This is a genomic window from Tatumella saanichensis, assembly GCF_000439375.1.
GTDB lineage: Bacteria > Pseudomonadota > Gammaproteobacteria > Enterobacterales > Enterobacteriaceae > Tatumella > Tatumella saanichensis.
This window is the reverse complement of record NZ_ATMI01000054.1, coordinates 1-57,671: the sequence shown is the minus strand read 5'-3', so window position 1 is coordinate 57,671 and position 57,671 is coordinate 1. Positions and strand designations below refer to the sequence as shown.

General features: G+C 52.0%; 53 protein-coding genes and 1 riboswitch (1 of these 54 running past the window's edge). Of the genes, 30 read left to right on the top strand and 23 right to left on the bottom strand.

Annotation, left to right across the window (positions count from 1 at the left end; all coding sequences use genetic code 11):
* Both DW47_RS0115110 and pnuC read left to right on the top strand, forming a co-directional pair.
* A protein-coding gene (locus DW47_RS0115110; protein WP_029687272.1) for a methylated-DNA--[protein]-cysteine S-methyltransferase crosses the window boundary here: on the top strand, positions 1 to 64 show its 3' portion. Its footprint begins 419 nt before the window's first position; only the last 64 of its 483 coding nucleotides appear in the window; its start codon lies beyond the left edge, outside the window; it ends in the stop codon at positions 62 to 64.
* A gap of 138 nt (positions 65 to 202) precedes the next feature.
* Complete coding sequence (gene pnuC / locus DW47_RS0115105) at positions 203 to 919, top strand: nicotinamide riboside transporter PnuC (protein WP_029687271.1); 717 nt, start codon at positions 203 to 205, stop codon at positions 917 to 919.
* Between the two features lie 21 nt (positions 920 to 940).
* On the opposite strand, the gene zitB is transcribed toward pnuC, so the two are convergent.
* Entirely contained in the window at positions 941 to 1,966 is a 1,026-nt protein-coding gene (gene zitB, locus DW47_RS0115100) for a CDF family zinc transporter ZitB (protein ID WP_084689081.1), read from the bottom strand.
* Positions 1,967 to 2,183: 217 nt separating this feature from the next.
* On the opposite strand from zitB, the gene aroG reads away from it, so the two are divergent.
* A complete protein-coding gene (gene aroG, locus DW47_RS0115095; protein ID WP_029687269.1) occupies positions 2,184 to 3,239 on the top strand; it encodes a 3-deoxy-7-phosphoheptulonate synthase AroG in 1,056 nt (351 codons plus the stop codon).
* Positions 3,240 to 3,294: 55 nt separating this feature from the next.
* On the opposite strand, the gene gpmA is transcribed toward aroG, so the two are convergent.
* From gpmA to DW47_RS0115065, 6 genes are all read right to left on the bottom strand, one after another.
* Positions 3,295 to 4,047 (bottom strand): 2,3-diphosphoglycerate-dependent phosphoglycerate mutase, encoded by a 753-nt coding sequence (gpmA, locus tag DW47_RS0115090; RefSeq protein ID WP_029687268.1) that lies wholly within the window; start codon positions 4,045 to 4,047, stop codon positions 3,295 to 3,297.
* 141 nt (positions 4,048 to 4,188) lie between these two features.
* Entirely contained in the window at positions 4,189 to 5,226 is a 1,038-nt protein-coding gene (gene galM, locus DW47_RS0115085; protein WP_029687267.1) for a galactose-1-epimerase, read from the bottom strand.
* Positions 5,205 to 6,368: a galactokinase gene (gene galK, locus DW47_RS0115080; RefSeq protein WP_029687266.1), complete on the bottom strand. Its 1,164-nt coding sequence runs from the start codon at positions 6,366 to 6,368 to the stop codon at positions 5,205 to 5,207. The genes galM and galK overlap by 22 nt, the downstream gene beginning before the upstream one ends.
* Position 6,369: 1 nt before the next feature.
* On the bottom strand, positions 6,370 to 7,413 hold the full coding sequence (locus DW47_RS0115075) for a UDP-glucose--hexose-1-phosphate uridylyltransferase (RefSeq protein ID WP_029687265.1): 1,044 nt from the start codon (positions 7,411 to 7,413) through the stop codon (positions 6,370 to 6,372).
* Positions 7,414 to 7,627: 214 nt separating this feature from the next.
* The gene (gene modF / locus DW47_RS0115070) at positions 7,628 to 9,112 is read right to left on the bottom strand and encodes a molybdate ABC transporter ATP-binding protein ModF (protein ID WP_029687264.1); all 1,485 of its coding nucleotides are present in this window, start codon (positions 9,110 to 9,112) and stop codon (positions 7,628 to 7,630) included.
* Positions 9,113 to 9,196: 84 nt separating this feature from the next.
* Entirely contained in the window at positions 9,197 to 9,970 is a 774-nt protein-coding gene (locus DW47_RS0115065; protein ID WP_029687263.1) for a TOBE domain-containing protein, read from the bottom strand.
* A 154-nt stretch (positions 9,971 to 10,124) separates the two neighbouring features.
* Between DW47_RS0115065 and DW47_RS17130 the strand changes: the two genes are divergently transcribed.
* Positions 10,125 to 10,277: an AcrZ family multidrug efflux pump-associated protein gene (locus tag DW47_RS17130; protein ID WP_029687262.1), complete on the top strand. Its 153-nt coding sequence runs from the start codon at positions 10,125 to 10,127 to the stop codon at positions 10,275 to 10,277.
* 43 nt (positions 10,278 to 10,320) lie between these two features.
* On the opposite strand, the gene DW47_RS0115055 is transcribed toward DW47_RS17130, so the two are convergent.
* Positions 10,321 to 11,139, bottom strand: a complete 819-nt coding sequence (locus DW47_RS0115055) for a pyridoxal phosphatase (protein ID WP_029687261.1) — start codon at positions 11,137 to 11,139, stop codon at positions 10,321 to 10,323.
* Positions 11,140 to 11,290: 151 nt separating this feature from the next.
* Between DW47_RS0115055 and pgl the strand changes: the two genes are divergently transcribed.
* Entirely contained in the window at positions 11,291 to 12,280 is a 990-nt protein-coding gene (pgl, locus tag DW47_RS0115050; RefSeq protein WP_029687260.1) for a 6-phosphogluconolactonase, read from the top strand.
* Between the two features lie 50 nt (positions 12,281 to 12,330).
* Here the strand turns inward: pgl and DW47_RS0115045 are convergent, their stop codons facing one another.
* Positions 12,331 to 13,047: an ABC transporter ATP-binding protein gene (locus DW47_RS0115045; protein ID WP_029687259.1), complete on the bottom strand. Its 717-nt coding sequence runs from the start codon at positions 13,045 to 13,047 to the stop codon at positions 12,331 to 12,333.
* 858 nt (positions 13,048 to 13,905) lie between these two features.
* Between DW47_RS0115045 and uvrB the strand changes: the two genes are divergently transcribed.
* Complete coding sequence (gene uvrB / locus DW47_RS0115035) at positions 13,906 to 15,930, top strand: excinuclease ABC subunit UvrB (protein ID WP_029687258.1); 2,025 nt, start codon at positions 13,906 to 13,908, stop codon at positions 15,928 to 15,930.
* Here the strand turns inward: uvrB and DW47_RS0115030 are convergent, their stop codons facing one another.
* The gene (locus DW47_RS0115030) at positions 15,931 to 16,836 is read right to left on the bottom strand and encodes a gluconeogenesis factor YvcK family protein (protein WP_029687257.1); all 906 of its coding nucleotides are present in this window, start codon (positions 16,834 to 16,836) and stop codon (positions 15,931 to 15,933) included.
* Between the two features lie 193 nt (positions 16,837 to 17,029).
* A riboswitch (molybdenum cofactor riboswitch) is annotated at positions 17,030 to 17,168 on the top strand.
* Between DW47_RS0115030 and moaA the strand changes: the two genes are divergently transcribed.
* The 11 genes from moaA to DW47_RS0114975 all read left to right on the top strand — a co-directional run bounded on the left by moaA (position 17,158) and on the right by DW47_RS0114975 (position 26,252).
* Positions 17,158 to 18,144 carry a GTP 3',8-cyclase MoaA gene (moaA, locus tag DW47_RS0115025; protein ID WP_029687256.1) on the top strand — a complete coding sequence of 329 codons (987 nt, stop codon included), beginning with the start codon at positions 17,158 to 17,160 and terminating at the stop codon, positions 18,142 to 18,144. It overlaps the preceding riboswitch by 11 nt.
* 12 nt (positions 18,145 to 18,156) lie before the next feature.
* Positions 18,157 to 18,672 carry a molybdenum cofactor biosynthesis protein B gene (moaB, locus tag DW47_RS0115020; RefSeq protein WP_029687255.1) on the top strand — a complete coding sequence of 172 codons (516 nt, stop codon included), beginning with the start codon at positions 18,157 to 18,159 and terminating at the stop codon, positions 18,670 to 18,672.
* 2 nt (positions 18,673 to 18,674) lie between these two features.
* On the top strand, positions 18,675 to 19,160 hold the full coding sequence (gene moaC, locus DW47_RS0115015) for a cyclic pyranopterin monophosphate synthase MoaC (RefSeq protein WP_029687254.1): 486 nt from the start codon (positions 18,675 to 18,677) through the stop codon (positions 19,158 to 19,160).
* Positions 19,153 to 19,398, top strand: a complete 246-nt coding sequence (gene moaD, locus DW47_RS0115010; RefSeq protein WP_029687252.1) for a molybdopterin synthase sulfur carrier subunit — start codon at positions 19,153 to 19,155, stop codon at positions 19,396 to 19,398. The genes moaC and moaD overlap by 8 nt, the downstream gene beginning before the upstream one ends.
* Positions 19,399 to 19,401: 3 nt before the next feature.
* Positions 19,402 to 19,872, top strand: coding sequence for a molybdopterin synthase catalytic subunit MoaE (moaE, locus tag DW47_RS0115005; protein ID WP_029687250.1), 471 nt, complete (start codon positions 19,402 to 19,404; stop codon positions 19,870 to 19,872).
* An 8-nt stretch (positions 19,873 to 19,880) separates the two neighbouring features.
* Positions 19,881 to 21,005, top strand: coding sequence for a DUF1615 domain-containing protein (locus tag DW47_RS0115000; RefSeq protein ID WP_051150984.1), 1,125 nt, complete (start codon positions 19,881 to 19,883; stop codon positions 21,003 to 21,005).
* 66 nt (positions 21,006 to 21,071) lie between these two features.
* Positions 21,072 to 21,785: a Bax inhibitor-1/YccA family protein gene (locus DW47_RS0114995; protein WP_029687248.1), complete on the top strand. Its 714-nt coding sequence runs from the start codon at positions 21,072 to 21,074 to the stop codon at positions 21,783 to 21,785.
* A gap of 326 nt (positions 21,786 to 22,111) precedes the next feature.
* Positions 22,112 to 22,507 (top strand): YbhQ family protein, encoded by a 396-nt coding sequence (locus DW47_RS0114990; protein WP_029687247.1) that lies wholly within the window; start codon positions 22,112 to 22,114, stop codon positions 22,505 to 22,507.
* Between the two features lie 184 nt (positions 22,508 to 22,691).
* Positions 22,692 to 24,023, top strand: a complete 1,332-nt coding sequence (gene rhlE, locus DW47_RS0114985) for an ATP-dependent RNA helicase RhlE (RefSeq protein ID WP_029687246.1) — start codon at positions 22,692 to 22,694, stop codon at positions 24,021 to 24,023.
* Between the two features lie 4 nt (positions 24,024 to 24,027).
* Complete coding sequence (dusC, locus tag DW47_RS0114980; protein ID WP_029687243.1) at positions 24,028 to 24,978, top strand: tRNA dihydrouridine(16) synthase DusC; 951 nt, start codon at positions 24,028 to 24,030, stop codon at positions 24,976 to 24,978.
* 74 nt (positions 24,979 to 25,052) lie between these two features.
* Positions 25,053 to 26,252, top strand: coding sequence for an MFS transporter (locus DW47_RS0114975; RefSeq protein ID WP_029687241.1), 1,200 nt, complete (start codon positions 25,053 to 25,055; stop codon positions 26,250 to 26,252).
* Between the two features lie 248 nt (positions 26,253 to 26,500).
* On the opposite strand, the gene DW47_RS0114970 is transcribed toward DW47_RS0114975, so the two are convergent.
* Both DW47_RS0114970 and DW47_RS0114965 read right to left on the bottom strand, forming a co-directional pair.
* Positions 26,501 to 27,556 (bottom strand): L,D-transpeptidase family protein, encoded by a 1,056-nt coding sequence (locus DW47_RS0114970; RefSeq protein WP_038027641.1) that lies wholly within the window; start codon positions 27,554 to 27,556, stop codon positions 26,501 to 26,503.
* Between the two features lie 153 nt (positions 27,557 to 27,709).
* A complete protein-coding gene (locus DW47_RS0114965) occupies positions 27,710 to 28,330 on the bottom strand; it encodes a DedA family protein (RefSeq protein ID WP_051150983.1) in 621 nt (206 codons plus the stop codon).
* A 219-nt stretch (positions 28,331 to 28,549) separates the two neighbouring features.
* Here DW47_RS0114965 and pbpG point away from each other — a divergent pair, with 219 nt between their 5' ends.
* The 5 genes from pbpG (at position 28,550) to idi (ending at position 35,998) form a co-directional block, all read left to right on the top strand.
* Complete coding sequence (gene pbpG / locus DW47_RS0114960; protein WP_038027639.1) at positions 28,550 to 29,458, top strand: D-alanyl-D-alanine endopeptidase; 909 nt, start codon at positions 28,550 to 28,552, stop codon at positions 29,456 to 29,458.
* A gap of 139 nt (positions 29,459 to 29,597) precedes the next feature.
* Entirely contained in the window at positions 29,598 to 32,036 is a 2,439-nt protein-coding gene (locus DW47_RS0114955) for a DUF3772 domain-containing protein (protein WP_029687237.1), read from the top strand.
* A 132-nt stretch (positions 32,037 to 32,168) separates the two neighbouring features.
* Positions 32,169 to 34,475, top strand: coding sequence for a beta-glucosidase BglX (gene bglX, locus DW47_RS0114950; RefSeq protein WP_029687236.1), 2,307 nt, complete (start codon positions 32,169 to 32,171; stop codon positions 34,473 to 34,475).
* A 46-nt stretch (positions 34,476 to 34,521) separates the two neighbouring features.
* Positions 34,522 to 35,400 carry an oxygenase MpaB family protein gene (locus DW47_RS0114945; RefSeq protein WP_029687235.1) on the top strand — a complete coding sequence of 293 codons (879 nt, stop codon included), beginning with the start codon at positions 34,522 to 34,524 and terminating at the stop codon, positions 35,398 to 35,400.
* 61 nt (positions 35,401 to 35,461) lie between these two features.
* Complete coding sequence (gene idi / locus DW47_RS0114940; protein ID WP_029687234.1) at positions 35,462 to 35,998, top strand: isopentenyl-diphosphate Delta-isomerase; 537 nt, start codon at positions 35,462 to 35,464, stop codon at positions 35,996 to 35,998.
* Positions 35,999 to 36,011: 13 nt separating this feature from the next.
* On the opposite strand, the gene DW47_RS17770 is transcribed toward idi, so the two are convergent.
* Entirely contained in the window at positions 36,012 to 36,116 is a 105-nt protein-coding gene (locus tag DW47_RS17770) for a membrane protein (protein WP_029687233.1), read from the bottom strand.
* Positions 36,117 to 36,172: 56 nt separating this feature from the next.
* Positions 36,173 to 36,919 carry a MerR family transcriptional regulator gene (locus tag DW47_RS0114930; RefSeq protein ID WP_029687232.1) on the bottom strand — a complete coding sequence of 249 codons (747 nt, stop codon included), beginning with the start codon at positions 36,917 to 36,919 and terminating at the stop codon, positions 36,173 to 36,175.
* Between the two features lie 208 nt (positions 36,920 to 37,127).
* Between DW47_RS0114930 and dinG the strand changes: the two genes are divergently transcribed.
* The 3 genes from dinG to rlmF all read left to right on the top strand — a co-directional run bounded on the left by dinG (position 37,128) and on the right by rlmF (position 41,372).
* Entirely contained in the window at positions 37,128 to 39,344 is a 2,217-nt protein-coding gene (gene dinG / locus DW47_RS0114925) for an ATP-dependent DNA helicase DinG (protein ID WP_084689083.1), read from the top strand.
* Between the two features lie 49 nt (positions 39,345 to 39,393).
* Positions 39,394 to 40,362, top strand: coding sequence for a DNA-binding protein YbiB (gene ybiB / locus DW47_RS0114920; protein WP_029687230.1), 969 nt, complete (start codon positions 39,394 to 39,396; stop codon positions 40,360 to 40,362).
* Positions 40,363 to 40,427: 65 nt separating this feature from the next.
* On the top strand, positions 40,428 to 41,372 hold the full coding sequence (gene rlmF, locus DW47_RS0114915; RefSeq protein ID WP_029687229.1) for a 23S rRNA (adenine(1618)-N(6))-methyltransferase RlmF: 945 nt from the start codon (positions 40,428 to 40,430) through the stop codon (positions 41,370 to 41,372).
* 36 nt (positions 41,373 to 41,408) lie between these two features.
* Here the strand turns inward: rlmF and dps are convergent, their stop codons facing one another.
* Both dps and rhtA read right to left on the bottom strand, forming a co-directional pair.
* Positions 41,409 to 41,915 (bottom strand): DNA starvation/stationary phase protection protein Dps, encoded by a 507-nt coding sequence (gene dps, locus DW47_RS0114910; protein ID WP_029687228.1) that lies wholly within the window; start codon positions 41,913 to 41,915, stop codon positions 41,409 to 41,411.
* A 128-nt stretch (positions 41,916 to 42,043) separates the two neighbouring features.
* Complete coding sequence (rhtA, locus tag DW47_RS0114905; RefSeq protein ID WP_029687227.1) at positions 42,044 to 42,970, bottom strand: threonine/homoserine exporter RhtA; 927 nt, start codon at positions 42,968 to 42,970, stop codon at positions 42,044 to 42,046.
* Positions 42,971 to 43,351: 381 nt separating this feature from the next.
* On the opposite strand from rhtA, the gene ompX reads away from it, so the two are divergent.
* Positions 43,352 to 43,864 carry an outer membrane protein OmpX gene (ompX, locus tag DW47_RS0114900; RefSeq protein WP_029687226.1) on the top strand — a complete coding sequence of 171 codons (513 nt, stop codon included), beginning with the start codon at positions 43,352 to 43,354 and terminating at the stop codon, positions 43,862 to 43,864.
* A gap of 75 nt (positions 43,865 to 43,939) precedes the next feature.
* Here ompX and DW47_RS0114895 read toward each other — a convergent pair whose 3' ends face one another.
* The 3 genes from DW47_RS0114895 to DW47_RS0114885 are packed head-to-tail and all read right to left on the bottom strand — an operon-like array spanning position 43,940 to position 47,746.
* A complete protein-coding gene (locus DW47_RS0114895) occupies positions 43,940 to 45,232 on the bottom strand; it encodes a c-type cytochrome (protein WP_029687225.1) in 1,293 nt (430 codons plus the stop codon).
* A 10-nt stretch (positions 45,233 to 45,242) separates the two neighbouring features.
* Positions 45,243 to 47,018, bottom strand: coding sequence for a GMC family oxidoreductase (locus DW47_RS0114890; RefSeq protein WP_029687223.1), 1,776 nt, complete (start codon positions 47,016 to 47,018; stop codon positions 45,243 to 45,245).
* Positions 47,018 to 47,746, bottom strand: a complete 729-nt coding sequence (locus DW47_RS0114885) for a gluconate 2-dehydrogenase subunit 3 family protein (protein ID WP_029687222.1) — start codon at positions 47,744 to 47,746, stop codon at positions 47,018 to 47,020. The genes DW47_RS0114890 and DW47_RS0114885 overlap by 1 nt, the downstream gene beginning before the upstream one ends.
* A 572-nt stretch (positions 47,747 to 48,318) precedes the next feature.
* Here DW47_RS0114885 and mntR point away from each other — a divergent pair.
* From mntR to DW47_RS0114865, 3 genes are all read left to right on the top strand, one after another.
* On the top strand, positions 48,319 to 48,786 hold the full coding sequence (gene mntR, locus DW47_RS0114875; protein WP_029687220.1) for a manganese-binding transcriptional regulator MntR: 468 nt from the start codon (positions 48,319 to 48,321) through the stop codon (positions 48,784 to 48,786).
* A 595-nt stretch (positions 48,787 to 49,381) separates the two neighbouring features.
* The gene (locus tag DW47_RS0114870) at positions 49,382 to 49,780 is read left to right on the top strand and encodes an H-NS family histone-like protein (protein WP_029687219.1); all 399 of its coding nucleotides are present in this window, start codon (positions 49,382 to 49,384) and stop codon (positions 49,778 to 49,780) included.
* Positions 49,781 to 50,003: 223 nt separating this feature from the next.
* Positions 50,004 to 51,596, top strand: coding sequence for an ABC-F family ATPase (locus DW47_RS0114865; protein ID WP_029687218.1), 1,593 nt, complete (start codon positions 50,004 to 50,006; stop codon positions 51,594 to 51,596).
* 47 nt (positions 51,597 to 51,643) lie between these two features.
* Here the strand turns inward: DW47_RS0114865 and DW47_RS0114860 are convergent, their stop codons facing one another.
* The 3 genes from DW47_RS0114860 to rimO all read right to left on the bottom strand — a co-directional run bounded on the left by DW47_RS0114860 (position 51,644) and on the right by rimO (position 55,203).
* Entirely contained in the window at positions 51,644 to 52,396 is a 753-nt protein-coding gene (locus DW47_RS0114860; protein WP_029687217.1) for a molybdopterin-synthase adenylyltransferase MoeB, read from the bottom strand.
* Positions 52,397 to 52,400: 4 nt separating this feature from the next.
* Entirely contained in the window at positions 52,401 to 53,642 is a 1,242-nt protein-coding gene (gene moeA / locus DW47_RS0114855; RefSeq protein ID WP_029687216.1) for a molybdopterin molybdotransferase MoeA, read from the bottom strand.
* Positions 53,643 to 53,844: 202 nt separating this feature from the next.
* The gene (gene rimO / locus DW47_RS0114850) at positions 53,845 to 55,203 is read right to left on the bottom strand and encodes a 30S ribosomal protein S12 methylthiotransferase RimO (protein WP_051150982.1); all 1,359 of its coding nucleotides are present in this window, start codon (positions 55,201 to 55,203) and stop codon (positions 53,845 to 53,847) included.
* Positions 55,204 to 55,602: 399 nt separating this feature from the next.
* On the opposite strand from rimO, the gene DW47_RS0114845 reads away from it, so the two are divergent.
* The gene (locus tag DW47_RS0114845; protein WP_152473189.1) at positions 55,603 to 56,805 is read left to right on the top strand and encodes a serine hydrolase; all 1,203 of its coding nucleotides are present in this window, start codon (positions 55,603 to 55,605) and stop codon (positions 56,803 to 56,805) included.
* Positions 56,806 to 56,845: 40 nt separating this feature from the next.
* On the opposite strand, the gene ybjG is transcribed toward DW47_RS0114845, so the two are convergent.
* The gene (gene ybjG / locus DW47_RS0114840) at positions 56,846 to 57,451 is read right to left on the bottom strand and encodes an undecaprenyl-diphosphate phosphatase (RefSeq protein ID WP_029687212.1); all 606 of its coding nucleotides are present in this window, start codon (positions 57,449 to 57,451) and stop codon (positions 56,846 to 56,848) included.
* Between the last annotated feature and the right edge of the window lie 220 nt (positions 57,452 to 57,671).

Below are 57,671 nucleotides of genomic sequence, written 5' to 3'. Positions count from 1 at the left end.
GACAGGCTTTGCCGGGGGAATATCGGTGAAAGCCCAGTTGCTGGCGCTGGAGGGCAGTGAGTGACCAGTCATCCGCAAACAGGCGATAAGTTTACTATAGATAACTTAAAGTGCATATTTTTGCATAAATATTATAATTTAGGTTAATATGTTTTTTAAATTAAACAACTAACCGCAGAAGTGGAACTGTTCAGGAGATAAAATGGACTTTTTTAGCATTCATCATTTACTGGTACATATCCCCCTAGGCACAGGAGGCTATGATCTCTCTTGGATTGAAGCCCTCGGCACGCTCGCGGGATTGGTTTGCATCTGGCTGGCCAGTAAAGAGAAGATCAGTAACTATCTATTTGGACTAATCAATGTAACCTTGTTTGCGCTGATCTTTTTTCAGATCCAACTGTATGCAAGTTTGCTGTTACAAGTCTTTTTCTTCCTCGCCAATCTGTATGGTTGGTACGCTTGGCGTCGACCACGATCAGAGACGAATAATGAATTGGTGGTGCGTTGGCTGACCGTGCCGAAGGCCATCAACTGGGCTTTGGTATCTGCCCTGGCGATTGGCTTACTCACGATATATATCAATCAGGTGTTTGCTGCCCTATCATCACTGGCAGTCCATGGAATGAAGCTGCTAGGCATATCAGTGGCAATGCCACAACTGCAGCCCGATGCCTATCCGTTTTGGGATGCCAGTATGACGGTCTTGTCGGTGGTCGCGATGGTGCTGATGACCCGCAAATATGTGGAAAACTGGATCCTTTGGGTAGTAATTGATGTGATCAGTATTGGAGTCTTTGCGGTACAGGGAGTATGGGCGATGGCCATTGAGTACTTGATCTTGACGTTTATTGCTGCTAACGGCTGTCGGTTGTGGATGCAAAAGGCCGGAGCAGTAGGCTCCCGCTCCCGGCCTTGAACAGCATAACCTAACCCGGTGTCAGTGATGGCTGTGCACGTCCTGTTCCGCGTCATAGTCATGACCCGCCGCGTCGCGGTGTCGAGATTTTCGCTCCCGTCCGTGACACTGGCCATGATCATGGTCAGCATGAGCGTGTGAAGCCGTAGATTCACCCAACCGGCATTGGGTGTCGGCACACAACTGGTACTCCAACTGAACCGTGGCATGTGCTATCTGGTAGTGCTCATTTAGCCACTGGTGGATACGTTGCAGTAACGCATCATGCTGATAATTAGGGATCACCTGGGCATGTAGGGTGAGAATATTTTTTTCCCCTACCTGCCATAAATGCACATGGTGAACATTACGTACTTCGGCAATGGCTGCGGTTAAACGGCGGCTGAGCTTGGGAATATCCACGTCCGGTGGCGCACTCTCCAGCAGTTCGCGCAGGCTCTCTTGGAGTAACTGCCGAGCACTGTTGACTACCAACACGGATACTAGTATCGATAATATCGGGTCAAATGTCGTCCAGCCTGTCCACATGATCAACAGCGCCGCCACTACCGCGCCCGCAGAGCCCAGTAAATCCCCAAGCACATGCAAGGTGGCGGCCCGCACATTGATATTTTGTTTATCCTGCCCCTGATGCAGTAACCAGAAACAGAGCAGGTTCGACACTAATCCAGCAATTGCAATGCCCAGCATCAAGCCACCCGCTACCGGCTGCGGTGTACGGAAACGGACTATCGCTTCCCAGACAATAAGGATAGTGATCACCAGCAGTGCTAATGCATTGATAAAGGCTGCCAAGGTCGTCAGCCGTAACAGTCCAAAGGTTCGATGACCGGCCGCTTTGCGTTGAGAAAAATGGGTAGCCAGCAGAGCCAGCAGCAATGCTCCGGCATCGGTCAGCATATGTCCGGCATCCGCTAACAGCGCCAGGGAACCAGATAGCCAGCCGCCCATTAGCTCAGCCAGCATAAACACAAAAGTGACCACTAATGCAGCCAGTAACCGGCTGCGGTTCACTCCGTCAGAGTGAGAGTGATGAGAATGAGCCATAAGTCACGCATAATCCTGATAAATGAGTCAGAGTAAGCCTCACGAGCAAGGCCTACTGAATATGATATAGGTCACAGAGATAATAGGCGAATCTTTGCAAAGTGCGATAAATGCGCCGCCTATGTAAACCGGGGAGGGCAAAGCTAATTTACTCGAGCCATGGCTCAGGCTAGAGTATTGGCAACAACCTCTTGGGTTAACTGTAAACGGGACTGTTATGAACTATCGGAATGATGATTTAAGAATAAAGGAAATCAAAGAGTTACTTCCTCCTATTGCGCTGCTAGAAAAGTTCCCAGCCTCTGAAGCGGCTGCCGCCACCGTATTTGAATGTCGCCATGCGATTCAGCAGATTTTGCAGAAGAGAGACGACCGTCTGCTAGTGGTCATCGGTCCTTGCTCGATTCATGATCCTCAGGCGGCACTGGAATACGCTGGCCGCCTGAAAGCGCTGCGTGAGGCGTTGAAAGAGGAGCTGGAAATCGTTATGCGGGTCTATTTTGAAAAACCGCGGACGACTGTTGGCTGGAAGGGGCTTATCAATGATCCGGCCATGGATGGCAGTTTCCAGATTAACGACGGTCTGCGTACCGCCCGTAAACTGCTTTCTGATATTAATGATCTTGGGCTGCCGGCCGCCGGCGAGTTCTTGGATATGATCACCCCACAGTATCTGGCTGATCTAATGAGCTGGGGGGCTATCGGCGCCAGAACGACCGAATCACAGGTACACCGTGAACTGGCCTCCGGACTTTCCTGTCCAGTCGGTTTCAAAAACGGGACTGACGGTACTATTAAGGTGGCGATCGATGCCATCAATGCGGCGGCCGCAGGTCACTGCTTCCTGTCAGTGACCAAATACGGACACTCGGCGATTGTCGAAACCGCCGGTAATCAGGACTGTCATATTATCCTACGTGGCGGTAAAGCACCGAATTACCATGCTGCTGATGTTGCCGCGGTCAGAGAAGGGTTGGAGAAAGCGGCACTGCCGGCGCGCATTATGATCGATTTCAGCCATGCTAACAGCTCTAAGCAATATCAGAAGCAGGTTGAGGTCGCCGCAGACGTGGCTGCACAGATTGCTGGTGGTGATCAGAGCATTATGGGAGCGATGATCGAAAGCCATTTAGTGGAAGGTAATCAGAGCCCAGAGGCTCAGCCATTGGTATATGGCCAGAGTGTGACCGATGCCTGCATTGGCTGGCAGGCCACCGAACAGGTATTGCAGCAACTGGCTGCGGCAGTTAAAACACGGCGTGGTACTGCCTAAGTGACTCGCGGGTAGGACAGATAACCAAACAGGCCGGGGATACCCGGCCTGAACATTACTTCGCTTTACCCTGATTTGCTACTGCCGCCGCTTTGGCTGCGATTTCTTCGGCATTACCCAGATAGTAATGCTTCAGTGGTTGGAAGTTTTCATCGAATTCGTATACCAGCGGAACCCCAGTCGGAATATTCAGCTCTAGGATCTCATCTTCAGACATCTTATCCAAATACTTGATCAGTGCCCGCAGTGAGTTACCGTGAGCCGCGATAATCACTTTCTCACCGCTTTTCAGACGAGGCAGAATGCTGCTTTCCCAGAACGGGATCACACGCTCAATGGTCAGTGCCAAGCTTTCGGTGGTTGGCAGCTGCTCCGCGCTAAGTGACGCGTAACGTGGGTCATGACCCGGGTAGCGTTCGTCGCTTTTTTCCAGTTCAGGAGGCGTCACGGCAAAACCACGACGCCATTGTAGAACCTGATCATCGCCGTACTTTTCAGCGGTCTCCGCTTTATTCAGCCCCTGCAGTGCACCGTAATGACGTTCGTTAAGACGCCAAGATTTTTCCACAGGCAGCCAAGCCTGATCCAGTTCATCGAGCACACTCCACAGGGTGTGGATGGCACGCTTCAGCACCGAAGTGTAAGCAAAGTCAAAGCTGAAGCCTTCTTGCTTCAGTAACTGTCCCGCCGCTTTGGCTTCCTCACGGCCCTTGTCAGACAGGTCCACATCGTACCAACCGGTAAAGCGGTTTTCCTGATTCCATTGGCTTTCGCCGTGACGTACCAGAACAAGCTTAGTTACTGCCATCGCTTAACTCCTTAATGCTTATAAAGTTCTAGAAGAACGGAAACTGTCCCCGGACCGCAATATGCCCGATAAGATTGCCTTACCATAGCCGAAAACGGCCCGAGGTGTAAGAGTGGCACAGGCCATCTGCACTATATTTCGTCATTCCGCCCGTGCACTGAACTGATAACGGGTCACCGATTGGCGGATCTCACCCGGAGTCAGCCAGCAGTCAGGCTGCGGCCACTCCGGATGATTTGGAGAGTCGGGCAAATAGCCGGTTTCCAAAGCAATCCCTTGATGGTTCTGATAACGGCCCTGGCGTGCTGGCGTGCCCTGTAAAAAATTCGCCGTATAAAACTGTATCACCGGGCTGTCTGTAAACACCGATAGCTGTAAGCGTTGATCCGCCGACCACAGTTGGGCCGCCGGCACACGGTCATCACCGGCACGGGTCAGTAAAAAGGCATGATCGTAGCCGTGAACTTTTTGCTGATCACTGTCTTGCAGAAAATCGGTTGTCACGGTTTTCGGCTGGCGGAAATCAAAGCCAGTGCCCGTGACATCTTTCAGTGGGCCGTCAGGGATCCCCTCGGCACTCACCGGCAAATAAAGGTCTGCTGCCAGTTGTAACCGATGTTGGCGGGCATCACCTTGATTCGCATCAAGGTTAAAATAGGCATGGTTAGTTAATGCCACCGGACACAGCTTATCCGTTTCCGCCTGGTAGCGGATCACTAGGCTATTATCCTCGGTCAGCTGATAGCTCACCTCGACGATTATCGTCCCGGGATAGCCTTGGTCACCGTCCGGTGAATGTAGGCGATAGACCACTTCGTTCGGCGTCTGACGGACAATCAGCCAGCGGCGATGACTGAACCCTTCCGGTCCTCCATGTAACTGATGGGGAGGCGTATTGGCGCTGAGCGTAGTGCCTGTCCGTTTTAAGGTGGCGTTACGGATACGGTTGGCATACCGTCCGACACAGGCTCCGAGGTAGGCAGATTGATGCAGATAGTCCTGAGGCGTTGCACAGCCCAGCAGTGTTTCTCGTACGCTACCGTCAGCCAGCGGCACCCGTGCCGAGAGCCAAGTTGCGCCATAATCCATAAAGGTGACATCCATACCGGCACTGTTACGCAGTACCGTCATACGGATAGGTAACCCGTCTGGAGCATTTACAGAGGATTGTGTTGACATACTCCGGCTCCTTGTGAGGCCTGGCAGAGATAAAAGCTTTCACGGATGCCGGTGCGGGCTTGGTATTGTGCGGCAACGGCCTTTCGCACTGGCTCCACCAATTCTGTTGGGAGCAGGGCTACCACACAACCGCCGAAGCCACCACCAGTCATTCTGACACCACCGCGTTCCCCAATCACCGATTTCACGATCTCTACCAGTAGATCGATCTGCGGAACGGTAATTTCAAAATCATCACGCATCGAGGCATGAGATTCGGCCATTAGGCGTCCTAAGGTCACCAAATCACCGCGGGTGAGGGCGTCTGCAGCACCTTGGGTGCGCTGGTTTTCGGTCAACACATGGCGTACCCGCCGTGCCACACAGGGATCTATCTCATGGGCGACGGCTTCAAATTCCGCCAAGCTTACATCCCGTAAGGCCGGTTTGTTAAACAGACGCGCGCCAGTATCACACTGCTCACGACGCAGGTTGTATTCGCTGCCCACCAGCGTGCGCTTAAATTCAGAGTTAATGATCACGATAGAGGTATTATCAGGGATCGGCACCGCACGGGTTTCCAGCGAGCGGCAATCCAGTAACAGCGCATGCTGTTGACGGCCAAGAGCGGAAATCATCTGGTCCATAATGCCACACTGACAGCCGACGAACTGGTTTTCAGCTTCTTGGCCAACCAGTGCAATCTCGGCGGGTGTCATCGGCAGAGACCAAAGCTGTTGAATGGCCGTCCCGACAGCCACTTCCAGAGAGGCGGATGAGCTGAGACCGGCTCCTTGCGGAACATTGCCACTGATCACCATATCCATGCCCTTAAACCTGGGCTGACGGCGATGCAAGTGACTGACGACACCACGAATATAATTGGCCCAGTGTTGATCGGCCAGCGGTAGGATAGGCTCGTCCAGGGAGAATGCATCCATGGCATTATCATAGTCTGCCGCCACTACCCGAAAATAGTTATCTTCACGACGGGCACAGCTGATCACGGTGTGGTAATTGATCGCGCAGGGCAGCACCAGCCCATCGTTATAGTCGGTATGCTCACCGATCAAATTAACCCGCCCGGGGGCGCTGATACAGTGGGTCGGCTCATAATCAAAATGTTGTCTGAAAAGATGAGCACAGCTGTCGTGAAGTGTCATGTTAATGGTTCTCCTGATAATGAATGTCACTGACCGCGGTGAGACGTTGCGCTGCCTGCTCCGGCGTCAAGTCGCGCTGGGCACCGGCCAGCATTTCGTAGCCGACCATAAATTTACGCACTGTGGCTGAACGCAACAGGGGGGGGTAGAAGTGCGCATGCAGTTGCCAATGATGGTCCGGTGAACCATCCGCCGGTGCGCCATGCCATCCCATTGAATAGGGGAAGGAGCAGTTGAACAGGTTATCATAACGGCTGGTGAGATTTTTCAGTGCCAACGCCAAATCGCGGCTCTGTGCCGGGGTCAGCCCACTCATTCGGGTCACGGCAGCCTTAGGTAATAACAGAGTTTCAAAGGGCCAGACCGCCCACCAGGGGACCACTGCCAGCCAATGTTCAGTTTCGGTCACAATCCGTTCACCCGCTTGCAGTTCTCGGCGGGCATAATCGAGAAGCAGCGGCGTGCCATGTTGCTCGTAATAGCGACGCTGGTGGAGGTCTTCGCGGCGGACCTCATCAGGAATAAAACTGTTGGCCCAGATTTGGCCATGGGGATGTGGGTTAGAGCAGCCCATTGCCGCGCCTTTATTCTCGAAAATTTGAACCCAGGGATACTGCTTTTCAAGTTCGGTACTTTGGGTCTGCCAGGTCGTGACGACCTGTTCCAATTCCGCTAAAGACAGCAGCGGCAGAGATTTACTGTGATCGGCGGAGAAACAGATCACCCGACTGGTACCGCGGGCACTTTCACAACGCAGTAACGGATCGCTCTGCTGCTCAGCTTGTGGCGTATCGGGCATCAGGGCCGCAAAATCATTGGTAAACACCCAAGTCCCCTGATAGTGGGGGTTCTGTTCGCCATTGATTCGGGTATTACCGGCACACAGATAGCAGTCCGGATCGTGCGCGGGTAGCATTTGCTGTTGCGGGGTTTCTTGTGCACCCTGCCACGGACGTTTGGCCCGATGTGGAGAAACCAACACCCACTCATCAGTGAGCGGGTTATAACGGCGGTGAGGATGATCAACCGGAGTAAACTCAGACATAGAATTTCCTGAACAGAATGCTGGCTGAAAATACAGATACTCTGACTTTAGCAGACACTTAAATAAAGGTAAGGAATAGTGTCACCCTGTGGAATCGTTTACACAAGGGGTGGGGTCTGAGTTTTTATCGAAGATTTACTGTGAATTGTGATCAGAATCTGATTTTTGCTGAGAGTGAGGGCCTTCCCTGTAGGTGGCAGGGAAGTCTCATCGGTTAGGGGGTTGCGAGGACTAACGTTTCTTGAGTGTAATGATAGCCTTGGTCATCTGGCACAAAGCTTAGGCGGTGCGTAATACATTCTGGGGCATCTTCGGCGTGGTGAGATACGAACAGCAGCTGGGTACGACCCTCACCGATCAGCACATTGATAAAACGGCGCACCAGCTGTCGGTTGATAGCATCTAGCCCTTGCAGGGGTTCATCGAGGATCAATAAGCGTGGATGTTTGACCAGCGCCCTGACGATTAACACTAAGCGCTGTTGGCCCCAAGACAAACTGTGGAAGGGGATATCAGCCTGAGTATCACGGAACCCCAGCAGTGACAACCAGCGACTGGCAAGCTGTTGCTGACGATCAGAGGGGGCTTGGTACAAACCGATAGAATCAAAAAAACCGGACAGCACCACGGTACGCACCGACGCGCTGACCCGGTATTCCAGATGTAAGCTACTGCTGACGTAGCCGATATGCTGTTTGATATCCCAGATGGTTTCACCGCTACCGCGCCGCACGCCGAACAGGGTGAGGTCATTGCTGTAACCTTGAGGGTGGTCGCCGGTGACCAGACTGAGCAGCGTTGACTTACCGGCTCCGTTAGGACCGGTAATTTGCCAATGTTGGCCGGGATCAACCTGCCAGTTCAGGTGCTGAATAACCGGTTTATCCTCCCAAGAGACATGACCGTCACGCAGGATCACCGCCGGCAGTTCATCGACGTCGTGACGGACTGCGTGGGGATCGTCCGCCTCCGGTAAACTGACGCAACTGAGGTTTTCGCTGTGCGCCAACTGTGCCACCAGTGCATGGTTGAGCACCTGCTGACGTGGACCGGTTTCGCTAAGGGTACCTTCAGCCAGAACTCCCACATGATCGACAAATGCCGGAATATCTTCAAAACGGTTCAGGACCAGCACCAGAGTGGTACCCTGTTGATGCAGATGGCGTAACAGTTCTGCAAGATCTTCACGAGACTGCACATCTAATCCATCAAAGGGTTCGTCAAGGATAAGCAGAGCGGGGTCTGCCATCAGTGCCTGGCACAACAGCACCTTGCGGGTTTCCCCAGTGGAGAGAAATTTAAACGGGCGACTGAGCAAATGACGGATCCCCAGCTTTTCACTCAGCATCTCACAGCGTGGCTCATCGTTGACGCTGTCCATAATGATATCGCGGCTGTAGCGGCCCTGGTCGTTTTCCCCTTCGCTAAACATATCGGTGTTATTGCGCTGCCATTCGGCGGCCACCAATGCCGATAACTGTTCCAATGACAGCCGTGCCACTGGGGTGAAGTCAGCATGTAGCTGACCGCAGGCCAAGGGCACCTCACCGGATAGTGCTTTCGCCAGTGTCGATTTACCGCTGCCGTTACTGCCGACAAAGGCCCAGCTTTCCCCCGCGTTAAGGGTTAAGTCGCCGGTATGCAGCGCGTAATGTTGTCCAGGACGAAATATACCTTGCTTAATCTGCAATACTGCCATTATTTATACCGAATTTTGCATTGAATTACACTGTTGTAACGGCCCACTGGCAGGTTGTCAAACAGAATACTGAGCAAAATGAGGTCAGTTGAGGCTGGCTAATAATGCGTTCTCTGGACGGAATGTTGCCCATGCAGATTGTCCCGGTCGCCAGTCCGCCGACTCGGCAGGCAGAGCGGCACAAAGCTGCTCACCATTAGTCAGGGTCATCAGCAGTTCACAGCCGTGTTCGCCGTGTAGCACCTGGCTCAGAGTCACCGGAAAAGTGTTGCCATGGGGGGAGGGGGTGACACTAACTTCCAGCCAAGGCGCTTTAATCAGCACCAGCACGTCTTTACCGAGGGTAAGTTGTAACCGTTGGCTGCTGTAGCGGGTAATGGCAACCTGTACCTGTGTCTGACGGTCACTGAGCAGAACCGTGACGCGCTCTGACAAGTCATCATCCTGTTGCGCGATAACGGTTCCAAATAATTGGTTACGGGCACTGGTTTGCAGGGAAAAACGGGCGATGGCGGCTAATAAACTGTCTAACGGTAAAGTCTCTTCCTGCAACACATCGAAGGCTTTCTGCTGTACCTGTACCAGCAGATGGTAGAGCTTGAGCAAGCGCTGACCATAGGCGGTGATATAGGTACCGCCACCCCCTTTCCCGCCGGCATGGCGGCCGACAACCTGTTGATCCGCCAACTGGTTCATCTGGTTTATGGCATCCCAGGCAGTTTTATAGCTTATCCCGGTCAGTTTAGCGCCTTGACTGATAGAACCGGTTTCTGCGATAGCTTCTAATAACGCAATCCGGCGTGGGTCGGCAAACAGTGTCTGATTAAGGTGAATATTCAATGAGAGGTCAGCGTGCATATCAGGTCCTGTCATCCGTCAATTAGAAGCTAAGGAGCGAGGAGTGTAGCATCCTGTTGCCTTGAAAAAAGATAAAAGCACAAAAAGCAATGGGCATCTGTGGCGGCTGCCGATAAACTGATGGTTTAAATTAGCCTAAATACAGAGGTCAGCGATGTTAGAACTACTGGAAAGCCTGTTAATGGCAATTATTATGGTGCCGGTGGTCATGGCAATTATGCTGGGGATCATCTGGGGCTTGGGAGAGTTATTTAACCTGATTTCCGGGGCTCGTCGCAACAATGATTCATCAGTGTCCAGTCACTGATCACTGACAGCCTGCCGGTGTTGGCAGGCTGTGCAGTCAGCACTTAGAGTACCCTTTCGCGTAACGTGTCGGCGATAGATGGATGGTCATTATCGCCGATTACCAATCCAGCCCGTGCCTTGATCTGCGCATCTGCATTGCCCATTGCCACTCCCAGCCCTACTGACTCCAGCATACTGAGATCGTTGTAGTTATCGCCAAAGGCAATCACTTTCTCAAGGGGGATGCCACGGCCGTCTAACCACTGTTTCAGACGCTTGCCTTTGTTATTGCCTTGTTGGGCGATATCGACCTGATCTACCCACGACCACTCGCAGGTCACTCCGGCCTCGCTGCTGACCTGATCCGCCAATGTCGCCAGCTTATCGCTATCTGGATAACAGAGAGCAAACTTCCACAGTTTATTAGCCTGGCGGGCGGCGTCAGAAAGGGAGGCAACCTGTTGAAAGACCGGACGTTGTGCTGCGGGTAAGGTCTCACCCCAGGCTTGGGTACGAATAACATGCGCAGTGGGCTTATGGTAGAGCATGGCATCATCGGCATACAGTAGCCCGTCAATGCCTTGTTCCTGCAGATGCTGTAACACAATCTCTGCCTGTTCAGGGGTCATAGGATCGTTGTCCAGCACCTGCTTGGCCGCATAATCGTACAGATAGGTGCCGTTGCAGCAGATGGCGGGTGTACTCAGTTGCAGCTGCTGATAAAAAGGATGAATGGCACTGTGGTGACGTCCGGTCACCAGGATCACGTCTACCCCGGCACGCCGAGCATCCGCTAGGGCGGAGACCGTTTCTGGTAGAAGGGTTTTTTGTGAGGTCAGTAGAGTTCCATCAAGGTCTAACGCAATGACACGGTAATTCATAAACAGTATTTCCTGTCAGTAAGGTCTGAACAGAGTGTAGACCCAGCATGATGGCCGACAAAGGGGTGAGATCAATAAATCATTTTTTGTGCGGGCAGATTACGCTACAGTGACCTGTCCCCTAAAAACAGATTCCAGGTAAGGAGAATCCATGCAACAAGTAGTTTATACCGCTAGTCCCGAAAGCCAGCAGATCCATGTCTGGCAACTGTCGGCGGCAGGTGCGCTGACTTTATTGCAAGTGGTCGATGTCGATGGACAGGTACAGCCGATGGTGGCCCATCCGCAGAAACCTCTGCTGTATGTAGGGGTACGCCCAGAGTTCCGGGTGATTGCTTATCATATTGCTGCAGACGGTACCTTGAGTGAAGCGGGAGAGGCAGCTCTGCCGGGCAGCCCGACCTACCTAAATATCGATCAGCAGGGACACTCTCTGTTTGCGGGGTATTATCATGATGGGCTGGTCAGCGTGTCACCTCTGGATGCGTCGGGCTTGCCTCAGGCGGTGGCCCAGACCCTAAGTGGTATGGATGGCTGTCATTCAGTGAATATCCGTCAAGATAATTCAGTCCTGTACGCACCTGCCCTTAAGCAGGATCGCATCTGTGCGTTCCGCCTAGATAGCGAGGGTCGACTGAATGAGAACGCCAATGCTCAGGTTGCCACGGTCGCCGGTGCTGGCCCTCGCCATATGGCCTTTCATCCACAGGGAAAATATGCCTATTTGGTCAATGAGCTGGATAGCACAGTGAGCGTACTGGCATTGACGGAGCAGGGCGCTGAAACGGTGCAGACTCTGGATATGATGCCGGAAGATTTTGAAGGTACACGCTGGGCAGCAGATATCCATATTACGCCGAATGGGCAGTTCTTATATGCCTGTGACCGTACCAGCAGTACGCTGACACTGTTCCGCGTCAGCGATGACGGTGCGACCTTGACCCTTGGCGGTTTCCAGGCGACTGAAACACAGCCACGCGGTTTTAATATCGATACTCAAGGTAAGTACCTGATCGCTGCTGGTCAGAAATCTCACCACATCGAAGTCTATGCGATTTCACCGCAAGATGGCTCTCTCACCCCGGTTAACCGCTATGCGGTCGGACAGGGTCCAATGTGGGTGGTGATCCGCGCGCTTTAATCAAAAAAACGGGTAATGGTGACCATTACCCGTTACTAGCAGGAACGTGTTCAGCTAACCGTCAGCCATTTGTTGATCATCCCCTCATCCAGCTGAGCAACTCGCCCGGCAGCCACATTCCGACCCTGATGCAACAGTAGGAAATAATCCGCCACTCGGCGGATGAACGAAATACGCTGTTCCAGCAACAAGATGGTCATACCGTAATCGCGGTTAAGGCTGCGCAACAAATTACCCATATCCTCTTCCATCCACGGGGACATCCCCTCGGTCGGTTCGTCAAGGATAAGCAGTTTCGGTTGTAGTACCAGTGCTCTCGCCAGTGCCAATTGCTGTTGCTGGTCGAGCGTCAAATCACCGCCGCGCTGATGGCGTAAGTCATAAAGGTGTGGGAACAGGTCAAAAATCATCTGTGGGATAGCATGAGGAGGGGCTGTACGGGCTGCTTTCAAGGCAATGACCAAGTTATCTTCAACACTCATCTGCGAGAAAATATGTCGGTGCTGTGGCACATAGCCAATACCCATTCCGGCACGTTGTTCGCAGGGTTGTAGGGCTAAATCCTTTGGCGGCGCATTGTTTTCCTGCCAAGTCATGGTGCCACTGTTCAGCGGTAAGTAGCCCATAATACAGTTGACCAAAGTGGTTTTACCCATTCCGTGCTGGCCAAGCACAGCAGTGCATGAGCCCGGCATCAGATCCAGATCCACATCCCAAAGGATATGGTTCTGACCATAAAACTGATTGATAGCACGTAAACTCAGCATCTGTTGAACTCCTCTCTATGTAAAGAATGCCTGGCAGATATCCGTAAAGGTGTCACGGTATCCTCTCCCTCAGGCGACAGTTTTCAGGTTGATTAAAGCAATAACCAGGCCACTTTTATATGCTGTCATAAAAATAAGCACAGCAAGGATGTTGACAGCAATATCGGCAACCAGGTTGCCAGAAACGAAACACAGCACAGCCGTGTTTGCACCCAGTCAGGGCATTGTTTCAGGGCAAAGGGGTAAAAACGTGCATAAAAGCAGATAAAATCTGAAGCATCTCTCTTGACGCTGGTGAAAAATAGCGTCCGAAATCCCCCATGCGGTGGATTCATCAGCGACATCTTTATGGCCATCTCAGGGAGAAAAAAAACAAAAAAATTTTTTTTTCAGCGTTATCCCGAGCAGTTCAGAAAATTACCCACAGCCTGTGCCTATTGGGCTGATCTAAGTTATCCACTATTCCTGTGGATAACCATGTGTATTAGCATCTTAAAACTGCGCTGACGCAAGGGAATATGCGGGCTGGCAACACTCTGGCTGGAAACTGGGCTTTTATTAATTATAACGATATTTCAGTAAGTTAATTAAAAGCAATACTTAGCGTGATGGGCTGAGAAATTCCGAATTGAAACGATGACAATCTCTTGACAAATCTCAAAGTTTAACGGGCGCAGTGGATAACCGTTTCAGTTTTTTGGGCTGCGGGGCCATACCGAGATTATTTACCATTAAAAAATGTCTTTGCAGGATGAAATTAACGGAACTGGCTATATATCCAGTAGCGACATTGGCATATTTTCCTCCGCCAGCTAAAATAGTGGCCCCCTTCGGTAAAACGCGACAGGTAATTAGATAATGAGCAAAGTGTTCAAACTTCATTCAGAATTCAAGCCATCCGGTGACCAACCGGAGGCTATTCGCCGTCTCGAAGAGGGGCTGGAAGATGGCCTTGCCCATCAGACGTTATTGGGGGTTACCGGTTCAGGTAAAACCTTCACCGTCGCCAATGTGATTGCCGACTTGAACCGCCCGACCATGGTATTGGCACCGAATAAAACACTGGCCGCGCAGCTTTATGGCGAGATGAAAGCCTTTTTCCCAGAGAATGCCGTCGAGTATTTTGTCTCCTACTATGACTATTATCAGCCAGAAGCTTATGTCCCGAGTTCGGATACCTTTATCGAAAAAGATGCGTCGGTAAACGAACATATCGAGCAGATGCGTCTGTCAGCTACCAAGGCCTTATTAGAACGCCGTGATGTGATTGTGGTGGCTTCAGTCTCCGCTATTTACGGTCTGGGTGACCCGGACCTCTATCTGAAGATGATGCTGCACCTGACCCGCGGTATGATCATCGACCAGCGCAGTATCTTGCGACGGCTGGCGGAGCTGCAATATGCCCGTAACGACCAAGCTTTCCAGCGTGGTACCTTCCGGGTACGCGGTGAAGTGATCGATATTTTTCCTGCGGAATCTGATGACTTGGCGCTGCGCGTCGAGCTATTTGATGAGGAGGTAGAACGCCTGTCACTGTTTGACCCGTTGACCGGTCAGGTCAGCCAGATCATACCGCGTTTTACCGTCTATCCTAAAACCCACTACGTCACCCCTCGGGAACGTATCGTCCAGTCGATGGAAGATATCAAGGTGGAGTTGGCTGATCGCCGCCGTGTGTTACTGGAGAGCAATAAATTACTGGAAGAGCAGCGTATTACTCAGCGCACGCAATTTGATCTCGAAATGATGAATGAGCTTGGCTATTGCTCGGGGATTGAGAACTATTCCCGCTACTTGTCTGGCCGCGGTCCCGGTGAAGCGCCGCCGACCCTGTTTGACTATCTGCCCGCGGACGGTCTATTGGTGGTGGATGAGTCCCACGTGACGATCCCACAGATTGGCGGCATGTACCGGGGAGACCGCGCCCGTAAAGAGAATCTGGTCGAGTACGGTTTCCGTCTGCCCTCGGCGTTGGATAACCGACCGATGAAGTTTGAAGAGTTTGAGGCGTTGGCGCCACAAACTATCTATGTCTCAGCCACCCCCGGTGCCTATGAACTGGAGAAATCCGGGGGGGAAGTGATCGAACAGGTGGTTCGTCCTACCGGTCTGCTGGATCCGCTTATTGAAGTCCGACCGGTGGCAACGCAGGTCGATGATCTGCTGTCAGAGATCCGTCAGCGGGTGGCGATCAATGAACGCGTGCTGGTCACGACCTTGACCAAACGTATGGCCGAAGATCTCACCGAATACCTTGAAGAACATGGCGAGCGAGTGCGTTATCTGCACTCAGATATCGATACTGTCGAGCGTATGGAGATTATTCGTGATTTGCGTCTTGGGGAATTTGATGTGCTGGTGGGCATTAACCTGTTACGAGAAGGTCTGGATATGCCGGAAGTATCACTGGTGGCGATCTTGGATGCTGACAAAGAGGGCTTCTTACGCTCCGAACGTTCCCTGATCCAGACCATTGGCCGTGCGGCGCGTAATATCAACGGTAAAGCTATCCTCTATGGCGACCGGATCACTGCCTCGATGGCGCGGGCTATCGAAGAGACAGAGCGTCGCCGTGAAAAACAACAAACTTGGAACGCCGAACAGGGAATTGTACCGACTCGCCTTAACAAGAAAATCACTGATATTCTCGAGTTGGGTCAGGGCATGGCGAAAGCTAAAGGGCGTGGTAATGAGAGATCAGGACGTCAGGCCGCAGAGTCTGCCGGTCGTTATCAGTCTCTAACACCGCAGGCGATGCAGAAGAAAATCAGTGAGCTAGAAGCGAAAATGCAACAGCATGCGATGGATCTAGAGTTCGAGGAGGCCGCGCGGGTACGCGATGAACTCCATGAGTTGCGGGCATTGTTTATCGCCGCTTCTTGATCAGCGGCTGATGGCCTGTAGCGCATTTTCTAGGGCAATATGCAGCAAATGACGATCATGGCGATAACGGATATCGCCAGCTTCTAGGGTCTGCTGAATCACTACCCGGTCTTGCAGATGACTGACATCGGTGGCCGGACCTACCACCAAGGCATCGATGACTCGGCGGCCAATCACCTTCTCAATCATGGTCAGCTTATTTTTGACGGTCAGCAGACCTGCTGGACCGCTCTCTTTACCGAGATTGCCGATAAAAATCATCGGTGCTGGGGCTCGTCTTAGCGCTGTGGCCATCTGTTCCAGCAGTAACACCGGCATCAGACTGGTATAAAAACTGCCGGGGCCTATCAGGATCAGATCCGCTTCGGCCACCGCTTCGAGCGCTTCGCGGGTGGCTGACACTTCAGGGAACAGTCCCAGCGACACCGGAGCTGATGACATGGCATCAATTTCCGTTTCCCCGTAAACGGCATTACCTTCAATGTCAGTGGCCACCAGGTCTACCGGCTGTTCGGACATCGGTATCAACACAGCCTCGACTTTGAGCACATTGCGGATCAAGGTGATGGCATCCAGTGGCCGGACACTGAGATTATCCAGCGCTCTCAGCATCAGGTTACCGAGATTATGCCCCGCCAACTCCCCCTGACCACTGAAGCGATATTCAAACATCGCCGACGCGATCCCCGGCTCGGTGATCAACTGATTCAGACAGTTACGCATATCCCCCCAGGCTATGCCTCCTTCAGAACGGCGGATCCGCCCAGTTGATCCCCCGTTATCCGTGGTAGTGACCACCCCCGTCAGGCGAGAACCGAGGAAGGAGAGGGAGGACATCACACGGCCTAAGCCGTGTCCGCCGCCGATAGCGACAACGCGATCCAGATCTGCCAGGGTACGGTTCATAAAACTCCTGCGGGGTGAAGGCTGCCGAAACAGCAATAAAAAAGGCGATGCACAGCGCATATCATCAGTTAACAGTATGGCAGTTAACAGAAGATAAATCTGTGTCTGCGAGCCAATTTGGTGAACTCCCGCGCGGCGGCAGGATAGCGGAATCCCTGTTTACGCGCTAGAATCAGCCATGACGATTATCCGAACGGATAATTTACACTTAAAGCCTTTCTGACCTGTCTCCTTTACGGATATGGCGGACTGGCCGCAGCCTCGAGTTGCCAGGGTGCAGAAAGAAATGCCTGCATCTCCCGATTTGGAAAAGGTGTCGCTGTGTCTTTGTTAACCGATAAGTTTAACAGGCGTTTCTATTACCTACGCCTGTCAATCACTGATGTGTGTAATTTCCGCTGTAGTTACTGTCTGCCGGACGGCTATCGACCGGGAGCGGTCAGCAATAACGGCTTTCTGTCCGTGGATGAAATCCGCCAAGTTAGCCGGGCCTTTGTGGATGCCGGCACCGAAAAGATCCGCCTAACTGGCGGTGAACCTACCTTGCGTCGTGACTTCACCGACATCATCGCGGCGGTCAAAGACAATGCCGCCCTGAAAAAAATCGCCATGACCACCAACGGTTACCGGTTGCAGCGCGGTGTGCGTGACTGGCAGCAGGCAGGCTTGAGCGCAGTGAATATCAGCATCGATAGCCTAGATGCGCGCCAATTTCATGCCATTACCGGTCAGGATAAACTGCCGCAAATTCTGGCAGGTATCGATGCCTGCTTCGAAGCGGGTCTGACTCAGGTCAAAATCAATACCGTACTGATGAAAGAGGCTAACAGTCGGCAACTTCCGGCTTTTCTTGCGTGGATCAAACAGCGGCCCATTCAGCTGCGCTTTATCGAATTGATGGAGACCGGCGAGGGCGGGGCATTGTTTCGTCAGCAGCACATTTCTGGGGAAGTGATCCGTCAGCAATTGTTGCGCGAGGGCTGGCAAGAGGTGCCTCGCGCTCGGGATGATGGCCCTGCTCGGGTGTTCAGCCATGAAGACTATCTCGGTACCATCGGACTTATCATGCCTTATTCCAAAGATTTCTGTCTAAGCTGTAACCGCTTGCGGGTGTCGGCCCTTGGCAATCTTCACCTCTGTCTGTTCGGGGATAACGGCATTCCGCTGCGCGATTTATTGGCGGATGACAGCCAGCAACCAGCCCTGCAACAGCGTATCCATGCCGCGTTAGGCGAGAAAAAACAGACCCATTTTCTGCATCAAGGACATACCGGTCATACACAGAATCTGTCGTTTATCGGCGGGTGATCAGGAGAGAATATGAGTAAAGCACCGAAAGCGTTTGTCCCCTTGACCGTGGCAGTGATGACGGTCTCTGATCGCCGTGATGCCTCACAGGACAGTTCCGGAGATTATTTGGTTCAGGCTGCCCAGGAAGCGGGACATCGCGTGGCCGTGCAGCAGATCTGCGGCGATAACCGCTATCAGATCCGTGCGCAGGTCTCCACTTGGATCGCCAGCCCCGATATTCAGGTGATCCTGATCAACGGTGGCACCGGTTTCACTGCCGCCAACAGCACCCCAGAGGCGTTGGAACCGTTATTTGATCGCACTATTAATGGTTTTGGTGAACTGTTCCGTATGGTCTCTTACGAGGAGATCGGCGGCGCAACGCTGCAATCGCGCGCCTTGGCCGGTATGGCCAATCAGACCTTGATTTTCGCCATGCCTGGATCTACCAGTGCCTGTCAGCAGGCGTGGCAACGGATCATTTGCCAGCAAATTGATGCCACCACCCGCCCTTGCAATTTTGTTTCTCAGCTTAAGAATCTCTGATTATGTCCCAACTTACCCATATCAACAGTGCCGGTGAGGCGCATATGGTCGATGTTTCGGCCAAGCAGGAGACAGTACGTGAAGCCCGCGCCGAAGCTCTGGTCACCATGCAGCACAGCACCTTACAGATGATCCTTGCTGGTCAGCACCACAAAGGGGATGTGTTTGCCACTGCCCGTATTGCCGGTATTCAGGCAGCCAAACGGACCTGGGAACTGATCCCGCTCTGTCATCCACTGATGCTCAGTAAAGTGGAAGTCTCTTTGAGTGCACTGCCAGAAAGCGGGCAGGTGCGTATCGAGTCCTTGTGCCGTCTAACCGGTAAAACAGGGGTTGAGATGGAAGCCCTAACTGCCGCCTCGGTGGCTGCACTGACCATCTACGATATGTGTAAAGCGGTACAGAAAGATATCCTGATCGACGGCATCAGACTATTGAGCAAACAGGGAGGGAAGTCCGGCGACTTCCGGGTTGACGCGAATGATTAATGTACTGTTCTTTGCCCGTGTTCGGGAGTTGGCGGGCTGTGCCAGCACACAAGTTGAAGGCAACCTCGCTGACGTGGAGAGTCTGCACCGGGAACTTACTCAGCGCGATCCCCAGTTAGCCCTGGCCCTGGAGCGGGGCAAGTTGCTGGTAGCGGTCAATCAGACGCTGGTACCTTTTGATCAGCCGTTACAGGACGGGGATGAAGTGGCCTTTTTCCCGCCGGTGACCGGAGGCTAACTGATGACCGACAATACGCTTATTCAGGCAGGGGAGGCCGACTTCAGCCACCAGCAGGTCCATCAATGGCTGTCTAGCTGTGATCAGGACGGTGCCATCGTCACTTTTACCGGCAAAGTGCGTAATCATAATGCCGGGGAGAGCGTCGCAACCCTGACCCTGGAACACTATCCGGCGATGACCGAGAAGGTGTTACGCACCCTTGCCGATCAGGCGCGTACGCGCTGGCCGTTGCAGCAGATTGCCATTATTCATCGTACCGGAACGCTGCGGCCGGGAGACGAGATTGTGCTGGTAGGGGTCAGTTCAGCGCATCGGGCGGCTGCCTTTGCTGCCGCCGAATACATTATGGATATGTTGAAAACGGAAGCGCCGTTCTGGAAACGGGAGTCGACGTCCACCGGCGAACGCTGGTTGGATGCCCGTGACAGCGATCAACAGGCCGCCGACCGTTGGACAGAGGAGTCGTCATGAGTCAAGGTATGCTGGCGTGGCAGCCGCTGCCACGCTTCACCCGCCGCACCTTGAGATCCGCGTTAGGGTTATGGCTGCTACCGCTGTTGATCCTCAGCGGCTGTAGCAGCCAGCGTCATTCGGCACCCTCTGAACCGACCTCGGTGGTAAAAGCCAGAACTCTGCGTTTACTGCCGCCGGGAGTGAGTGACCGCGACGGTTGGGCGGAGGATATCGCTCAGTCTTTCAGTCATCAGGGACTGCCCGCGTCGGCCACTAATCTGTGCGCGGTGATCGCCGTGGCCGGTCAGGAGTCAGGATTTCAGACTAACCCGTTGATCCCGGGGCTACCTAAGATGGCCATAAAGGAGATTTACCGCCGTGCCGGTGAGCATTACATCCCGCAGTTTGTCGTCAACCAGGCCCTGAAAATCCCGTCGTCGCAAGGACCGAGTTATGCACAGCTGATCCGTCAGGCCCGCACTGAGCGGCAGCTCAGTGATGTCTACGACGATCTGATCGACAGCGTGCCGCTAGGGCAACGGCTGTTCGGGAACTATAATCCGGTGCAGACCGCCGGGCCGATGCAGGTCAGCGTGATCTTTGCCGAGCAGCATGATCAGGGCTATCCCTGGAAGAAAGATAAAACCGTACGCCGTGAAGTGTTCAGTCGTCGTGGCAGCGTCTGGTTTGGCACCTTGCATCTGCTGGGTTATCCGGTTAATTACCCCGCAATGATTTACCGCTTTGCCGATTATAATGCGGGCTGGTATGCCAGCCGTAATGCTGCGTTCCAAGCTGCGGTCGCCCGCGTGACGGGGAGACATCTCGCCTTAGATGGCGACTTGGTGCAGTACGGCAGCGATAAACCGGGGAAAACCGAGCTGGCGGTGTTAAGTTTGCAATCGCGGCTGGGGATCAGTGCCGCGGATATTCATCATCAGTTAAGCCTAGGTGAGCGTCCGGAATTTACCCAAAGTGATGTTTGGAAGGGGGTATTCCGGCTGGCAGATCAGGTGAATGGCTCGCCGATGCCCCATGCCAGATTGCCGGGGATCACCTTAGAAAGTCCCAAAATTACCCGTGATCTGACGACCGCGTGGTATGCGGATCGAGTGAATAGCCGGTTTCGTCAGTGTCTGGCTCGGCAATAAGCCATAGCACTTGAGCCGTTTTTTATGCACACTAAGGTATCATTAACAGAATAGTGAGGTGGGATCATGGAGCGATATCAGCGTCAAGACAGTAATACGGCGTACTCTCGTGCCGGTTCGGGCCTACAGGCCTATATGGCCCAGGTCTACGGTTGGATGACCAGTGGCTTACTGCTGACGGCTTTTGTTAGCTGGTTTGCGGTGCGCACGCCACGGGTAATGGAATTTGTCTTTTCAAGTCAGATCACCTTTTTTGGTCTGGTGATTGTTCAGCTTGCAGTGGTGTTTTTCCTGTCGGCTCGTGTGCACAAAATGAGCGCCGGTCTGGCGACCTCGTTGTTTATGCTCTATTCGGCCCTTACCGGCCTGACCATGGCCAGCATCTTTCTGGTGTATACCGCCTCGTCGATTGCCACCACTTTCTTTGTGACTGCTGGTATGTTCGGTGCAATGACGCTGTTTGGTTATACCACCAAACGTGATCTCAGCCGAATGGGTAGCCTGTTGTTTATGGCACTGATCGGCATTTTGATCGCGTCTCTGGTCAATTTCTGGCTGAAAAGCAGTGCGCTGATGTGGGCCATTACCTATATCGGGGTGGTGGTGTTTGTCGGCCTGACCGCCTATGACACTCAGAAACTGAAAATGATGGGTGAGAGTATCGACAGTCGCGACAAAGACAATCTGCGTCGTTACAGCATCGTGGGTGCGTTGACCCTGTACCTCGATTTTATCAACCTGTTTATGATGCTGTTACGTATTTTTGGCAACCGCCGTTAACAGTATTTTCTCCCCAAAGAGGCCTGCGGGCCTCTTTTTTTACTCACAAAATTTTCTGCTGTATCCCGCGGTTTTACTGGCCTGTGGGGGGCATAACTCACTAACACACCTGGTGCAGATCGCAAAAAATACAAAAAATGCGATTTTTATGGCATAATACCCCGCTTGTGACCCTCCGATTCGAGAGGATCCTGATGCCTGTTTCACAAAAACACATCAGGAAATGAAAAAAACAGGTTCTTTTTTTAAAACTGGATTAGTCTGAATAATCCACACCGGTTCCGCCGGTTTGTATGGGCGGCTTAACAGTCTGCCAGGAGAGAAAAATGAAATGGTCTAACCGTGTTCAGATTATCACTGGGCAAACCTGCTTCCATATCGCAATGCACCTCAGTATTGTCCTGTTCCTGATTTGGGGATGGAAACACCGCGTACTCCCCGAAGTCAGCGCCGGCTTGGTCGCCGCTTATGTGCTGTTATTGGCAGCCATGATGGTGACTCAACGTATTTCTCGTCTGCGTCGTGCAGGGGATTACTTGGAAGAAGCCAGCACCACCTATTATTTCGGTGCGGCCATGATGTCTTTATATCTGCTGTCTCGTGTATTGCATAACCCGTTACTGATCGGCGCACTTGGCGTATTGATGTTGGTCGGTCCAGCACTGGTGTCACTGTTGGCCAAAGAGCCACCGGTCACACAGATTGAAAAAAAACGCAGCTAATGCGCGAGGGCGGCTCGGCTGCGGGTCGCCCATCTGACTCTCGCACAGTGTGCAGAGTTCTGTTAGAATTACCCATCATGCATCGTAGTTTTTGCCCCTGACTTATCTCTAAGTCACATGACACTACCCCCTGAAAACTGCACCGTGAAGTTACGGTCAGGGCGTTCCGGAGTAACTATTTCCCATGTCTTTTGAATCTCTCGGCCTTAGCGCCGATATCCTGCGTGCTGTCAGCGAACAAGGCTACAGTGAACCTACACCTATCCAGCGTCAGGCCATCCCTGTGGTTCTGGCCGGCGGTGACTTGCTGGCTAGCGCACAAACCGGGACCGGTAAAACGGCAGGCTTTACCCTGCCGATGCTGCAACGCTTATCTGCCAGCCAGCCGCCCGTCAAAGGACGTCGCCCGGTACGCGCCCTGATCCTCACCCCAACTCGCGAACTGGCGGCTCAGGTAGGTGAAAACGTTCGCGAATATAGCCGCTATCTGAACATGCGTTCGCTGGTAGTGTTCGGCGGTGTCAGTATTAACCCGCAGATGATGAAACTGCGCGGTGGGGTCGACATTCTGGTCGCCACGCCGGGACGTTTGCTGGATCTTATTCATCAGAATGCGGTGGATATCTCCACGGTTGAAATTCTGGTGCTGGATGAAGCAGACCGTATGCTGGATATGGGCTTTATCCATGATATCCGCCGTGTACTGGCCAAACTGCCACCACGCCGTCAGAACCTGCTGTTTTCCGCGACCTTCTCTGATGAGATCAAAGCATTAGCGGAAAAATTGCTGGATCGTCCTTCGCTGGTGGAAGTGGTTCGTCGTAATACCGCCTCTGAGCAGGTCAGTCAGCAGGTGCACTTTGTCGATAAAAAACGTAAGCGGGAACTGCTGTCTTACCTCATCGGCAAAGATAACTGGCAGCAGGTCTTGGTGTTTACCCGTACCAAGCACGGGGCTAACCACCTGGCCGAACAGTTGGGCAAAGATGGTATTACTGCCGCGGCTATCCACGGCAATAAGAGTCAAGGTGCTCGTACTCGTGCGCTGGCTGATTTCAAATCGGGTGCGGTACGTGTGCTGGTCGCCACTGATATCGCCGCCCGCGGCATCGATATCGAAGAACTGCCTCATGTGGTCAACTATGAGCTGCCGAACGTGGCGGAAGATTACGTTCACCGTATTGGCCGTACCGGTCGTGCAGCCTCTACCGGGTCGGCATTATCGCTGGTGTGTGTCGATGAGCACAAACTGCTGAGAGATATTGAGCGTCTGCTGAAGCGTGAAATTCCGCGTCTGGCAATCCCTGGTTTTGAGCCGGATCCGTCTATCAAAGCAGAGCCTATCCAGAATGGACGCCAGGGCGGTCGTGATCGTCGTCCGGGTGGCGGTGGACAGGGGCCGCGAGGACAGTCATCTCGTCCGGCCCGTCAGGGTGACAATGGCAGACCGCGTCAGGATAACGGTAAGCCACGTCAGCGTCGTAGCAACGGTCCCAAAACCAGCGAGCGGAGCTAAGCCTGTGCGGGTATTACTGGCCCCGATGGAAGGGGTACTGGATCCATTAGTCAGAAAACTGTTGTCTGAGGTCAATGACTATGATCTCTGTATCACCGAGTTCCTACGGGTGGTCGACCAGTTATTACCCGCCAAGTCCTTTTACCGCCTCTGTCCCGAGCTTCACCAGCAGAGCCGTACAGATTCCGGTACCCTAGTAAGGATCCAGTTGCTCGGGCAGCATCCGGGCTGGTTGGCAGAAAATGCAGCACGCGCGACGGAGCTCGGCTCCTATGGTGTCGATCTTAATTGCGGCTGTCCGTCTAAAACGGTCAATGGTAGCGGCGGCGGGGCGACTCTGTTAAAAAATCCGCTGGTTATCTATCAGGCGGTAAAAGCCATGCGAGAGGCGGTTCCGGCCCATTTACCGGTGACCGTGAAAGTGCGCCTTGGCTGGGACAGCATTCACCATAGCCACGAGATTGCGGATGCGGCTGCCAGTGCCGGAGCCAGCGAATTAGTGGTGCATGGGCGGACTAAAGAGGACGGTTACCGCGCTGAAGCCATTAATTGGCCCGCTATCGGTGAGATCCGGCAGCGTCTTTCGATTCCGGTAATTGCTAACGGTGAAATTGTTGATCATCACAGTGCCATGCAGTGCCGCGCATTGACTGGTTGTCAGGATGTGATGATTGGCCGTGGAGCGCTGAACGTGCCTAATTTGAGTAGAGTAATCAAATACAATGAAGCACCGATGCCCTGGCCTGAAGTGGTACAGCTGCTAAATAAGTACTGCAAGCTGGAAAAGCAGGGGGACACCGGCCTTTACCATGTCGCACGCATCAAACAATGGCTCGGTTACCTGCGTAAAGCCTACCCTCAAGCGGACGACGTATTTATGCAAGTCCGACCGCTAAAGACCTCGCAACATATTGCTGCGGAAATTTCCCGGATAACTGATAAGCTATTGGTATAGTTATCGCTGTCTGTCATCCCACCGTTATGATGACAGGTGTTTTTGTTCCGTACACACCGGGTGTTATTGCTATCATGGCCGAATCTGCAGCGCTGAGTCGGACTCAGTTAAACTTACGTATTCTTTCCGTCATTATCTTTACCTTTTTCTGCTACCTGTCGGTAGGGCTGCCCCTCGCGGTATTGCCGGGCTTTGTCCACCACCAACTGGGCTATAGCTCGTTTATTGCAGGGGTGATCATCAGTCTGCAATATTTCTCAACGCTGATCAGTCGTCCACAGAGTGGCCGTCTCGCAGACAGTATTGGTCCGAAAAAGGTGGTGATGTTGGGACTGGTACTGTGCGGCATGAGTGGCGTAATGACAGTGATTGCCGCCTTTATGACGGCCACGCCATTGACCAGCTTAGCCTTATTGGCCCTCGGGCGGGTCTGTTTAGGCTTCGGCGAAAGTTTCAGTAGTACCGGTGCGACCTTGTGGGGAATGAACCTGGTCGGCCCAGTGCACACGGCTCGGGTGATCTCCTGGAACGGTGTGGCCACCTATTTGGCGATGGCACTAGGTGCACCGCTAGGCGTTATGCTCAATCAATTAATGGGGATCAGGGGTTTTGCCGGATTGGTCGCGCTGATGGGGATTGTCGGTTTTTGGCTGGCCAGCACCAAACCGGCGATTGTGGTGAAAGTGGCTAAGCGGGTACCCTTTAGTCAGGTTTTTCGCCGAGTCTGGGTGTACGGAGTCGGCCTGAGTGCTGGTACTATTGGTTTTGGGGTGATTGCGACCTTTATCACCCTCTATTTTAGTCAGCGTGGTTGGGCCGGTGCGGCGATGACACTCACCCTCTACAGCCTCGGTTTTGCCGGTATTCGTCTGGTGTCCGGTAACTGTATCACTCGCTTTGGTGGTCTAAAAGTGGCGCTGGTGTCCTTTATGGCTGAAACCGTCGGCCTATTTTTACTGTGGCATGCAGACGTGGTGTGGGCGGCGGACATCGGCGCCTTCCTCACTGGTTGTGGCTTCTCACTGATTTTCCCGGCTCTGGGGGTCGAAGCCGTCAAACAGGTAGAGCCTCAGAGTCAAGGCTCGGCCCTCGGCACTTACTCAGCGTTCCTCGATTTTGGTCTAGGCATTACCGGCCCACTGGCCGGGCTATTGATGAACCTGACCGGCATTCGTTCCATTTACTTTGCGGCAATGCTGGTGGTACTGGCGGGCGTGATACTGATGGTGCGATTAATTAAGCGGCAACCTTCTGTTGCTGGTACAGCCTCCTGACAGGCAGTAGAAGGCTATCCTGCTTAAACGCCCCAATTAGCAGGGCGTTTTTTATGCACGCTATCTTGTGACTGGCATGATCGCTACCACAACCGGTTTACTTCACACCTTTGATGCAGCAGGGAAGGGCAGTTAATAACGCTGCTCCGATCGGCTATCTAGGGTTAATATGACGAGAAGGAAGTGGCAATTACGTCTCAAAAAAAACTCCGGCAGGGCCGGAGTTTGTGAGCGCTCAGCAGGCAACGTTATTTACCTTGGCCTTCCTCGGTGATGACATTGGCACCCTGTTGCGAGAACGGGGTTAATGGTTCTTCTTTTGGCAATGCCTGATCCGTTTCAGCGACTGGCTGCGGAGTGGTATTGACTGCGTCACTGCTGCCACTGATTTTAACTGGCATGCCAGAGCGTGCTTTTAGGGCCGCATTCACCAGCTCCTGGTTCACACCCGGGGCAGACAGGAATTGGCTGATTTGCGGAGTAATGGTCAGTGGCACTTCTTCATTGGAGTTAAACTGTTGCTCGGTGGTCGACAGCGGGTTATGAACTTCAATGTAGCGTGAGCCGTCCGGCTCTTCGGTCACTTTGATCGGCTGGTTGATAAACTGCACGCGGGTACCGACCGGTACATTCTCAAATAACCATTTGATATCGTCAGCGCGTAAACGGACACAGCCGTGGCTAACACGTAAACCGATACCGAAGTTGGCATTGGTACCGTGGATAGCATACAGACGACCGATATACAGGGCATACAGACCCATAGGATTGTCTGGACCGGCTGGGAAAACTTCAGGCAAATTCTGGCCATTAGCCGCATATTCCGCATGCATGGCTTTAGTCGGAGTCCAGGTCGGGAACGGGCGTTTACGTTGAACACTGGTTACCCAGTCTAGCGGCGTGTCTTTACCTAGTTCACCGATACCGATAGGCAATACTACGACGCTGTTGCTGCCTTTAGGGTAGTAATAGAGACGCATTTCTGCGCTGTTAATGACGATCCCTTCACGGGGAGCGTTATCTGGCAGGATCAGCTGCTGAGGAATGATCAGTTTGCTGCCACCCTGCGGCAGGTAGACGTCAACCCCTGGGTTAGCTTCTAGCATATTACTCAGCCCCATCTGATACTGGGAAGCAAAAGCTTCCAGAGGCAGGGTGCTGTCTTTAGGAATAGTCAGCTCGAGGTTTTCACCGATCAGGCTGCTCTTTGCTGCCGGCAAAGGGTAGAGCACTGCGAATGCTGAATGGCTGTAAGCCACCAGAGCCAGTGCGAGTGAAGCGAACGCGCGAATGCTATTTTTCATAATTATACAGTTTATTAGTGCCTAATAACGGGCGTGTTAGGGATAATGGTCATGGCCCTTAAAACCGGCCGACTGCACATTATATGGACTAAACAGCGATTCGGAAACTCGATGTGTAACTGAACGCATCGTCCTTACCACTGGCCGTGGGATTTACCGGCGTTGCCGTAAAAAACGGATCCCTTTCCAGACTATGTACATCACCACTGCCAATCCTGCAACCCAGAACAGTGGCTGCATATACTGGTCAAGTTTATCAAACCAAGGTTCAATAAGCTTACCGGCAAAGTAGCCGAGGCTGACAAACAATGTGGCCCAGATAAAGGCACCAATCACATTAAAAACCAGAAAACGCCGAGGTGACAGCTGGCTGGAGCCGATAATAATCGGACCGATGATACGAAAGCCATACATAAAACGAACGCCGATCACAAATAAGCTCGGGTGGCGATGGATCAACTGGCGAGCTTTTTCCACTTTATCTTGGTGATCACCAAAGCGTGACAGAATACGCATCCCGTAGCGATTGCCTAGCCAGTATAGCAATTGATCACCAATAATACCGCCGGCCATCGCCGCCGCGACCACCCCGGCAAAATGCAGTAATCCATTATGGGCGGCCACGCCCCCTAACAGAACAAAGGTTTCACCTTCAGCGATACAGCCCACCAGCAATGCCAGATAGCCGTAGTGTGAAATCAATGAATTAATATCCAATGCGTCATTCCCTGCTAATGTACGAAATCGAAAGCCTGAACACAGTTTACACGGCATTTATTCCTTACGCGATCCTGTGAGCGAAGTTAGCCTGATTCTTGCCGAGTTTGTCAGAATTTCTTACACAATCAGGCATAGACAGTAGCAGGCTGTCTCAAGTTTTTTTGCAGTGAACAGCGTATGATGCTGTCGCCAGCCGGACAGATCCGCCAATCGGCCGATCAGACGGCGGCCTGTGCCCGCACAGTTCAGAACAATACCCGGATAACATGCCCCATGTCTTTTAAATTACGCCACTCTTTACTTTTTATTGCCCTGCTGTCACCGCTAAGCGGGACATTGTTACCTGCTCATGCTGAGCGCATTACCCCAGATGTCGGTCTCACCGTCCAGCCACAGATTGCTTCCGGCAGTGCACTGGTGGTCGATCTGAGAACCAATAAGGTCCTTTTCTCCAGCCATCCGGACCAAGTCAGGCCGATGGCCTCACTGACCAAGCTGATGACCACCATGGTGGTGTTGGATGCTCATCAATCATTGGATGAAGTAATCAATGTGGATATCAGCCATACCCCAGAAATGCGTGGCGTTTTTTCACGGGTGAAAGTGAACAGTGAAATCAGCCGCCGCCAGATGATCCTACTGGCGCTAATGTCTTCGGAGAATCGTGCTGCGGCAAGCTTGGCGGCCCATTATCCTGGCGGTTATCAGGCTTTTATTAACGCCATGAATGCCAAAGCCCGCGCCCTTGGGATGATGCACACCCGTTATGTGGAACCGACCGGTCTTTCTATCCATAACGTCTCGACGGCGGCGGATCTGGTCCGATTGTTGAAAGCGACTGAAAAATATCCATTAATCGGAGAGCTTAGCCGCACACCAGAGTACACGGCAGTGTTTACGCACCCGGCCTATGCGCTGCCTTTTCGCAATACCGACCATCTAGTTTACAATAATAAGTGGATCATCCATCTGACCAAGACCGGTTATACCGATGAAGCAGGCCACTGTTTGGCGATGAGAACCCAGATTAACGGTGATCCGGTGGCGCTGGTGGTGATGGATGCCTTCGGTAAATATACTCACTTTGCCGATGCCACCCGTATCCGCGATTGGTTAGAAACCGGTAAAGCGGCTCCAGTACCGGCCGCCGCGCTGGCATACAAGCGAGAGCAGTCACTGTGACAGCCTGCCGGTACAGTCCCCTGTACCGGCATAATTTCAGACCCGCCTGATAGCCCTGTCCGGTGTAAGCCTTTACAACTGCCTAAAATGATAATTCCGGCCAGCACTGACATTGTTGGCGTTCAGATATAAGGTCACTATGCGTAAACTTCCGACCGTTTTCAGAGTGCTGTTACTGCTGCTCAGTGTCCAGTTTGCCGGAGCTGCGTTAGCGGATCCTGCACCTTCCACCACCAGCCCGCAAACCAACGAAGCGCCGCCGGTCAATGCCAGTGAAGAACTGGCAAAAATGCAGGTCATCTTGGACAAAATTAAGGGCCAAGTGTCAGGCAACACCTCGGATGTGACCCTTAGTCAGCTTAATGATATGGCTCAGGATCTGTCTGACAATGCTAATACCCTGTCACAAAGCCTTCAGCCGCAGGGGCAGAAAATTGATGCCCAACTGGCGGTGCTTGGGCCTGCACCGGCAAGCGGCAGTGGAGTGAAAGAAACTGCTGATGTCACCAGCAAAAGGCGGCATCTGACCACCAAGAAAAATACTATCGATAACCAGATCAAACAGGCAGAAGCCCTGAGAAATGGGGCCTTGGTGCTGTCAGCACAGATCCTCAATCTGCGTCGTGATCAGTTGAAAACTCAGTTAGCACTCAACTCTGGCAGCATTTTCTCCTCAGCCTTTTGGCAGCCGCTGTATGACAGTAACCCCTATGACCGGGAAAAAATACAAGGTTTCGGCCACGAACTCTTAGATACCGCTACGCTGGCAATCAGTCCCGAATGGCGTTTAGGAAGCCTGGCCTGGCTGGTGGCTGCGGTACTGGTAATGGTCGTGGGCCGCCGCTATACCGAGGAGTTTCTCGCCTGGGTAAGTATTCATAAACTGCCGGAAGGGCGGTTACGTCGCAGTTTTTTGGCTACGGCTATTGCCCTGACCACGTTGCTGGCGATTGTGTTGGCATTTAATTTTATCGCTTTGGCATTTAGCCGTGCCGACGCCGCCGACAGTGACGTCAGGGAGTATATCTCGCGGTTGGTACAGTTGAGTATTACCAGTGGCTTGATTGCTGGATTAGGACGGGCTTTTCTCTCTACACGTCGCCCCACTTGGCGACTGGCGAACATCAACCATGATGTGGCCATTGCCCTAAAACCTTTTCCGACCATTATTGCCGGACTGGTGTTTATTTTTCAGGCGATGGAATCTTTTAACTACAGTGTCGGTACCAGCGTCAGTACTACGGTGTTCGGTAATGGCCTGACAGCACTGCTGATCGGTCTGTTTGCCGTGGTGATTGTGGTACGTATTAACCGCACCCGGAGGCGGATCCAGAATGATGATACGCCAGAACAGACTCGCTCGACGCTTGCGGGCCTTATTGAATTGGCATTGTTACTCTCAGGGATCGCGATCCTGTTGGCGCTGCTGATTGGTTATGTCACTTTTGGCCGTTTCCTCAGCTATGAAGTGGTGTGGATTGGGATTTTGCTGAGTTGCTTCTACCTGCTGAGTTGCCTGACCAGCGATGGCTGTGAAGCGCTGTTTTCCACCAGCAATGCCTGTGGACGGCGGGTACAGAGCACTTTAGATATCGATGAGCGTTATCTCAGTCAGGTGGCCTCGCTGCTGGCGGCACTGCTCAAATCGGCGTTAGTGCTGTTACTGATTTTCTCTCTGCTGAACGGCACCATTGCCTCCGCATCGCCTACCGAAATGCTACAGAAAGCGATCGCCTTTTGGGGAGGAAAAGGGCTGGAGAAACTGAATATTGTGCCTTCACAGTTAGTCGCCGCGGTGATCCCATTAGTGGGCGGTATCTATGTGCTGCGCTCGGTAAAACGCTGGCTCGATCAGGACTTTCTGCCAAAAACCTCGATGGATCAGGGGATGCGGGTCTCGATTGTCACCTTGTTCACCAATGTCGGCTATGTGCTGATCCTGCTGCTGGTGCTATCGGTGATGGGGGTTCAGTGGAATAAGTTAGCATGGATTGTCAGCGCACTGTCGGTAGGGATCGGTTTTGGTTTGCAGGAGATCGTGAAAAACTTTATCTCCGGTTTGATCCTACTTACCGAGCGGCCGGTGAAAGTCGGCGACTTAGTAGGCATCAGCGGTTACGAAGGGGATATTCGCCGCATTAATGTGCGAGCCACGGAAATTCAGCTCTCGGATAAATCGACGGTGATTGTGCCGAATTCCCAGTTGATCTCGCAAAACGTCCGCAACGCCACCATGGGGAACGCGCAGGGGGTGGTCACTATTCCGATGGTGTTCCCGCTGGATATCGATCCGGAAAAAGTGAAAGAGATCCTCATCAGTGTGTATAAAGACAATGAGCGTATTCTGGAGAATCCCGCGCCCTCGGTCAGTTTTAAAGATCTTTCGGCGCAAGGGATCTCACTGAGCGTCACCGGTAACGTTGCCACCCAGCGGCTAATCTCCTCGGTGAAAAGTGAATTGTTGTTTGAGTTACTGGTACGGCTGCGTAAAGCCGGTATTGCGCTCTCCTCGCCGCAGACAATGGTCATCGAGCAAAAAAGTCTGTCTCAGGCCACAGCGCCTGCAGACCCAGAGTAACTCTTGGTTGGCGGCGCAAACAAAGCGTGCGCCGCGCTCTCCCGCAGTGGCGGGTCACATGCTATGCTGTTTTCATTCCCGGAGGCCGGTCGCCCTGCGTCCGGCCCTTTTTATGTGACTGAGACACTGATCATGAAATGGATTTACCCCTTACTAGCGTTAAGTTTTTCTTCCCCATTATGGGCTGCCGATACGACAGTGGCGCCGACTAGCGCCCCCGAGGCCCGCTCAGAGCAGGCCCGTGATGCCTTTGTCACCCAGTTATTGTCGAAAATGACGCTCGACGAGAAAATCGGTCAGCTACGATTGATCAGTGTCGGACCAGATAATCCAAAACAAGCTATCCGCGAGATGATCCGCAACGGACAAGTTGGGGCGATTTTTAACACCGTCACCCGACCGGATATCCGTGCCATGCAGGATCAGGTCATGCAACTGAGTCGCCTAAAAATCCCCTTATTCTTCGCCTACGATGTGGTGCATGGTCAGCGGACCATTTTCCCGATCCCACTGGGGCTAGCGGCCAGTTGGGACCCCCAGGCCATTAAAACCGTGGGCCGTATTTCGGCCTATGAGGCGGCGGACGACGGCTTGAATATGACCTGGGCACCGATGGTGGATGTTAGCCATGAGCCACGCTGGGGGCGTATGTCAGAAGGTTTCGGTGAGGATACCTTACTGACGGCAGAAATGGGGAAAGCGATGGTCGAGTCGATGCAAGGTAAAAGCCCCGCAGACCGTTATTCGCTGATGACCAGCGTCAAGCATTTTGCCCTTTATGGGGCAGTGGAAGGCGGACAGGAATATAACTCGGTGGATATGAGTCCGCAAAGAATGTTCCAGGAATATTTACCCCCTTATAAAGCGGCGTTGGATGCCGGCAGTGGCGGGGTGATGGTCGCACTCAACTCGGTCAATGGCGTACCAGCGACGGCTGACAGCTGGTTACTCAAAGATGTGTTACGTGATCAGTGGAAATTTAAAGGGATCACCATCAGTGATCATGGTGCGATCAAAGAACTGATTAACCATGGGGTCGCCAGCGATCCCCGTGATGCGGTACGGATCGCCATCAATGCCGGTATTGATATGAGTATGAGTGATCAATACTACAGTCAGTATCTGCCTGGGCTGGTGAAAAGCGGAGCCGTTTCGATGGCGACCATTGATGAGGCCACTCGGCACGTCTTGAATGTGAAATACGATATGGGTCTGTTCAGCAACCCTTATAGCCATCTTGGCCCCGCACAAGATGACCCGAAAGATACCAATGCGGAAAGCCGTTTACACCGTCCACAAGCCCGTGAGGTGGCGGCCGAAACCTTGGTGCTGCTGAAAAACCGGCTGGGGGTATTACCGCTGAAAAAGCAGGGCACTATTGCCTTGATAGGACCGTTGGCTGACAGCAAGCAGGATATTATGGGCAGTTGGTCGGCTGCTGGGGTGGCAGCACAGTCTGTGACGGTGCGCGAGGGCATGACCCAGGCGCTGGCCGGTAAAGCCACCCTTCTGTATGCTAAAGGGTCGAATATTACCGATAATCCGCTGGTACAGAAATTCCTTAACAGTTACGGCCCTGAAGTGAGCGTCGATAAGCAATCGCCGCAACAGTTACTCGATCAAGCCGTTGCCATGGCCCGTAAGGCGGATGTAGTGGTTGCCGCAGTCGGCGAGTCCCAAGGGATGGCCCATGAAGCCTCTAGCCGCAGTGACATCCGTATTCCGGCGGCGCAGCGTCGTTTACTGACTGCCTTAAAAGCCACCGGAAAGCCGCTGATTATCGTGTTGATGAATGGGCGGCCACTGGATATCAGCGAGCAAAGTCAGCAAGCAGATGCCATCCTGGAGACCTGGTTCAGTGGTACCGAAGGGGGCCATGCCATTGCAGATGCGCTGTTTGGCGACACCAACCCGTCAGGCAAGCTGCCGGTCAGTTTCCCGCGCTCAGTGGGGCAAATCCCAGCTTACTATAATCATCTGCCAACCGGTAGACCGTACAACTATCTGCATCCGGATAAATATACCTCTCATTACTATGATGCCATCAATGGGCCGCTCTATCCGTTTGGTTATGGTCTGAGTTATACCACCTTCAGCGTCTCGCCGGTCAGTTTATCCTCGGATCAAATGACCCAAGGTGGGCATCTGCAAGCCTCGGTGACGGTCACTAATACCGGCAAGCGTGCCGGTGCGACCGTGGTACAGATGTATCTCAATGATCCGGTTGCCAGTCTTAGCCGACCGGTAGAGGAGCTGAAAGGCTTCCAACGCATCAGCTTACAGCCCGGACAGTCACAGCAGGTCAGTTTTAAGATCACCGAAGACGAACTCAAGTTCTGGAATCCGCAAATGAAGTATCTGGCAGAACCTGGACAGTTTAACGTCATGATTGGCCTCGACTCGGTCAGAACAGAAAAAACGCACTTCAATTATCAATAATCCCCAGGCCGGGTAAGGCTTCCCGGCCGGTTTTAGGGTATCGGTTATGTTCAGTTTACTTCGTGATCGTATTGGCCAGCAGGTGATGCAGATTAATGGATTATCCCTTAACGAGTTTGATTTAACTCAACCCTCGGGGGACCCCGGATTATTTGGGCCGGACAGTATAGTGTGGGAGGTTCACGGGGATTTTCCGGCTATGCTATGTGGGGGCATTGCCGCACTGTTGCTGCAAATGCAGCACCCTGCGGCGCTGGCGGGCGTCTGGGATCACTCCAGTTTTCGCAGTGATATGACCGGACGCTTGCGCCGCACCAGCCAGTTTATTGCTGTCACCAGTTTCGGTAATCGCCGTGATGCTAACTATTTGATTGATAAAGTCGCCGCTATTCATCGTCATGTGAACGGGCAGGATGCCCTGGGTAGGCCCTATGCTGCCAGCGACCCAGCGCTTTTGACCTGGGTACATGTGGCGGAAACCTCCAGTTTTCTCGCCGCCCATCTACGCTATAAAAATCCGAGCCTTAGTCTTGCCGAGCAGAACCGTTATTATGCTGAGGCTGCCCTCACAGCTCGAGCGCTGGGAGCCACTGATATCCCACTCACCGTGCAACAGGTGAACGACTATCTGCAGGCAATGCGTCCGGCACTAGAAATTGATGACCGTACCCATGAAGTCACACGTATACTCTATGCCGCACCGCCACCCACTCCGGCGGCTCGACCGGTGATGAAGGTTATCTTGGAGGCTGCTGGCGACCTATTACCTTGCTGGACCTCAGTACCAGGTCGAGTTCAACGTAGTGCATTACAACAACAATCTACCCGTCTGGCGATGCAGGGGATTGCCGGACTGTTACGCTGGTCGGTGCCTCAGGGGGCTCGCTATAAAGCGTTGCGTCGTACAGGACGGTTGTTCGAATAGCTGGGGTTAACCTGCGGCACAGGGAGATGTATAATTAGGAGCAATACAGTAAGGATGGAGTATGTCTTTGATTGAAGTGATCCTGGTTGATCCGCAGGATAATCCAACCGGCACCATGGAAAAGCAGGAAGTCCACCGTAAGGGGTTGATGCATCGTGCCGTAACTGTCTATTTGTTCAACCACCGTGGCGAGCTGTTGCTACAGCGCAGAGCGAGAGATAAATATCACTGCGGCGGATTGTGGAGCAACACCTGCTGCGGACACCCGCTGCCTGGAGAGCAGACACATAAGGCCGCGGAGCGCCGTTTAGCTGAAGAGATGGGCATTAGCACTATCTTGACTGCAGCATTTGAACTCAGTTATCACCTGACAGTGACCGACGGACTCAGCGAGCATGAGTATGGTCATATCTTTTTTGGCCACTGCGACCAACCTCCCATACTCAACCCCGCAGAGGCTGATGCCTGGCGCTACAGTTCTTTATCGCAGTTACAGGCAGAAATGGCCGCAGCCCCACAGCGTTTCACCCCGTGGTTTGTCCATACTCTGAGCCGGGTGGTTGAGTACCGTCAGCACCAAGCGGCTGGCGCGGTGTAGCAGCTATGCTGGCTCAGGCATGCAGAACAATCGCGTAGCCAACTAGCATCAGGCCGCCAATACCGCCCAGTGCCATTAACAGGAACAGGCCGATAATAGCCGTTTTTTGCAGGTTCATCAGAATTCTACTCCCTGAAATAGACTCAGTGGTGGTGCCGCGACAGCGGCAAAGGTTCAGCGTCCGGGGTGGAGTGCAGTGATCTTACTGCCACTCTGTTGCCAGCCGGCCAGCTGTTGCTGCTGGGTTCGGGTCAGCGGTTTATCGGTCCACAGAAAAATCTGCTGTTCAGGTAATTGCTGCGGGTCGATCTGTTTTAGCGGCTCGGATAATACAGTGATACGCCAACTGTCTTGGGAAAGCCGCCATCCTTCGAGCCAAACTCGGGCTCGGTCTTGTGATGCCCAGCCGACCAGCAGCGCATCCTGACCCGGACGTTTACGGGCTGCACTCAACGCAAAACAGACAAAATCGATAAACACACCATCCAGCAGGCTGCTCATAAAGTCTGCGGTGCGCTGATTCAGCCTCAGTCGCTGGCGAACCGGCAGGAAGACCTGATCAATAATAGCCCCAGCTGGGCTGTCTTTGGTGATGGAGAAAATCCACTGACGTAACTTGCCGGGATGATTGTCACGCAGTTTTGCCAACAATTCTTCCTGGCGTTGCTCCCATTCGCCACTGATATCGGTGGCTTGGCCTTCCAGCAGGGTTTTGACTTTCGCTGGCGGTAAACCGCTCTCTACCCAGCGTTTAATTTCCAGGATTTTTTGCCGATCCGCTTCAGTATACAAACGGTGTCCGCCTGGTGTCCTTACCGGTGTGATCAGGCCATAGCGACGCTGCCAAGCGCGCAAGGTCACAGGATTTATTGCGCAATCCCGTGAAATATCCCCGATCGTGTAAAATTCTGGTTGTGACATAGCCTTGTGTCCTGACCCTGACTTCCTGATAAATTATAATAGAAGCCAGCCAATGTTAATACTCTGTTTCCTTAGAACAGTCTTAGTATGATGCCGTGTTCACGGCAGGATGTCTTGGGATATTTTTCTGTAGAATAATCCCGCAACCCTGTCACCGACGGCGGTACTGTGTAAAAATACAGTTTGTTCTCTCTGGCAAATGGTTGTTATGGCTCTGACGGCAGCACTCAAATCACAAATTGGCGAATGGTATAAAAAGTTACAGGCCCAGGTGCCTGATTTTATTCCAAGGGCACCTCAGCGGCAGATGATCGCCGAGGTGGCAAAAACCTTGGCCGGAGATGAAGACCGTCATCTGGCGATTGAAGCCCCTACGGGCGTTGGCAAAACGCTCTCCTATCTGATCCCGGGTATCGCCATCGCCAGAGCCTCCGAAAAAAAACTGGTGATCAGTACCGCCAATGTCGCGTTACAAGATCAAATCTACGACAAAGACCTGCCGTTACTGAAAACCTTTATCCCTGATCTGACCTTTACGGCCGCCTTTGGCCGTCGTCGTTATGTCTGTCCGCGGAATCTCTCCTTTGCGACCGCCGAGCAGGGGACGCAGGGTGATCTGTTGCTGTGGCTGGAGGAGTCGGCTGGCAGCCGCCCGAAAATCTCTGACGACCGTCATCGCCAAGACCAAGAGGTCTGTCGGCGCCTAGAAAGTGCCCTGCAGTCCGGAGAGTGGGATGGTCTGCGCGATCACTGCAAAGAACAGACCGAAGATACTCTCTGGCAGCGACTCTCTACTGATAAAAACAGTTGTCTTGCCCACCATTGCCAGTGGTATCGCGAATGTCCCTTTTTTCTTGCTCGCCGTGAAATTGAGCATGCCGATGTGGTGGTGGCTAACCATGCTTTGGTGATGGCGGCGTTGGAAAGTGATGCCGTCCTACCTCCCGCCAAAGAGATGCTGCTGGTGATTGACGAAGGACATCACCTACCGGACGTGGCACGAGATGCCTTGGAGATGAGTGCTGACATTACCCCTGCGGTCACCGGCTTACAGCTGGATTTGTTTATGAAACTGGTGGCGACCTTACGTAGCCATTTTACCTTCAAATCTCCGCCAGCGCTGATTAACAGTGAACGTCTGGCCGAACATTGCGGCATCATTCAGCAATTGATCCAGGAGTTAGCAGCAGACTTTCTGCCACGGCTCATTGAGCAGGGCGAGGGTATTGAATATCGCTTTGTGCTGGGGGAACTTCCCGAAGAGGCAGAGAATCGCTGTCAGCAGCTTGCTAAGTTAAGTGAATCACTGCGCGGTGCCGCAGATTACTTGATTAACGCACTGGGTGAAATGACCGGCAAACAGGATATGGTGCGTATTCATCGAGGTTTGTTACAGCTTAATCGCTTTCAGGGGTGGATTGAATCACTTAGCAAACTCTGGTGGCTGGCGGGAACACGTCAGTTATCCGCTGCGCCAGTGTCTAAATGGCTGACCGGTGAACGCCATGACGACAAACAGCATCTGCTGTTTCACTGTGCCGGTATCCGCGTCAGTGACCAGTTGGAAAAGCTGCTATGGCGTAAAGTCCCCCATGTGATCGTTACCTCCGCCACCCTGAGATCACTGAATAGTTTCCGCCGTTTCAGTGAAATGTCAGGCCTGAGGGAGACCGCCGGTGATCGCTTCGTGACCTTGGATTCGCCCTTTGATCATCTCAATCAGGGGAAACTGGTCATTCCTCAGATGCAGTATGAGCCGCAACTGGCACAGGAAGCACAACATATTGAGGAGATGGCGCGGTATTTCCGTGAGCAGATCGAACAGAAAAAACATACCGGTAGTTTAGTATTGTTCTCCAGTGGCCGTGCCATGCAGTTATTTTTATCCCAGGTCACTGACTTACGTCTGATGCTACTGGTGCAGGGCGACAAACCGCGTTCAAGACTGATTGCCCTGCACCGGCAACGGGTCGCTGAGGGCCAACAGAGTGTGCTGGTGGGATTACAGTCCTTCTCTGAAGGGCTGGATCTAAAAGGGGATTTGCTGTCACAGGTTCATATTCATAAAATAGCTTTTCCCCCCGTAGACAGTCCGGTGATCGTCACCGAAGGGGAATGGCTGAAAAGTCAGCAGCGCTATCCTTTTGAAATACAGAGTCTGCCCAGTGCCTCGTTCACCTTGATCCAGCAGGTGGGGCGTTTGATCCGTAGCCATAACTGTTTCGGCGAAGTTATTATTTATGACCGGCGGCTACTGACCAAAAGTTATGGCAGTCGGTTACTGGCGGCATTACCGGTATTTGCTATTGAGCAGCCGGAGGTACCGTCAACGGATAGCACAGTATCACGGCGCCCAGCAGGCAATGGAACCAACGCCGCAACCGGCAGCAGAAAAAAAACGGCACCACGCCGGACCAAGCGCTGAGGACCGTTCAGCAGATACCTTGAAGAGACCGCGGCGACAGGACAGATTGATGGATATTACCCAGATAGTAAAAGAGATTGGCCGCGGCAAGAACCATGCCCGTGACCTCGACCAAGCCACTGCCTTTCAGTTGTATAAGGCCATACTACAACAAGATCTTGACCCGTTGGTACTGGGAGCCGTGCTGATCGCCCTACGCATCAAAGGGGAAAGCGAGCAGGAAATGCTCGGTTTTATCGGTGCGCTCCAGGAAAAACTGCCACAGTTTTCATTGCCGGATGGCGGACTGATGCCGGTGGTGATCCCCAGTTATAATGGCGCACGCCGTCAAGGTAATCTGACCCCATTGTTGGCTCTGCTGCTGGAGAAACTCGGGTTTCCGGTGTTTGTTCACGGCATCCGTCAGGATCCCACCCGGGTAACCAGCGAGACGGTGTTTGCTGCTCTCGGTATTTCGGCGGTTGCTTCGCCGCAACAGGCTGAACAGCAGTTGCGACAAGGCAAACTGACCTTTATGGCGGTGGATGACTGGTGCCCACCCTTGGCGAAGCAATTGGCGCTGCGTTGGCAGTTAGGCTTACGTAACAGCGCCCATACCTTGGCTAAACTGGCCTCACCCTACGCAGCCGGCAAAGCCTTACAGATCTCGGCGGTTTCGCATCCGGAATATGTGCCAAAAGTGGCGGCCTTTTTCCGCCATAGCCAGAGTCTGGCGCTATTACTGAATGGCTGTGAAGGGGAAGTGTATGCCAATCCACGACGTGGACCGGCATTATTCGCTGTCTCACCACAACAGGAGACACTTCAGCGATTGGTGGAGCGCCAAGAAGAGCAAAAAGCGCTGCTTCCTGTCTCTAAATCAGCGGAACAGACTGCTCACTGGATTCAGCAGGTACTGGCCGGAGATATTCCGGTGCCCCAACCGATACGTCTGCAGGTAGCCTGTTGTTTGCTGCTAGCTCGGCGTTGTCAGGATGTTACTGCTGGCGTGGAGCAGTTAGCTGCCGCCGGATATTAACTTTACTTATTTTACCGTTACACTGGGGGAAAGCCCTTTGAGTGACGGTTATTCTGTGATGACTAATGAAAAAGACACCCGCAAAAAGTTCTCTGCACCCGCGTAACCGTTATCAGGGACAATATGATCTACCGACTCTATGCCACCTCAACCCGGCGCTTTCACCGTGGCTGGTCACCACACCCGCAGGCAAGACGTCGGTAGATTTTAGCCAACCGCAGGCGATTAAAGCCCTCAATCAAGGGTTACTGAAACAGTATTACGGAATCGAATGGCAACTGCCTGACGGGTATCTTTGTCCACCGATACCGGGACGGGCAGATTATCTGCATTTTATTGCTGACTTACTGGCAGAGGACGCTGGTGGCACAATTCCGCGTCAGGCGGATCTTTTGGATATCGGTTGCGGCGCGAATTGCATTTATCCGCTGATCGGTCATGCAGAATACGGCTGGCGATTCACCGGCTCGGATATCAGTGCCGAATCATTACGCCTAGCAACAGCGCTGATTGCGGCTAATCCTGGAATGCAGCGGGCGATCCGTCTGCGTTGCCAAAAAAACTCGAACGCCATTTTTCAGGGGATTATCCAAAAAAGCGATAATTACGCTGTAACCTTATGTAATCCACCGTTTCATCGATCGGCACAAGAGGCGCAACAGGGCAGTGATCGTAAGAACCGCAACTTGGGTATTTGCTCAGACAAGGGACTCAATTTCGCTGGGCAACATCATGAACTTTGGTGTACAGGTGGGGAGCGCGGGTTCGTTGAAAAAATGATTAACGAAAGCCAGAATTTTTCCGCGCAGGTGGTCTGGTTTACCACGCTGATCTCCAAAAGAGAGAACCTGAAACCCTTAGCGGAAATCTTAAAACGGACTGCGGTGATAGAGCAGCGTGTAATAGAAATGGGGCAGGGGAATAAGCAGAGTAGGATACTGGCGTGGACATTTAAGAAGCCTGAACAGCGGGCCAGAATACTGAAAAATTCATTACGCCCACCCGCATGACCCGGGCAGGGGGTCTACCCTGCCCTTGAAGGGCATTTATTTGGTGATATTGGCTTCGATAAACCACAGGAATTTATCCAAGTCACGAGATGCTGCAGTGAAAATATCTGCGCTGTCTTCGTCAGGGACTTCGCTGATAGCTTTACGCACATCGTTTGCCACCAGTGCATAACGCTCAGCCAGGGCGACCAAGTGATCCTGCACATCATGGATATCCAGTGGGTAGCTCTTCAGCGGAGTCGTCTGGGTGACGATCTGTGGGGTACCCAGTGCCACGCCACCTAACTGCACAATACGCTCAGCCACGGTGTCCTGATGATCGGTGATGGCGGTACGGAAACCGTCTAACATCTCATGAACAGCGATGAAGTTAGTGCCGCGCATATTCCAGTGGGCTTGCTTAGTGATCAGCGACAGGTCGATCAGTTCAACCACTACTTTGCTCAGGACATTGATGGTCGCGTGTTTATCTGCGTCAGCAACATCGTTACGAGTATAAATCAGATCGGATGGCTGAGTTTTAACCAGTTTTGCGGTACTCATAAATTCATTTCCTCTCTTGGTCGATTAATCGGAATCAGTACTTCATTTGCAAACAAGTATAGCAACCGCTGTGGCTTTTGCACGGCGGCACACTCAATTGCTGCTATCGCTGAAACCGATAGCCCACCTCAGCGCTGGTCTGAAGAGGAGGGGGAGAATTTTCTGACTTTTACTCGCCGCAAGCGTGGTTTCGAGGATTGCAGGGTCAGGGTTGAGCCGGCAGAGGCGATAATGACCGCCGTCAGCCCCAGCCACTGGGGCAGGTTAAGATGCTCGCCAAGGAAAATCAGTCCTGAAAGGGCGGCCACTACCGGTTCTAGGCTCATCAAGGTACCGAAAAGTCGTGCTGGCAGTCGAGTCAGGGCCATCATCTCTAGTGAATAAGGTATGGCATTCGATAACAGCGCCAGTAATAAGGCTAATGGCAGGATCTGCCAGTGCCATAGGCCACTCTCGGCAAAACCTAATCCGACCGGCACATAGACCAGTGAGGCTATAGCAGACCCAACGGCTACAGTGGCTGCTCCGTGACCGCTACCTGCTTTTCGGCCGAAGACGATATAGATAGCCCAACAGGCACCAGCGCAAATCGCCAGGACTGCCCCCAGAGGATCGACGTTCGACAATCCGGTTTCGAGTGGCAGCAGTAGACACAGGCCACCTACCGCAATCAGGATCCACATAAAGTCGGTAATGCGCCGAGCGTTAGCTAAGGCCAGTGTCAGAGGGCCAATAAACTCAAGTGCTACGCCAATTCCTAAGGGGATAGTGCGAAGGGCTAAGTAAAACAGCATATTCATGCCGCCCAGAGCCAGTCCGTAAAAAATCAGCGGCCGACGTTTCTCTTTACCGAATGTCAGACGCCAAGGTTTGAAGATCACCCACAACATAATCGTGGATAACCCTAATCGCATAGCTGCCACTCCGGGAGCGCCGGCAAGTGGGAACAGGTGCTTGGCCAAAGAGGCGGCACCCTGTAGTGACATCATGGCTACAATCAGCAACATGACAGGGAATAACAATTGACTGTTTTTTTTATTTTCAGAAGGGGCCATACCGCGCAGTTCCATAGGAAAAAGTGATGACAGGGGAAAAACGCTGGCGAGTCTACCTTATCTCTGTGCTCAACACATGCCCAACAATAAAAAAAAACCTTATCAACAGCTTGTTTTTTGTACTATAGTTTGCGGCGAAGTGAAAAAAACCGGCTATATTATTAAGAATATCCTTAAAGATTCTCGGGTAGCACAAAATAGTTTAGGGCTCTGAAGCAGATTAAAGTAAAGTTAAATCAGGCAATTATGTCTGACTGGTAACTTTCTGTTACACCAAACAATCTGTTAGACAACAAAATTCGGGCAGAGTTTCCCACTATTTTTTGTTATATTTTCATCGTTGTCAGGAAATTAAGAAGTCGTTTCACATTTGAGGTGATTATGAAAAAAATTGCATGTCTTTCAGCACTGGCTTGCGTTCTGGCAGTATCTGCTGGTTCCGCAATGGCACAAAGCACCATCACTGGCGGTTACGCGCAGAGCGACTACCAGGGTGTTGCCCACAAAGCTAACGGTTTCAACTTGAAATACCGTTACGAAGACGGTTCTAACCCTCTGGGTTGGATCGGTTCTTTCACTTACACTGAAAAAGATAACAACACCTCTGACACCTATAATAAAGGTCAGTACTACGGTGTGACCGCAGGTCCTGCTTTCCGTCTGAACGACTGGGCAAGCATCTACGGTGTTGTCGGTATCGGTGCAGGTCGTTACCAGCACATCAACCAGACCGACTATAACAAAACCGGCTTCAAAGATGTTGGTTTCTCATACGGTGCAGGTATGCAGTTCAACCCAATCGACAACTTCGCAGTTGACGTAGGTTACGAGCAGAGCCGCATCCGTAACGTTGATGTTGGCACTTGGATCGCTGGCGTTGGTTACAGCTTCTAATTCTGAGTCTGAATTCATTACGATTTCAGGAACAGTAAAAACGGCCCCTAGGGGCCGTTTTTTTATGCCTACCGTTTATTGAGGCTTGGCGCTGATGGTTTGAGGCGATAAGTTGTTGCGGATAGCCGCCACCTGTTGCGGGGTAACTGTAGAGGCATGATTTCCCCATCCTTGCCGGATAAAGGTCGCTACATCCGCCACCTGCTGATCCGACAAACGCCAGCCAAAATCTGGCATGGTTAATCCAGTCGGCATCTGTGCGGTCACAGCCCGTTGTCCTCCTTGCAGGATAATGTGGATCACTGATGAAGGATCATCGCTCAACAGGGCGGAGTTCCCCGCCAGTGCTGGGAAGGTTTTGTCATAACCTTTACCGTCAGACCGGTGACAAGCCGAACAGTTATTAAGATAGTCTGCCGCCCCACGGGCAGAGACATCCCCCTTGAACAGAGCCTGGGCGGTACTGTTATCGGGTATCGGGGCCGAGGGAGTGGTTGTGTCCGGATGCGAGGCTGGCAGGGATTTCAGATACTCAGCAATGGCATCCACATCCTGTTGGTCGAGATAACTCAGGCTATGGCTGACCACCTCTGACATCGGGCCAAACGCTGAACTGTGGGCGTTAACACCATTTTTCAGGTAGTCACTGAGTTCTTGCGCCGACCAGCGACCCAAGCCATCGGGTTGGCTGCCGGTCAGATCAGGGGCATACCAGCCATCCAATGCACTGCCGGTCAACCAGGCTGAGTCTGTCTGATCAGCGGCTTTTTCTTGATATGCCATCCCTCGTGGCGTATGACAGGCGCCGCAGTGACCTAGGCCCTGTACCAGATAGGCACCACGCTGCCATTGCGCTGATTTCCCCTCCACCGGCTGATAGCGTTTATCATCGGTAAACATCCTCCGCCACAGCCCCAGAGGCCAGCGCATACTTAGCGGCCAAGGAATATCGGATGCTTTATTCTGTTGCACCACCGGTTTAACCCCTTTCATAAAATATTGATAGAGGTCATGCATATCCTGATCGGAAATTTTAGCAAATGAGGGGTAAGGCATGGCCGGATAGAGGGTGTCGCCAGATTTACTGATCCCTTGACGGACCGCTTTAACAAAATCCTCATAACTGTAGTTGCCGATACCGGTCTGTTTATCCGGAGTAATATTGGTGGAGTAGATAGCCCCCACTGGTGTGGACATTTTTAGCCCCCCGGCAAACGGCTGTGCCGGGTTACTGGTATGGCAGGCTATGCAGTCTCCGGCCCTGGCCAGATATTCCCCGCGGCTGATGGTATCCTGTCCCGCAGGCACTGCCAGTGCATAACCGCTGACGAATAATGCCAAGGGAGTCCATGCAATACATTTATTCATCAGTCTCTCCTTATACTTTCACCAGCGGGCCAGGGGAGGCCAGATACTGTTTTTTGATGGCATCTGCGGCAAACAGTGTGGTAGCACCGACGGTACCGGTCGGGTTATAAGCTAAGTTTTGTGGGAAGCTGCAAGCCCCAACCACAAACAAATTCGGCACATCCCAGCTTTGCAGATATTTATTCACCACACTGGTTTGCGGTGAATCTCCCATCACGGCACCACCGGTGGTATGGGTCGATTGATAAGGTCGGACGTCATAATGGCTGTGGGCATTTTTAAAGCCCATTTCATAAGACGGTGGCGCGATCTCTTGGATAATCTGCTCCACTTTTCCCGCCATAAACCCAGTCATGGTTAACTCATTGGGCTGCCAGTCAAAGGTCATGCGTAGCAGTGGCTGACCGTGTACATCTTTATAGGTAGGGTCGAGGTCCAGATAACACTGCCGGTAGGGCATGACCGAACCGGAAGATCCGATGAACATACTGTGGTTATAGTGCTGTTTAATGGCTGACTTCCAGCCACTGCCCCAGCGCGGCGCCTTAGACGGCAGCAGGGTTTGAGCAATAGGTCGCCCCCCGGTGCAGCTCGAAGAGAGAGTGGCCCTACCGATAAACCCGACATCACTCTGATCAAAATTGCCATTATTAAAGTTATCGATAAAAGTAGAGGTAGTGCCGGTGGCGGCGAAAGGGTTGAAACGGTGATCAGGACCAAAGAATAGCTTGGCGCCACCGGTCATCTGATAGGCATAGTTACGGCCCACCACACCCTCGCCGGTTTGCGGGTCATAGGGTTTCCCTATTTTTGACAACAGCAACAAACGGACATTGTGTAGCTGGAAAGCTGCGAGGATCACCAGTGATGCCGGTTGCTCGACTTCATTCCCCTGCTCATCAATATAGGTCACTCCGGTCGCCTGTTTACCGCTGCTATCGGTATTGACGCGGATCACCTGGGAACGAGGTCGGATTTCTACGTTCGGAAAGGCCTTCAGTGAAGGCAGTACGCAACTCTGCGGAGATCCTTTTGAGTAATTGAAACAGCCAAAGCGTTCGCAAAAACCACAGTAATTACAGACGCCCAATTGAACATTATAAGGGTTGGTCCAAGGTGCCGTACAGTTAGCCGCAGGGGTTGGGAACGGGTTATATCCCAGTTTTGTGGTGGCCTGGGCGAACAGATCGCCAGAATAAAGGCGAGTCAGGGCAGGCGTCGGATAGGGATCCTGTCGGGGCATCTCGAAGGGATTGCCGCCGGGTTGAATTTTCCCCTGCAGGTTACCGGCTTGACCGGATGCCCCACAAATTTTCTCAAATTTATCGAAGTAAGGCTCCATCTCCTCATAGGTGAAGGGGTAATCCTGTAGGGTCATATCGGCAGGTATCACTTTAGTCCCGTATTTTTCAATGATGATGGAGCGCAGTTTGATATCGGCGCCCAAGGGGCGCCACAGCATTCCGTTCCAGTGGACTCCGGCTCCGCCAACACCATCACCGGGCAAAAACGAGCCAAAGCGACGGTAAGGTAAGGCTGTCTGAGACACATTATGACGAATGGTGACGGTTTCACGTGCGGCATTCTGAAACAGCTTCAATCGCACACCATAGGTCAATTCGTCAGTGATCTTCGGGTAGGCAAAATCGGGGTAAGTATCGCGTGCTTCGCCACGCTCCAGGGCAACAATACTCAGCCCCGTCTCTGCCAGTTCACGTGCCATTAATGACCCGGTCCAGCCAAAACCGACAATCACAATATCGGCTGCTTTTTTTTGAGTTGCCATCAGACCATCCTTTTTCCTGAGATACTCACTGGGCCCAGTGGGTAGGGCTCATTGGGCTGTGCAACGGCATCGGTAAAGTCAGCCCGGGCACCCGGGTAACCAATAAGTTTCCATGAGCTCATAGACTGGTTGCCACCATGGATAGGATCTGCCAGATACCCCTCTTTGGTATTCTCCAGTAATTGCTCAAAGAACAAGGCACCACTGACCGAATCATTTTTAAGGGTGTTTTTCTCCAACAGTGTGAGGATCTGTTCCTGTTGGTCGTGACTTAAATCAGCGAAGTCTTTTTTCCACTGTTGTTGACACCAGCCATTGGTCAGCGCAATACCCTGTCGGTAAATTTCCCGAGGGGTCAGGGCAGACTGATAGCCGAATAAGGGGTCAGTATTGGCGATAAAGGGGGCATGCATATACCACAGTTGGCCGTATCCATAAGGTACTTCCATTTGCCGGTCAATAAAGACCGGTACGCCTTCCGCTATTGCACCGGGGCCGAGCTCATCTGTCGGGATCAGCCGGTCGGTAGCTGCCAGTATGAAACGCCATTGTCCAGGGTCAAAGAATTGCGGCACATAGTCCTGGGAGACGGCGGGGGATTTTGGCGTCGCGGCCTCACTGGTAAAAGAAGCCGTACCGACCACGGCCAGTGGTATAAGGGATAACGATTGTTGCAGAAAGCGCCGTCGGGCAGGGACCGGCTGATGAGGATCCTGTGGTTTTTTCATACCATGCTCCGTCATAAACAGTTTCAGGTATCACCTGAGAAACCGGGGGAGCTCAATTAATCCCTTACTTTTTATAGGGTGGCAATAAGGTTTATCAGCAAATTGATAATTTGCTCACTAATCGTATTGGTGAAGCTATGTAAAACAGAATGTTATTTGTGGCGTTAAGGGCTATATAAATTGTAATATTATGTTTCTTTTTTGTTAATTTTGGGGTGAAGCCAGGGTAGGGCGAGCCAGTTTGTGAGTCAGCCACTGATAAATAAGCTCGACTAGCATTAAGCGATTTTTAAACGGTGAGCGCAGCAGATAACAGCGACACAGGCATGCGAGGCAATGACAAGGCTCTGCCTGCGTCACCGCGGGACGGCGAGGGGAATTGGGGGTCATAGTCATATCTTCCTCCTGTTAAGCGCAAAACAACCTCAGAACCTAAACAAGGTATAGCAAATGCTATACCTATTAGCCAGTGCTATTAATGAAAAATTTGAGCTTCGCCGAGGGTGGTTTACAATACGCCGCAGAATGACAACTTCCTACAGAAGCTGTCAGGATTAAAAAGAGGAAGCTCAATGGTTCATCGCCGCACAGATAACGGTTCTCGGCCAGGACCGATTAAAGATATTGAGGAACATGTTGAAGGGTTCCGCCAAGTCAGAGAGGCTCATCGCCGTGAGCTGATTGACGATTATGTCGAACTGATCTCTGATTTGATCCATGAGTTCGGCGAGGCCCGTCAGGTGGATATGGCTGCTCGTTTAGGTGTTTCACAGCCGACGGTGGCAAAAATGCTGAAAAAATTAGCCTGTGTTGGGCTGGTCATTCAGGTGCCTTATCGGGGCGTGTTTCTTACCGATGAAGGGGAAACCTTGGCACAACAGAGCCGTGAAAGACACCATATCGTAGAAAATTTTCTATTGGCTCTAGGAGTCAGTCCGGAAACGGCACACCGAGATTCAGAAGGTATTGAACATCATGTTAGCGAAGAAACGTTAGAAATATTTAAAACCTTTTGTAGCCAAGCATCCTTAAAGCGCTAAATATGCCAACATTCCCCTGCTCCGGTATTCTCCGGGGCTGGTCGCAGAAGTCTTGTCCTTTCATCACTATTATTAAACGATACATCACCCTAGGCGAGAATAACCTCAAAACAGGTAAGGTTACTAGGTCGTTCTCCAGTTTATTTGCTTAGAATTGTGATATGTTTTGCACGAATTGATTGATACAGTAAAATTAATTGTCAGAGAAATAATTGACCCCCTATAGACGCTTGTTTACACAATATCCCTCGGAATCAGATTATTCACATAGCATCTGTTAACACCGAGATATCGAGGCGACATATAGGTAATGAGGTAGGCTGGCGAACGGGTGACAAATAAGTTGGTCAGAATAGTGAAGCTATCTCGTCCTTAAAGGAAATATAATAATTTCAATCGGACCGTTGAGGGACCGGTTTCAGAAGATAAGTATCAGGAGTATGTGTCGATAGTGCACTGCGTTTGATAATGTCACCTTTAATGCTACTCTTTGAGATATTATTATCTAATCCGTTGCGAGCTATTTATTTTTTTATTTAAATTAGGTAATCTCAGCGCCAGAGTTAATTGTACCCGATAAGCAAGGATAAATACGATGAGTGATGCATTCAAAGTTCTCAACAACATTCGCACACTGCGTGCTCAGGCTCGTGATCTGGCACTGAGTGATTTAGAAGAAGTATTGGAAAAACTGACCATCGTGGTCACAGAGCGTCGCGAAGAAATTGAAGCTGAACAAGCGGCAAACCGCGAGAAAGAAGAGAAGTTACTGAAGTATCGTGAAATGCTGCTAGCAGACGGTATTGATCCGAATGAATTGATCGGTACTGCAGAAGTCAGCAAGAAACGCGTTAAGCGTGCACCACGTCCGGCTAAATACCAGTACACTGATGAAAACGGTGAAACCAAATCATGGACTGGTCAGGGCCGTACTCCAGCTGCGATTAAAAAGGCGCTGGACGAAGGAAAAAGTCTGGAAGACTTCCTGATCTGATCAGCAAATACTCCTTGTTAATGGGAGAGCCAGTAACTTAAGGTTACTGGCTTTTTTGCTTTTAATAAGGCGTATTATGATGCACAGTAACAGCTGTATTCCCGCTGGCAGCGGATCCGAACCCTGTGCCCTGCCGGGGCAATGTATACAGAAGTACCCTCGATGGCAGAAACATTGGGTTTCTGACCTGTTTTTGAGTTCGATTTATTGAAAAGGCTATCCCGTGTTAGTAACCAGTAATGTGACGATGCAGTTTGGCAGTAAGCCATTGTTTGAAAATATCTCTGTAAAATTTGGCGGAGGGAATCGTTATGGTTTAATTGGTGCCAACGGCAGCGGTAAGTCGACCTTTATGAAAATTCTCGGTGGGGATCTGCAACCTACCGGTGGGAACGTTTCTTATGACCCTAATGAACGTATTGGTAAATTACGTCAGGATCAGTTTGCCTTTGAGAAATTTACAGTTCTTGACACTGTAATTATGGGGCACGCCGAACTGTGGGATGTCAAAAAAGAACGTGACCGTATTTATTCTTTACCTGAAATGAGTGAAGAAGAAGGTTACCAGGTAGCAGAGCTGGAAGTGCAGTATGGCGAAATGGACGGATATACTGCCGAATCTCGCGCCGGTGAGCTTTTATTAGGGGTCGGTATCCCTGTTGAGCAGCATTATGGGTTAATGAGTGAAGTGGCTCCCGGCTGGAAACTGCGTGTATTATTAGCCCAAGCACTGTTTTCAGAACCAGATATTTTGTTGCTTGATGAACCGACCAACAACTTGGATATTGATACTATTCGCTGGTTGGAGCAGGTGCTAAATGAACGTAACAGCACCATGGTCATTATTTCCCACGACCGTCACTTCCTGAATATGGTCTGCACACATATGGCTGATCTGGATTATGGCGAATTACGGGTCTATGCCGGTAATTATGATGAGTATATGACTGCAGCCACCCAGGCGCGTGAGCGTCTGTTAGCCGATAATGCCAAAAAGAAAGCCCAGTTGGCTGATCTGCAATCGTTTGTCAGCCGCTTTAGTGCTAACGCGTCCAAATCGCGTCAGGCCACGTCCCGTGCTAAGCAGATGGATAAAATAAAACTGGATGAAGTGAAAGCCTCCAGCCGTCAAAATCCGTTTATTCGCTTCGAACAAAACAAAAAGCTGTTCCGTAATGCTCTACAAACCGAAGCATTGACGAAAGGTTTTGATAACGGGCCGCTGTTTAACAAACTCGACCTGTTGGTCGAGGTCGGGGAAAAAGTTGCGATTATCGGTGCCAATGGTATCGGTAAGACCACATTACTGAAAACTCTGCTCGGTGAATTGGCCGCGGATGCTGGTACCGTTAAATGGTCTGAGAATGCACAGCTGGGCTATTATGCGCAGGATCATGCCGCTGACTTTGATAATGATCTTACCGTTTTTGACTGGATGAGTCAGTGGAAACAGGAAGGGGATGATGAGCAGGCAGTACGCAGCATCCTTGGTCGTTTATTGTTCTCCCAAGATGATATTAAAAAGCCTGCCAAGGTGTTGTCTGGGGGGGAGAAAGGGCGGATGCTGTTCGGTAAACTGATGATGGAAAAACCGAATATTTTAGTGATGGATGAACCGACCAATCACCTAGATATGGAATCTATCGAGTCATTGAATATGGCATTGGACATGTTCGAAGGGACATTGATCTTTGTATCGCACGACCGTGAATTTGTTAGCTCGCTGGCAACCCGTGTCATTGAGCTGAAACCGCAAGGCATCACTGACTTCACCGGTAGCTACGAAGATTATCTGCGCAGTCAGGGTATTGTCTGAGTCATTATACAGCAGGCATCGCACGCGGGTGCCTGCTGTGCTATCAGTCAATGACCGCATACCTCACATTGCGGGTCTCTTGGGATCCGCAGTTCACGGAACTGGCAGGTCATGGCTTCATAGAATATCAGTTTTCCTGCCGGGCTCTGCCCATACTCCGCCACAACCTTCAGAGTTTCCATTGCCTGCAAGCTGCCGATGACTCCTACCAACGGTGACATGACGCCGGCCTCGACACAGCTAAGATCCTGCTCACCAAATAACCGACTGATACAGCGATAGCAAGGCTCATTTTGCTGCCAGCGGAACACCGCCAGCTGGCCCTCCATCCGGATCGCCGCCCCGGAAATTAACGGTACCCGATGTCGGTGACAGACTCGATTAAGCAGCTCACGGGTCGCAAGGTTATCACTGCAATCCACCACCGCATGCTGGTGCATAATCAACGTTTCAGCGTTTTCTTCACTGAGGGGCCTAGCCAGCGGGATAAGGCGGGTATGTGGGTTGAGTGGTGTTAAACGCTGTAGGGCTGAGGTGGTTTTTGCTGATCCAACGCTCTCTGAGGTATGCAAGATCTGACGTTGCAGATTAGAGAGAGAGACCTTATCAAAATCGAGTAATGTCAGTTCGCCAATCCCTGCTGTGACCAAGTAGGGTGCAGCGGCACACCCTAGACCACCCAGTCCCACCAGCAGCACTCTGCTGGCTTTCAGTTTTTCCTGTTTATCAAAGTCGAAACCGTGCAGCACAATCTGCCGGTTATAGCGCAGGATCTCTTCATCCGTCAGTGCAACCGTCATGGTATCAGTCTTCCAATAAGGTGTTAAATGGCTCGATGGTGACGGTTTCGCCAGCCTGGACGCTGCCACGCTCTCTTTCTAGGACAATAAAACAGTTCGCCTTAGCGAATGAGCTGAAGACATGGGACCCTTGATGACCAGCTGGTTTTACCTGCAGTATCCCATCATTGTTATAGTGATAGTGGCCACGCTGTAAATCGAGACGACCTGGGGATTTTTTAATTGCCTGAGCAGCGACTGCGGACAGCAGCGGACGTCGGCCATCATCTTTCATGCCCAGTAGGGTGGTCAGCATCGGCTGGACCAAGTGGTAAAAGGTCACCACTGCTGACACGGGGTTACCCGGTAGTCCACAAAACCAGCTTTCCGATAAACGACCAAAGGCGAAAGGTTTGCCTGGTTTCATCGCCAATTTCCAGAAGGTGACGGAGCCGAGGGTTTCCAGCATATCGCGGGTATAATCGGCTTCTCCTACTGACACGCCCCCGGTGCTGATCACCACATCGGCTTGGCGGTTTGCCTCTTCAAATGCCGTCCGTAACTGTTGCGGGTCATCGGCAATGATCCCAAGGTCGACCACTTCGCAGCCCAATTTGGTCAGCATCAGACGGATAGCAAAGCGGTTAGTGTCGTAAATCTGACCTTCCTGCAGCGGCTGACCCACTGGCACCAACTCGTCACCGGTGGAGAACACCGCCACCCGCAAGCGACGAAGGACGGTAATTTCACTGATCCCCAGTGATGTGAGCAAAGGCAGCCGAGCCACACCCAGCCTTTCACCGGCTTGCAGTACAGCCTCACCAATGCGGATATCTTCACCGGCGCGACGGATATTCTGCCCAGCGACGACGTCGGCAGTTATACGAATATGCTCCCCGACCTTCTCGGTCTGTTCCTGCATCACCACCGCATCGGTACCTTCGGGCAGTGGCGCACCAGTCATAATGCGGATGACCGTCCCGGCGGGCCAGTCACCTTGGAACGGAACGCCTGCCAGTGCTTTACCGGCGACCGCCAACGTCACCTCTTTTGACAGGGCCAGATCGGCGAGGCGAAGGGCGTAGCCATCCATCGCGGAGTTGTCAAAAGGGGGAACATTCACCGGTGAAGTGACCGCTTCGGCAGTAATACGACCACTCGCGTCTTCCAACGCCAGGCTGACTTTGTCGCGAACCGGAGTCAAGGGTTGACGGATAAGGGTCAGGGCTTCGTCGAGAGAGATAAGTCCGGAAGTAAAAGGTTCCATAGTGGCTCCTGCCTGATTGAGTGCTATCTGGAATGGACAATAGGGAAGGGCGTCGCTCCGGGGACGCCAAGTCGGCTCAGAATAACAGTTTAGACGCTATTAGGTCGAAAAAATCGTGCCCTGACGACGGGAAGGGGATATGCGCTGATGGCTGCGCAGAGAAGTAGGCCGGATCGCTGTGCTGAGGATCCGGCTAGTGTGATCAGGAGCTTAATGATCCCCACAGATCGTAATCATCGGTATATTCAACCCGAACCCGCACGATATCACCCGGTTTCACCGAAAATTCCTGGTTCAGATAGACGGAACCGTCAATCTCTGGTGCATCAGCCATACTACGTCCGGTGGCCCCTTCTTCATCTACCTCATCGATCATCACCAGAATATCACGACCGACTTTTTCGGCCAGACGTTCGGCGGAGATCTGTTGTTGAACCTGCATAAAGCGATGCCAGCGTTGCTCCTTCACTTCTTCAGGGACCTGATCCGCTAACTGATTCGCGGTGGCACCCTCGACAGGACTGTATTTGAAGCAGCCAACGCGGTCCAGACGGGCCTCTCTCAGGAAGTCCAGCAGCATCTCAAAGTCTTGTTCGGTCTCCCCCGGAAAGCCAACAATAAAGGTTGAACGCAGGGTCAGTTCCGGACAGATTTCACGCCAGTGTTTGATCCGCTCCAGGGTTCGCTCTACCGCACCGGGACGTTTCATCAGTTTTAGGATACGTGGGCTGGCATGCTGCAATGGAATATCCAAATAAGGCAGAACTTTACCTTCCGCCATTAATGGGATCACCTCATCGACATGCGGGTAGGGGTAGACGTAGTGCAAACGCACCCATACCCCGAGCCGTGCTAACTGCTCACAGAGACTGACCATACTGGTTTTAACCGGTGAACCGTTCCAGAAACCGGTGCGGTGTTTTACATCTACCCCGTAGGCCGAGGTATCTTGAGAGATAACCAGTAACTCTTTTACACCAGATTCGACCAGACGACGGGCCTCATCCAGTACTGAACCTATCGGACGGCTGTCCAGATCGCCACGCATCGACGGGATAATACAGAAGGTACAACGGTGGTTGCAGCCTTCTGAAATTTTCAGGTAAGCGTAATGGCGCGGAGTCAGTTTTACTCCCTGTTCCGGTACCAGCGACAGGAAAGGGTTATGTACTGGTTTTGGTGCATAGGTATGGACATGGGACAACACCTGCTCATAACTGTGTGGTCCAGTGATTTCTAGCACCTTAGGATGCACTTCACGGATCTGGTTTTCCTTGGCACCCAGACAGCCGGTGACGATCACTTTACCGTTTTCATTCAGTGCCTCACCAATGGCTTCCAAAGATTCTTGGACGGCGCTGTCAATAAATCCACAAGTATTGACGATCACCAGATCGGCATCATCATAACTGGGGACTACCTGATAGCCTTCGGTCCTCAGTGCGGTAAGAATACGCTCAGAGTCGACCAAATTTTTCGGGCAGCCAAGTGAGAGAAAGCCCACTTTCGGCGCATCCGTCAGGGAGACAGGTGTCTGGGGTTGTGTAGTTTCGTTGGACATGGTTCCGTTCCGGAATAAGCAATAGCGCTTTGCGCGCGATTTTAATCCAGCTTTGCCAGAATTTGTACTTTATTCTGATCCGCTATTTTAGGCTGCGCTACGGTGATCTCAGGACTCACGAGCAGGGGATTGGCGATGTCAAACGGAGGAGTTGTTGACGGTAGGTGCAGTAAAATGAAAATGTGTGGGCGGCATATACAATCACGGTCTGCATATGTTATTGATAGTATCGGGAACGAAATCAGCAGATTAAATATTCAGCAGAGTGTTCTGCCAGACTCCGGAACCCCCCGCTGCAGGTCTCCGCGACCCGCCGTCATCAGGCCGTTTCCGGGAACCACTGCCACTGTTCCCTGCTAACGCCGATTTTTACTTATTGCTAACAAGGACGGACTGTCAATGATGCAACTTACAGGTCACTTATCCCGACCCCGCGCAGTGATGCTAGCTCTGCTGCTGGTTTCCCCGACACTGAGTTATGCTGAACAACCTAATAACGCCCCAACACTTGATGCCAAAGCTTGGATCCTGATGGACTATGCCAGCGGTAAAGTGCTGGCAGAATCAAATGCTGATGACCGCCTGGACCCGGCCAGTTTGACCAAAATGATGACCAGTTACGTCATCGGTCAGGCATTAAAAAGCGGGAAAATCAAATCCAGCGATATGGTCACTATTGGCCAAGATGCTTGGGCCACCGGTAACCCGCAGTTACGCGGTTCTTCACTGATGTTTCTCAAACCTGGAGACCAGGTCTCGGTGTCGGACCTTAACCAAGGCATTGTGGTTCAGTCAGGTAACGATGCCTGTATCGCGTTGGCAGATTACGTCGCTGGTAGCCAAGGCGCTTTTGTCGATCTGATGAACGATTATGTAAAAAAACTGGGCCTGAAAAATACCCATTTTTCAACGGTTCATGGCCTAGATGAACCGGGACAATTCAGTACAGCACGGGATATGGCCTTAATCGGTCAGGCGCTGATCCATGATGTACCGGATGAATATGCGCTGAATCAGCAGAAAGAGTTTACCTTTAATAAAATCCGTCAGCCGAACCGTAACCGGCTGTTATGGAGTAGCGACCTGCATGTCGACGGCATTAAAACCGGCTATACCTCCGGCGCGGGGAACAACTTAGTGGCTTCTGCCACCTCTGGTGATATGCGGTTGATTTCGGTGGTGCTAGGAGCAAAAACCGATGCTATCCGTTTCCGTGAAAGTGAAAACTTACTGAACTGGGGCTTCCGCAATTACGAAACAGTATCACCTATCAAAGATGATAAGCCATTCGTCCAGCAGCGTGTCTGGTACGGTAACAGTAAAACAGCCGATCTTGGGGTGATTACCAATGCTGCGGTGACCCTGCCGCGTGGCCAACTGAATAATTTGAAAGCGTCCTATACCCTAAACTCTCCGGTATTGGAAGCGCCGCTGACCAAAGGTCAGGTTGTCGGGACAGTCAATTTCCAGTTGAGCGGTAAAACGATTGATCAGAAACCGTTAGTGGTGATGGAAGATGTGCCACAGGGCGGATGGCTGAGTAGGATGATGGATTTCGTCAGTTTGCAGGTGAGCACACTTTATCATCGCTGGTTTGGCTGATAAGTCAGACGGGCAGCGCAGTTCGCTGCCCGTTTTAGTATTAATGGCGGACCCAGCCCTTACGGATTAACGGGGCAAATAACTGGCGGTAGAGGGCACTGAAGCCGGCCAGCATTCGTTCGCCGTACAATTGCCAGCCCAGTTGGGAGGCCAGGCAACCGAGAATGCCCACCAAAAACCCACCAAGCATATCCATCGGCCAATGCACGCCCAGATAGACCCGTGACCATGCGATGGCGACTCCAATGACCAATAGCAGTAATCCCGACCAAAAACGGTGCCAGCACATAAAGGCTAACGCGAAGGTAAAAATAGTAGTGCCGTGGTCGCTGGGATAAGAGCCATCAGCGCTATGGCGTAGGAATTGGTAACCAAAATTAATAGCAAAAGGACGCGGATGGGGGAAAAACCAGCCTACCACCAGTGCAATCCCCAATGCGTAGATCAGTGCGGTGCCCGTTTTCAGCACTAGTACCCGTTGCGGGACTACCTGCTCAGAGGGAGCCCATAGCCACAGTGTGATAATCAGTAGAGGAACCACCATGATGAGATCTTTCGCAATAAACAACGCCAGATCGATCAGGGCATGGGGTGATGCTGGTGTCGCATTGATCCACAAAAACAGAATGTGATTAAGGTTTTCCATTATCTCCCGTGTTCCTTATCTGGAATGATATCTAAGTCTGTTTAATCCCGAAGAAAATGCAGTTCCGGGGGCAGCTAAATCAAGGTGATAGAATAAAGTAACCACCACGGAAGTAAATCGTCCGCGTCCTATTTTTATCAAAATGTGCTTTACAAAATTTTTAATACCAAGGGCACAACGACCACACATAAAAAAACCGCCACGTCAGTGGCGGTGAGTT

Excerpts from the sequence above, each read along its gene's own strand:
- pnuC (WP_029687271.1), top strand. The coding sequence starts at position 203 with ATGGACTTTTTTAGCATTCATCATTTACTGGTACATATCCCCCTAGGC.
- zitB (WP_084689081.1), bottom strand. The coding sequence starts at position 1,966 with ATGGCTCATTCTCATCACTCTCACTCTGACGGAGTGAACCGCAGCCGG.
- aroG (WP_029687269.1), top strand. The coding sequence starts at position 2,184 with ATGAACTATCGGAATGATGATTTAAGAATAAAGGAAATCAAAGAGTTA.
- gpmA (WP_029687268.1), bottom strand. The coding sequence starts at position 4,047 with ATGGCAGTAACTAAGCTTGTTCTGGTACGTCACGGCGAAAGCCAATGG.
- galM (WP_029687267.1), bottom strand. The coding sequence starts at position 5,226 with ATGTCAACACAATCCTCTGTAAATGCTCCAGACGGGTTACCTATCCGT.
- galK (WP_029687266.1), bottom strand. The coding sequence starts at position 6,368 with ATGACACTTCACGACAGCTGTGCTCATCTTTTCAGACAACATTTTGAT.
- DW47_RS0115075 (WP_029687265.1), bottom strand. The coding sequence starts at position 7,413 with ATGTCTGAGTTTACTCCGGTTGATCATCCTCACCGCCGTTATAACCCG.
- modF (WP_029687264.1), bottom strand. The coding sequence starts at position 9,112 with ATGGCAGTATTGCAGATTAAGCAAGGTATATTTCGTCCTGGACAACAT.
- DW47_RS0115065 (WP_029687263.1), bottom strand. The coding sequence starts at position 9,970 with ATGCACGCTGACCTCTCATTGAATATTCACCTTAATCAGACACTGTTT.
- DW47_RS17130 (WP_029687262.1), top strand. The coding sequence starts at position 10,125 with ATGTTAGAACTACTGGAAAGCCTGTTAATGGCAATTATTATGGTGCCG.
- DW47_RS0115055 (WP_029687261.1), bottom strand. The coding sequence starts at position 11,139 with ATGAATTACCGTGTCATTGCGTTAGACCTTGATGGAACTCTACTGACC.
- pgl (WP_029687260.1), top strand. The coding sequence starts at position 11,291 with ATGCAACAAGTAGTTTATACCGCTAGTCCCGAAAGCCAGCAGATCCAT.
- DW47_RS0115045 (WP_029687259.1), bottom strand. The coding sequence starts at position 13,047 with ATGCTGAGTTTACGTGCTATCAATCAGTTTTATGGTCAGAACCATATC.
- uvrB (WP_029687258.1), top strand. The coding sequence starts at position 13,906 with ATGAGCAAAGTGTTCAAACTTCATTCAGAATTCAAGCCATCCGGTGAC.
- DW47_RS0115030 (WP_029687257.1), bottom strand. The coding sequence starts at position 16,836 with ATGAACCGTACCCTGGCAGATCTGGATCGCGTTGTCGCTATCGGCGGC.
- moaB (WP_029687255.1), top strand. The coding sequence starts at position 18,157 with ATGAGTAAAGCACCGAAAGCGTTTGTCCCCTTGACCGTGGCAGTGATG.
- moaC (WP_029687254.1), top strand. The coding sequence starts at position 18,675 with ATGTCCCAACTTACCCATATCAACAGTGCCGGTGAGGCGCATATGGTC.
- moaD (WP_029687252.1), top strand. The coding sequence starts at position 19,153 with ATGATTAATGTACTGTTCTTTGCCCGTGTTCGGGAGTTGGCGGGCTGT.
- moaE (WP_029687250.1), top strand. The coding sequence starts at position 19,402 with ATGACCGACAATACGCTTATTCAGGCAGGGGAGGCCGACTTCAGCCAC.
- DW47_RS0115000 (WP_051150984.1), top strand. The coding sequence starts at position 19,881 with ATGCTGGCGTGGCAGCCGCTGCCACGCTTCACCCGCCGCACCTTGAGA.
- DW47_RS0114995 (WP_029687248.1), top strand. The coding sequence starts at position 21,072 with ATGGAGCGATATCAGCGTCAAGACAGTAATACGGCGTACTCTCGTGCC.
- DW47_RS0114990 (WP_029687247.1), top strand. The coding sequence starts at position 22,112 with ATGAAATGGTCTAACCGTGTTCAGATTATCACTGGGCAAACCTGCTTC.
- rhlE (WP_029687246.1), top strand. The coding sequence starts at position 22,692 with ATGTCTTTTGAATCTCTCGGCCTTAGCGCCGATATCCTGCGTGCTGTC.
- DW47_RS0114975 (WP_029687241.1), top strand. The coding sequence starts at position 25,053 with ATGGCCGAATCTGCAGCGCTGAGTCGGACTCAGTTAAACTTACGTATT.
- DW47_RS0114970 (WP_038027641.1), bottom strand. The coding sequence starts at position 27,556 with ATGAAAAATAGCATTCGCGCGTTCGCTTCACTCGCACTGGCTCTGGTG.
- DW47_RS0114965 (WP_051150983.1), bottom strand. The coding sequence starts at position 28,330 with ATGCCGTGTAAACTGTGTTCAGGCTTTCGATTTCGTACATTAGCAGGG.
- pbpG (WP_038027639.1), top strand. The coding sequence starts at position 28,550 with ATGTCTTTTAAATTACGCCACTCTTTACTTTTTATTGCCCTGCTGTCA.
- DW47_RS0114955 (WP_029687237.1), top strand. The coding sequence starts at position 29,598 with ATGCGTAAACTTCCGACCGTTTTCAGAGTGCTGTTACTGCTGCTCAGT.
- bglX (WP_029687236.1), top strand. The coding sequence starts at position 32,169 with ATGAAATGGATTTACCCCTTACTAGCGTTAAGTTTTTCTTCCCCATTA.
- DW47_RS0114945 (WP_029687235.1), top strand. The coding sequence starts at position 34,522 with ATGTTCAGTTTACTTCGTGATCGTATTGGCCAGCAGGTGATGCAGATT.
- idi (WP_029687234.1), top strand. The coding sequence starts at position 35,462 with ATGTCTTTGATTGAAGTGATCCTGGTTGATCCGCAGGATAATCCAACC.
- DW47_RS17770 (WP_029687233.1), bottom strand. The coding sequence starts at position 36,116 with ATGAACCTGCAAAAAACGGCTATTATCGGCCTGTTCCTGTTAATGGCA.
- DW47_RS0114930 (WP_029687232.1), bottom strand. The coding sequence starts at position 36,919 with ATGTCACAACCAGAATTTTACACGATCGGGGATATTTCACGGGATTGC.
- dinG (WP_084689083.1), top strand. The coding sequence starts at position 37,128 with ATGGCTCTGACGGCAGCACTCAAATCACAAATTGGCGAATGGTATAAA.
- ybiB (WP_029687230.1), top strand. The coding sequence starts at position 39,394 with ATGGATATTACCCAGATAGTAAAAGAGATTGGCCGCGGCAAGAACCAT.
- rlmF (WP_029687229.1), top strand. The coding sequence starts at position 40,428 with ATGAAAAAGACACCCGCAAAAAGTTCTCTGCACCCGCGTAACCGTTAT.
- dps (WP_029687228.1), bottom strand. The coding sequence starts at position 41,915 with ATGAGTACCGCAAAACTGGTTAAAACTCAGCCATCCGATCTGATTTAT.
- rhtA (WP_029687227.1), bottom strand. The coding sequence starts at position 42,970 with ATGGCCCCTTCTGAAAATAAAAAAAACAGTCAATTGTTATTCCCTGTC.
- ompX (WP_029687226.1), top strand. The coding sequence starts at position 43,352 with ATGAAAAAAATTGCATGTCTTTCAGCACTGGCTTGCGTTCTGGCAGTA.
- DW47_RS0114895 (WP_029687225.1), bottom strand. The coding sequence starts at position 45,232 with ATGAATAAATGTATTGCATGGACTCCCTTGGCATTATTCGTCAGCGGT.
- DW47_RS0114890 (WP_029687223.1), bottom strand. The coding sequence starts at position 47,018 with ATGGCAACTCAAAAAAAAGCAGCCGATATTGTGATTGTCGGTTTTGGC.
- DW47_RS0114885 (WP_029687222.1), bottom strand. The coding sequence starts at position 47,746 with ATGAAAAAACCACAGGATCCTCATCAGCCGGTCCCTGCCCGACGGCGC.
- mntR (WP_029687220.1), top strand. The coding sequence starts at position 48,319 with ATGGTTCATCGCCGCACAGATAACGGTTCTCGGCCAGGACCGATTAAA.
- DW47_RS0114870 (WP_029687219.1), top strand. The coding sequence starts at position 49,382 with ATGAGTGATGCATTCAAAGTTCTCAACAACATTCGCACACTGCGTGCT.
- DW47_RS0114860 (WP_029687217.1), bottom strand. The coding sequence starts at position 52,396 with ATGACGGTTGCACTGACGGATGAAGAGATCCTGCGCTATAACCGGCAG.
- moeA (WP_029687216.1), bottom strand. The coding sequence starts at position 53,642 with ATGGAACCTTTTACTTCCGGACTTATCTCTCTCGACGAAGCCCTGACC.
- rimO (WP_051150982.1), bottom strand. The coding sequence starts at position 55,203 with ATGTCCAACGAAACTACACAACCCCAGACACCTGTCTCCCTGACGGAT.
- DW47_RS0114845 (WP_152473189.1), top strand. The coding sequence starts at position 55,603 with ATGATGCAACTTACAGGTCACTTATCCCGACCCCGCGCAGTGATGCTA.
- ybjG (WP_029687212.1), bottom strand. The coding sequence starts at position 57,451 with ATGGAAAACCTTAATCACATTCTGTTTTTGTGGATCAATGCGACACCA.